Source organism: Caulobacter segnis, assembly GCF_031454995.1.
In the GTDB taxonomy this organism is placed as follows: domain Bacteria; phylum Pseudomonadota; class Alphaproteobacteria; order Caulobacterales; family Caulobacteraceae; genus Caulobacter; species Caulobacter segnis_E.
In genome coordinates, this window is record NZ_JAVDRV010000003.1 from 340,434 (window position 1) to 398,104 (window position 57,671).

The window sequence follows — 57,671 nt, forward strand, 5'->3', positions numbered from 1 at the left end:
CGCCGGACCGTCCGCCGGATCGGCGAAGCCGTAGTCCAGGCTGCACTGGTCGCACTTGGGCGCGAGCTTCAGGAAGCCCTGGAACAGCTTGCCCTCGCCACAGCGGGGGCAGCAGCATTTCAAGCCAGCCTCGATCGGGGTTGGGGAGTCGTAGATCGGGTCGTGGTCGGGCATCGAAGCCCCCTTCCTACAATCGCGAAAATGATCCATACATTCATGAGATAATGTATGGATATGATCTGATGGGCGCAACCCGGGCATCGCCGAATCCCGCCGCCAACTGGCTGCGGCGGACCGACGCACTCCAGGGGCCCGCCTATCGTCGGATCGCCCAGGCCTTGGAAAACGCGGTGGCTGAGGGCGAGCTGCAACCCGGTGACCAGATCCCCGCGCAAAGAGAAGTCGCGCGTCTTGTCGGCATCGACTTCACCACCGTCACCCGCGCCTACGCCCTGGCCCGGGAGCGCGGCCTGATCGAAGGAACGACCGGGCGCGGCACTTTCATCCGCTCACGGACGGAAGAGGGCGAGTCCGGCCTCGTCGACCTGTCGATGAACCTGCCGCCGCCGCCCGCGGGCCTGAACCTTGGCGCCCTGCTGCGCGAGACCACTGGGGCGATCCTGGCCCACACCGATCCGGCGACGCTGATGGCCTACCACCCCGGCGCGGGTTCACTGGCGCAGCGCGCCGCCGGCGCGGCCTGGCTGGCGGCGAGCTTGGGCGAGATCGATCCCGCCAGGATCATCGTCGCCAGCGGCGCCCAAACCGCGCTGTCGGCCCTGCTGGACCATCTGACCAGGCCGGGAGACCGGATCCTGACCGAGGCCTTCGCCTATCCCGGCCTGCTGGCGACAGCCGCGCGGCGGGGGGTAGGCGTCGTCGGCTGCCCGCTGGACGACCAGGGCTTGGAGCCCGAAGCGCTGGCTCGCCTGATCGCCGAGCACCGGCCTCGCCTCCTCTGCTGCACCCCGACCTTCCAGAACCCGACGGCCGCGACCATGGATCTGGCCCGTCGCCGCGCGATCGCGGAAGTCGCCCGCGCGGGCGGCGTCACCATCATCGAGGACGACGCCTATGGCCTGCTGCCCGCGACGCCGCCACCCGCCCTGGCCAGCCTGTGGCCCGAAGGGGTGTTCCACGTCGCCACCACCGCCAAGACGCTCTCGCCCGGCCTGCGGGTGGCCTATGTGGCGGCCCCGCCCGGACGGGCCGAGGGTTTCGCGGACGCTTTGCACGCCATCTCTCAGATGCCCCCGCCGCTGATGGCCGCCGTGGCGACCAGCTGGATCCGCGAGGGCGTGGCGGGGCGCGTGCTGGCCGGCGTGCGCGAAGAAGCCATGGCGCGCCGGGCGATGGCCGCCGAGCTGCTGCCCGGCGCCGTCGGCGGGCCCGAAAGCCTGCACGTCTGGCTGCCCGGCGCCCGGGCCGACTGGGCGGCCAAGGCGAACGGTTTGGCGCTGGTGGGCGCGGAGGCGTTCAGGACCCCGGGCGTCGCCGGCGAAGGCCTGCGCATCTCGCTCGGCGCGGCGGGCAAGCGCGCGACCCTGGCGCGGGGCCTGCGGGCGCTGGCCAATCTCTATGCTTGAGGCCGGCGAACTTTAGTACTCGTCGTCCTCGCCCTCGCCGCCTTCCTCGCCGCCCATGGCGTTTTCGAGGCTGTCGATGATGTCGTCCATCTGGTCGGGCGTGATCGAGACGTAGAGCGACTCCCCGCCGATGGCCGAGACCAGCAGGCGGTAGCCGTCCTCGGTCTCCTGCAGGCTGAACGATTGGAGCGGCAGGAGCTTGGCCATGGGGGATCCTTCCCGAAGAGCGAAGGCGCTGATCTAGAGGTCTGGCGACCCTATTTCAACGCGCCTCGGCGCAGCATGGCCACATGGGTGGCGATCAGGGCCTCGCGCTCAATCCACGGGAACTCCGGCCGGGCGATCAGCAGCGAGACCAGGCCGTGCAGCCCGGCCCACAGGGACTGGGCGGCTGCCATGACGTCCTCGCCAGCCATCGCCCCCTGGGCGTGCAGCTCGCCGATCATCTCGACGAACACGGCGAACACCTCCCTGCCCGCCAGCATCGGCCGGCCGCCGGTCTTCTCCAGGAAACTCCCGTCGACGCTCTTTTCCAGCATGAACGCCACGCGATAGGCGTCCGGATGGTCGAGGCCGAAGTCGATATAGACGCGCAGGCAGCGCTCGAAGTTCTCGGGCGTCAGGACGTAGGCGGCGCGCGCGGCCGCCATGCGCTGGCCCAGGATCGCGAAGGCCCGCACGCACAGCTCGGCGGCGATGTCGTCCTTGGTGGCGAAATAGGCGTAGAGGGCCGGCTGCGAGATGCCGGCCAGCTCGGCGATCTGGCGGGTCGAGACCGCGTGGACGCCCTTCTGGGCGAACAGGGTCTGGGCGGCGTCGAGGATCTCCTCGCGACGCTCGGCGCCTTGGCCCTTGGGTTTACGCGGGGTGCGGGCGCCCGGGAAAAGCAGACTGGGTGACGTCATCGCGGTCCTTGATCATCGCCGTCGAAGCTTGACAAGCGAGGATTGTCGATCACTGATAACTTATCACTGATCGATTTGGAACACCCCATGTGGCGGACCCTGCTGCTCGCGTCCACGGCCCTGCTCGCGGCGACGCTGGCCGGTTGCGGCGCCAGGTCCAAGGAGGACGCGGCGCCCGCCGCCACGCCGGTCGAGGCCGTGCAGGTCGCCGCGCCGGGCGGAGCGGCCACGGTCGGCGGAGCCGGCACGCTGGAGCGGCGGCGCGAGATGGCGCTGTCCTTCCGCATCCCGGGCGTCCTAACCGCCCTGCGGGTCGAGGCCGGCGACAGCGTCCGGGCCGGCCAGGTCATCGCCTCCATCGATCCCGCCGGCGTCAACGCCCGCCAGCAACAGACCGCCGCCGACCTTGAGCGCGCCCGCCGCGACGTCGAGCGGGACAAGGCCCTGTTCGACAAGGGCTACGTCAGCCGCCAGCGGATCGACGACCGCCAGAGCGCGCTGAAGGCGGCCCAAGCGGCCTATGACGCCGCGCGCTTCGACCGCCGCTGGGCCAGCCTGGTCTCGCCGGTGTCGGGGGTGGTGCTGGAGCGTCGCGCCCAGGCGGGCGAGGTGGTGGCCGCCGGTCAGGTCGTGGCGCGGGTCGCCGACCTCTCCAGCCCGCTCGTGCTGCGCCTGCCGCTGGCCGCGCGCGAGGCCGCCAGGGTCCGCGTCGGCGACGCCGCCCAGGTCCGGGTCGACGACCTGGGCGCCCAGCCGCTGGCGGGCCGCGTCACGCGCGTGGGCGAGGCCGCCGACACCCGCACCGGCGCGGTCTCGGTCGAGATCGAGCTCACCGCCCCGCCTCTGGCCCTGCGCAGCGGACAGGTGGCCCACGCCACGCTCTCGGTGCGCGCCGCGCCCGACGCGGGCCAGGCCTACGCTCGCATCCCCGCCGAGGCGGTGCTGGAAGCCAACGGCCGCCAGGCCTTCGTCCTGCGCTTCGAGAACGGCAAGGCCATACGGACCGCCGTCGCGTTCGGCGGCTTCGACGGCGACGACGCCCTGGTGGCGGGCCTGCCGCAAGGCGCCCAGGTGATCACCGCCGGGGCCGGCTTCGTCGCCGACGGCGAGGCCGTGCGGGTGATCGACCCCACCCGGCTCGACGCCCCGCGGGGCCGCTGACCGTGAGGTTCGATCTCGCGACCTTCGCCGTCCGCCGCTGGCAGTTCACCCTGGTCGCCTTCGGCCTGCTGGTGATGCTGGGGATCAACGCGTTCAACACCGTGCCGCGCTCGGAGGACCCGCACTTCCCCGTGCCGATCGTGGTGGTGCGCGCCGTGCTGCCAGGCGCCGAGCCCACCGAGATCGAGCAGCTGATCACCGACCCGATCGAGGACGCGGTCGACGGCCTCGACAACATCGACAAGATCGAGTCGTTCAGCGGCGACGGCGCGGCCGTGATCTCGGTGCACTTCACCTGGGACGTCGATCCCGAGCGCAAGTACGACCAGGTCGTCCGCGAGGTGAACGCCATCCGGGGCAATCTGCCGGCCGGCCTGACCCGCCTCGACATCCAACGGGTTCGGACCTCCGAGGTGGCCATCGTCCAGGTGGCCCTGACCTCGGACATCCTGCCCATGCGCCGGCTCGAAAAGACCGCCGACCGGCTGCGCGAGCGGCTGGACCGCGTGCCGGGCGTGCGGGAGTCCAAGTATTGGGGCGCGCCGCCGTCCGAGGTTCAGGTGACCCTGGATCTCGCCCGCCTGTCTGCCCTGAAGCTGCCCGCCACCGCTGTCGCCGACGCGCTGAAGCAAGCCGGCGCCGAGGCGCCCATCGGCGCCGTGCAAGCAGGCGAGCGACGCTTCAACGTCAAGTCGGGCGGGGCCTTCCGGTCGCTGGACACCGTCGCCGACACGCCCGTCCGCGCCGTCGGCGGCCAGGTGACCCGCGTGCGCGACGTGGCCACCGTCGCCTGGGCCCAGCAGGAGCCCTCGCACCTGGCGCGCTTCAACGGCAAGCGGGCGGTGTTCGTCACCGTGACCCAGAAGGACGGCCAGGACGTCGCCCGGATCACCCAGGCGGTGCAGGCGGTGCGGGACGACTACGAGAAGACCCTGCCCGCCGGGGTCAAGCTGGAGCGCGGCTTCGTGCAGGCCGAAAACGTCAAGCATCGCCTGAACAACCTGTTCCGGGACTTCGGCATCGCCCTGGCCCTCGTCTTGATCACCCTGCTCCCGCTGGGTCCGCGCGCGGGCGTGGTGGTGATGGTTTCGATCCCGCTCAGCCTGTTGATCGGCCTGACGATGCTGCAGGCGTTCGGCTTCACCCTGAACCAGCTGTCGATCGCCGGCTTCGTGCTGGCGCTGGGCCTTCTGGTCGACGACAGCATCGTCATCACCGAGAACATCGCGCGCCGCATCCGCGAGGGCGAGGAGCGGACCGAGGCGGCGATCAACGGCACGCGCCAGATCAGCCTGGCGGTGCTGGGCTGCACGGCGACCCTGATGTTGGCCTTCCTGCCGCTGATGGCCCTGCCGGCGGGGTCGGGCGCCTACATCAAGTCCCTGCCGGTGACGGTGCTGTGCACCATCGCCGCCTCGCTGCTGGTCTCGATGACCATCATCCCGTTCCTGGCCAGCCGCCTGCTGGACAAGCATTCCGCCCCCGAGGGCAACGCCCTGCTGCGCGCGGTCAACAATGGCATCCATCACTTCTACCGCCCGGTGCTGCACCGGGCCCTGGCGCGGCCGTGGCTGACCCTGGCCATCCTGCTGGCCATCTGCCTGACCACCCTGCCGCTGGTGAAGCTGATCGGTTCGTCGCTGTTCCCCTCGGCCGAGACGCCGCAGTTCCTGATCCGCGTCGAGACCCCGGACGGCTCGTCCCTGGCCCGCACCGACCGGGCGCTGCGCTATGTCGAGCAGCGGGTGCGCGCCGAGCCCGACGTCGCCTGGGTGGCCGCCAACCTCGGTCGCGGCAATCCGCAGATCTTCTACAACCGCAGCCAGCGCGAGAGCGCCACGACCCTGGCCGAGGTGTTCGTCAGCCTCAAGCGCTGGGAGCCTGGCAAGAGCGAGTTGGTGCTGGACCGCCTGCGTCGCGACTTCGCCGACTTCCCCGGCGCGCGGATCAGCGTGCTGACCTTCGAGAACGGCCCGCCGATCGAGGCGCCGGTGGCCATTCGCCTCACCGGCCAGAACCTGGACGTGCTGAAAGCCCTGTCCGCGCGCGCCGAGACGATCCTGAAGGCCACGCCCGGCGCGCGAGATGTCACCAATCCGATCCGCCTGGACCGCACCGACCTCGACCTGGGCGTCGACGAGGCCAAGGCCGCGGCCTTGGGCGTGCCGGCCGGCGCGACCCGCCGCATCGCCCGCCTGGCGCTGTCGGGCGAGGAGACCGGCCGCTTCCGCGATCCGGACGGCGACGACTACGCCGTCCGCGTGCGCCTGCCGACCGACCAGGTCGACGGCGCGCCGCGCAATCCGCTCTCGGCCCTGAAGGGCGTCTATGTCCCGACCGCTGACGGCCTGGCCGCGCCGCTGGACGCGATCGCGACGCCGAGGCTCAAATCCAGCCCCTCGCGCATCGACCGCTTCGACCGGGAGCGGACGGTGACGATCACGGCCTATGTCCAGACCGGGTTCCTGGCCTCGGGCGTGACCCAGGACGCCGTGGCGCGGCTGGAACGGGACCTGCCCCTGCCGCCCGGCTATCGGCTGTCGCTGGGCGGCGAGGCCGAGGCCGCCTCGGAAAGCTTCGCGGGGCTGGGCGCGGCGGTGCTGGTGGCGGTGTTCGGGATCCTGGCGGTGCTGGTCCTGGAGTTCCAGAAGTTCAAGACCGCCATCGTCGTGGCCGGCATCATTCCGTTCGGGGTGTTCGGCGCGGTCCTGGCCCTGGCCCTGACCGGTCATTCGCTGTCGTTCACCGCGACGATCGGCGTGATCGCCCTGATCGGCATCGAGATCAAGAACTCCATCCTGCTGGTCGACTTCACCGAGCAGCTGCGGCGCGAGGGCATGAACCTGCACGACGCCATCGAGAAGGCCGGCGAGGTCCGCTTCCTGCCGGTGCTGCTGACCTCGGTCACGGCGATCGGCGGCCTGCTGCCGCTGGCCTTGGAGCGCTCCGGCCTCTACTCGCCCCTCGCCATCGCCATCATCGGCGGCCTGATCACGAGCACGCTGCTGAGCCGGGTCGCGACGCCGGTGATGTACTGGCTGACAGCGCGCGGGAAGGCCGAGGCGGCGGCCTAGGGCGAAGGAACCTTGGGGGTCAGCCCCGCCACGCCATAGGCTTCGACCATCTGGTCGAACACCGCCAGGTCCCCGCGCCCGCGCGCCACCAGCTGCGCGCCCTCGATGGCGGCGAAAATGGCCAGCGCCCGCGTCCGCAGGCTGGCCTCGTCCAGCTCCGGATGGCGCGGCGCCAACAGACGGACCAGCCAGTCGACATTGGCGGCGCTGAAGGCGTCGACGGCCACGCGAACCTCGTCTGGCAGGTCGCCGTATTCGGCGGCCATCACCCCGTAGAGGCACATGCGGTTGTCGTTCTCCAGCGCGGCCCGGAAAACGGCCACGTAGCGCGCGAAGATCTCGTCGATCGAGCCTTCGCCGGCGATGAGTTTTTCGAAGTAAGCGACTGCGGTGTCGGCGTAGCGCCGCGCAAGCTCCGCGCCCAGGTCGCCCTTGGTCGGGAAATAGTAGTGGATGCTGGCGCTCTTGATGCCGACCGTCTTGGCCAGCTCGCGGAAGCTCAAGGCGTTGTAGCCCTTGGCCTGCACCGCCGCCTGAGCGGCCTTCAGGATGGTCTCGCGGGTGTCGTTCGTCGTCATAGCGGCTCCTACCTATCAGTAGATAGACGTTGACAGCCTTCGACGGAAGCCCTTATGCCTTCGTTCGCAATCTACCTATCGATAGGTAGAGGAATGGAGACGACCATGAAGATCTACGACGTTCCCGGTTTCCCGAACCCGCTGCGCGTTCGCATCGCCCTGGCCGAGAAGGGCCTGACCGACCAGGTCCAGTTCGTGAAGGTCGACCTGCCGGGCGGCGAGCACAAGGAAGACGCCTTCCTGGCCAAGAACCCGTCCGGAACCGTGCCGGTGCTGGAGTTGGAGGATGGCGTCTACATCTCGGAGTGCACGGCCATCACCGAATATGTCGACAACCTCGACGGCGAGCCGGTGCTCACCGGGGTCACGCCGCGCGACAAGGCGGTGATCCACATGATGCAGAAGCGGGCCGAGGCCGAGCTGATCGACGCCGTCGCCGACTACTTCCACTACGCCACCCCGGGCCTGGGCCCGAAGATCGAGGACGAAAAGAAGGCGGTCTGGACCGGCCGCGACGCCTTCGGCCGCAAGCAGGGCGAGCGGGCCGTGGCGGGCATGCGCTATTTCGACCAGGTGCTGCGCGACCGCCCCTACGTGGCCGGCGACCGGTTCTCGATGGCCGACATCACCGTGCTGGGCGGCCTGGTCTTCGCCGGCTTCGCCAAATTGGACGTGCCGGAGGACTGCACGGCCCTGACCGCCTGGCGGGCGCGCGTGCAGGCGCGGCCGAGCGTGAAGGCGGCGTAACCAGCACCCCCCTCCCCCGCATCGCGGGGGAGCATCCACGGCGCCGCCCCCTTGCCTATTATACGATCGTACAGCAACACTCTCCCACCTCTGGGGAGAGCGCGCCGATGTCCACGATCCAAACCCGAGACGCCGTCATCATCGGCGGAGGGCATAACGGCCTCGTCTGCGCCTTCTACCTGGCCAAGGCGGGGCTGAAGGTCACGGTCTGCGAGGCGCGGGGCGTGGTCGGCGGGGCGGCGGTGACCGAGGAGTTCCACCCGGGTTTCCGCAACTCGGTGGCCAGCTACACGGTCAGCCTGCTGAACCCGCGTGTGATCGCCGACATGGGCCTGCGCGACTACGGCCTGACCTTCCTGGAGCGGCCGATCTCGAACTTCCTTCCGGTCAGCGACGACAAGTACATCAAGCTGGGCGGCGGCCTGGAGCGCACCCAGGAGGAGTTCCGCAAGTACAGCCGTCGCGACGCCGAGGTGCTGCCGGCCTACTACGCCATGCTGGACGAGATCGGCGACGTGTTGCGCGCCTTCGCCCAGGAGACCCCGCCGAACCTGGGCGACGGCCTGCCGGGCTTCCTGCGCGCCCTGCGCCAGGGCGGGCGGTTGGCGATGCTGCCGCGCGCGCGCAAGCGCGACCTGCTGGACCTCTTCACCAAGAGCGCCCGCGACGTGCTGGACGGCTGGTTCGAGAGCGATGCGGTCAAGGCCGCCTTCGGCTTCGACGCCGTGGTCGGCAACTTCGCCAGCCCCGACACGCCCGGCTCGGCGTACGTGCTGCTGCACCACACCTTCGGCGAGGTGAACGGCAAGAAGGGCGCCTGGGGCCACGCGGTCGGCGGCATGGGGTCGATCACCCAGGCCATGGCCAAGGCGTGCGAGGCGGCCGGGGTCGAGATCCTGCTCGACGCGCCGGTCGAGGCCGTCCAGGTCGACGGAAAGAAGGCCGTGGGCGTGCAGCTGGTCGACGGCCGCCAGATCATGGCCCCGATCGTCAGCGCCAACGTCAACCCGGCCCTGCTCTACAAGACGCTGGTTCCGCCCTCGGCCCTGGCGCCCGACTTCCGCAAGACGATCGAGGGCTACAAGAACGGCTCGGGCACGTTCCGCATGAACGTGGCTTTGTCCGAGCTGCCCAGCTTCACCTGCCTGCCCGGCAAGGACGCGGCCGAGCACCACCAGTCGGGCATCGTGATCGCCCCCAGCCTCGACTACATGGACGCGGCCTATCGCGACGCGAAGGCGGGCGGAATGAGCAAGGCGCCGATCGTCGAGATCCTGATCCCCTCGACTATCGACCCCACCCTGGCGCCGCCCGGCCAGCACGTGGCCAGCCTGTTCTGCCAGCAGTTCGCCCCCACCCTGCCGGACGGACGGTCGTGGGACGACGCGCGCGAGGCGGCCGCCGACCTGATCATCGACACGGTCGAACGCTGGGCGCCGGGCTTCAAGGCTTCCGTCCTGGGACGGATGATTCTGTCGCCGCTGGATCTGGAGCGGAAGTTCGGCCTGATCGGCGGCGACATCATGCACGGCCACATGTCGCTTGATCAGCTGTGGGCCACCCGCCCGTTCCTGGGCCACGCCAGCCACCGCGCCCCGATCGCCGGCCTCTACATGTGCGGCGCGGGCACGCATCCCGGCGGCGGGGTCTCGGGCAATCCAGGACGCAACGCCGCGCGCGAGATCCTGCGCGACAAGGACTTCACGATGGCGGTGAAGCTGTCGGTGGAGGGGCGATGACTCAGATCCCCAACGACGACCCCCTCTCCGATTGGGGCCTGCCCGGCTGGACCTACCACTCCGAGCGGTTCTTCCGCGAAGAGCGGGAGAAGATCTTTCGGCCCTCGTGGCAGATCGTCTGCCATCTGAACGACATCCCCAAGGCCGGCGACTTCCACACCTTCGAGTTCATCGGCGAGAGCCTGGTCGTCGTCCGCGGCAAGGACGGCGGCGCGCGGGCCTTCGCCAATGTCTGCCGGCACCGGGGCGCGCGGCTGCTGGACGGGCCGGTCGGCCACTGCGGCCGGATCGTCTGCCCCTACCACGCCTGGACCTATGACCTGGAGGGGCGGCTGATCGGCGTGCCGATGCGCGAGGACTATCCGGCCCTCGACATGGCCAAGGAAGGCTTGGCCAAGGTCGAGGTCGAGGTCTGGCGCGGCTTCGTCTTCGTCAGGCTTGGCGGCGAGGGCCCCAGCGTCGCGACCATGATGGCGCCCTACGAGCACGAGGTCGCGCACTACCGCTTCGAGGACCTGCAGCCGTTCGGCCGCGTGACGCTGCGACCGCGCGCGGTGAACTGGAAGAACATCAGCGACAACTATTCCGACGGCCTGCACATCCCGGTCGCCCACCCCGGCCTGACGCGGCTGTTCGGCAAGGGCTATGGCGTCGAGGCCCACGCGTTCGTCGACAAGATGTGGGGCCAGCTGATCGACGAGCCGTCGCGCAATCCGTCCGAGCGGCTGTACCAGGACCTGTTGCCCGACGTCCCGCACCTGCCCGCCGACCGCAAGCGGCTTTGGACCTACTTCAAGCTCTGGCCGAACTTCGCCTTCGACATCTATCCGGACCAGGTGGACTTCATGCAGTTCATCCCGATCTCGGCCACCCAGACCATGATCCGCGAGATCGCCTACGCCCTGCCCGACGACCGCCGCGAGATGAAGGCCGCGCGCTATCTGAACTGGCGCATCAACCGCCAGGTCAACGCCGAGGACACCGAGCTGGTCGCCCGCGTGCAGCAGGGCATGGCCTCGCGGACCTTCACGGCGGGCCCGCTGGCGACCAGCGAGGTGTCCCTGAGAAGCTTTGGCCGAAAGCTGCGGGCGCTGGTGCCCGAGAGCCGGCTGTCGGCGCCGCCGGAGGGGTGGTGAGGTCTCGTTTCACGCAAAATTCCAGTGTCATCCCGGCCGTAGCGAAGCGTAGAGCCGGGACCCAGGGGCCACCACACTGCATCTGCCCCTGGGTCCCGGATAGCGCTTCGCGCTTCCGGGACGACACGATTTGTTTGGCTGGAAATCTCAAGTGAGGTCCCGCGTCGCCTTCACCCGCGAAGCCCCCGACGTCCGCCGCCAGGATCTGGTCGCCGCCGCCGAGACGGTGCTGGCGCGGGAGGGCGCGGGCGGGACGTCCGTGCGGGCGATCTGCGCGGAGGCCGGCGTGTCCCCGGGACTGCTGCGACACTATTTCGAGGGCGTCGACGAGCTGATCGCCCGCGCCTACGAGGCCGTCGATCAGCGGATCGACGGGGCGCTGGAAGCCGCCCTGGCCGCCGCGCCGCCAAACCCGCGGGCGCGCCTGCTAGCCTATCTGACCGCCAGTTTCGCGCCGCCGGTGCTGGACCCTAACCTGCTGGCCGCCTGGATCGGCTTCTGGAGCCTGGTGAAGACCAAGCCGCGCATGGCCGCGATCCACGCGGCCTCTTACGCCGACTTTCGCGCGCGGCTGGAGCGCCTGCTCGCAGAGGCGGGCGCGCGCGACACGCGTCGGGCGGCGATCGCCCTGACGGCGACCGTGGACGGACTATGGCTGGAGCTGTGCCTCGACCCGACGACCTTCGGTCCGGACGAAGCGGCGGCCGTCATCGCCCGGGCGCTTGGCGCGTGGCTCCCCGAGGGAGCCTGAAGTTTCCGATCTTCCCAGCGAAAGCCGGGAATGGAAGTCGCGGAGGCTCGCTGTCGTTGCAGCGCCAATCCCACCACCCCCGCGCTTCGGTTTCGGCTTTCGCCGGGAAGACCGGGCGCCCCCTGTCGTGGAACGTAACGTCTGTACTCCGCCTTTTTTTAGGCGACGCCACGCTCGATCTCTTCAGAGTATTTTCGCCAAACTGGTACGCGGGTCGGGGGCGATCACACTCGAGACGCTTGCTCGGAAGCCTTATTGAAAGCCTCGCGAGACCAAAGCCAAGACGGGAGCTTTTAGGCCGCCGCCTGATTGGCCACGCGATTGCGGGCCCAGGCGGGGGTACGCACTTCCGGCTCGAACACATGGACCTCGCCCTTGCGGCCCTGCTCGCGCATGTGGCGCGCCAGCAGTTGAGCCAGGGCCTGAGCCTCGTGTTGCGAGGAATAGCAGCCGATCAGCTCGGCCGAGTCATTCCAAGTCACATGCCACACGCCGGCGACGGGGCGGACGTAGTAGTGATTCTCGGTCATGGAAGACCTCCTTGGACGACTTAACGTGGCACTAACCACGGTCACATGACAGTTGTTTCGCGATCGCACAATCAAATTGTGCTGCGATGCACAATGCATGATCCGGGCCAGACGGAGATGTGCGCTTTTTCACCTTCGGTCAGTAATCGCCATTTCGCCCAATCCCTTGTGTAGCTAGGGCTTGAGCGCCTGGCGCGCCTTGGACGGCCGGCTGGATGGACGTCCCTATCCGGGCCAGGAACGATGCTTGGCCCGGACAGGGGTCTCAAATCAGGACGCGGACGAGACGGCCCGAAAGCCGCCTCGCCCTGAAACGCTCTAGAAGCCGGCGGACAGCGTGATTTGCGCCGTGCGGTGCGGGCCGGAGCGGTAGTTGGCCGCGCCGGTCACGACGGTCGAGATCGTGCCCAGATAGTCCTTGTCGAAGATGTTATCGACGTTGATGCGGGCCTTGATGTCCTTCAGGGGGCCGTAGTTGAAGCCCTCGCCGAGGTCGATGTAGGCGTTGAAGAGCGTGTAGCCCTTGGTCTTCTCGTTGTTCATGAAGTTGCTGTAGCGATCGCTGATGTGGCGCGCCGACAGATTGATCACCGCCCATTCGGTCGGCTCGAACGTCACGCCCCCCTGGATAGCGATCTCGGGGAAGTCCGGGACGCTCTTGCCCTTGAGCGGGTAGTCCGTCACCCCCGTGGCGCTACGGATCGAGAAGCCGTCCTCGAACACCGATTTGTTATACGAGGCGTTGGTGTTGAAGTAGATCTTGCCGCCCAGCGCCTCGGGCTTCCACTGGCCGCTGAACTCCAGACCATAGGCGTGAACGCCGCCGACGTTCTGGTAGTAGGTTTCCAGCGTGGTCGTGCCCGGCAGATATTCGCTGAACGACTGCAGGCGGTTCTTGAAGCTGGTGTAGTAGGTGACCACCGACGCGTTGAAGGTCGGATGGTTGGCGCGATAGCCCAGCTCGATGTTCTTCGAGGTCTCGGCCTTGGGCGCCGGCACGTTCACGGTCGCCGGGGTGTAGTAGACCGCATCGGCGCCGCGCGGCAGCGACATGTTCTCCGAGTAGGACGTGAAGACCTGACCGCGGCCGATCGTGTAGACCGCGCCGACCTGCGGCAGGAACAGATCCTCCCAGGTGGTCCGCAGATTGGCGGTCTGGCTGAAGCGGAAGTCCTCGCGGTTGCGCTTGCCCAGCATCTGGTAGTCGACGCTCAGCATGCGGAAGCCCGCGTCCACCTTCAGCTTGCCGTCCGCCAGGATGATCGTGTCCTTCAGGAAGCCTTCCCAGGTGTCGCGCTTGGAGGTGTAGTCGCGCGTCCGATAGACGGGCTGGCTGAAGTTCGGCGCGCCTTCCGGCGAACCATCGGCCACGTTGAAGGTGTTCGACAGCTGGTGATAGTCGTCGTCCTCGTACCAGACGCCGCCCTCGATCTTGTGATCGCCCAGGGTCCAGGCCACCTTGCCGGTCGCGCCCTTGCGGATGCCGTCGATCTGCGAGATGCCGAACTGCAGGCCTAGCGGCGCGTTCAGCCCCGGAACCACGGCCTTCTGCTGGTTGTAGTAGCCAAGCGCGGTCTCGTAGCCGACGCCGCTGGAGCCCCAGCCGTCCTTCTTCTCGTAATAGACCGTGCCGGTGAAGCGCAGGTTCTCGGCGAGGTCCTTGTGCAGGGTCACGCCGTAGAGGTGGTCGCTGCGGGCGTTCAGGCCGAACTTGTAGTACTGCGCGTAGTTGGCGTTCGAGTACTTCAGCCCGCTCGCGGTGGGCGCCAGGTTGGCGATATAGCCGACGTAACCGAAGTCACGTCCCTTGCGGCCATAGATGTCGTTGGCCGTCCCCTTGTACTGGGCGATCGTGAACGACGGGGAGTCGTAGTCGAAATAGTCGTTGTGCACCGTCTGGAAGCTCAGGTCGCCGGTCTCGAATTCCCAGCGGATCTTGCCCTCGTAGTGCTCGCGGTCGATCGTGCCGGGACCGCGCCACTGGTCGCTGTTGATGACCGAACCGCTGGCATAGGCCGAGAAGCCCTTATGCTCGCCGGTCTCCAGGCGCAGGAAGGTGCGGGTCAGATTGTCCTCGCCGAAGGTCTGGCTGACCTTGCCGCCGGCCGTCTCGCCGGGCTGCTGGGTGAAGTAGTCGACGATCGGCCCCAGCGAGGCGTAGCTGGGCAGCGAGACATCGCCCGCGCCCGAAGAGGCGGTCACCCGCAGCAGGTTCTCGTTGTCGACATAGCGATAGATCGGGCTGCCGCCGAACTGGTCGCTGCGGCCCATCGGAATGTCGTCGAGCAGGAAGCCGACCTGCTGGAAGTTGAAGGCCCGGACCGTGACCGAGTTGCCGAACTCGTACATGCCCAGCGCGTCGTTGGCCTGGACGTTAAAGCCCGGCAGGGACTCCAGCATCTTCAGGCCGGTGATGCCGGCCGGGGCCGACAGCAGAGCCTCGCGGGTGATCGACACCGTGGCGGTGGCCTGGTCGGTGCCCACGGCGATCGCGGCCTCGGACACCCGCTTGCCGGTGACGACGACGGAATCGACTTCGTTCTTGGTCTCCTGGGCCTGGGCGACTCCGCCCAAACCAAGCACAGATGCCAAAATAATGGGCGTGATCAGGTTGCGAACGCCGATATTTCCATCATTGAATAGATTGTAACTCACGCAATACCCCCAGCGAATGTTTTGACGCCTCGGGTATCATTGACCAATGACTCGAAATGACGAGAAGGCCTTATAGGTCTATTTAGACATTGCTCGATTTATGACCGTTTTTTAACCTACCGCCGTCCGCGCCTGTGCGCTCGCGAGCCAGGCCCATGCGCCCAACGCACGAGACCGCCACGCCCTTCGCGCCTAGCGTTCATCCTTCACGACGACCCCGCCCTTCATCACCTTCGGCACGGTCAGCAGCGACGAGATGTCGGAGAGCGGATCGCCCACCACGGCGATCAGGTCGGCATGGCAGCCGGGCGCGTCGCACCCCACCCGCCCCGTCTTGCCCATCAGTTCGGCCGCCACCGTCGTCGCCGACTGGATCGCCTGCATCGGCGTCATGCCGTACTTGACCATGTAGGGCATCTGGCGCGCGTTCCAGCCGTGCGGATAGACGCCGGCGTCGGTGCCGTAGGCGATCTTGACCCCCGCCTTCACCGCCTTACGAAAGCCGTCCCGCTGAGCATCGGTGGTCTCGCGGTTCTTGCGGATCATGCCGTCGGGCCAGTGGTGCTCGCGGCCATAGGTGTCGATGAAGTCGCCGTTGTAGATGTCGGCCACCAGGAACGCGCCCTTGGCCTTCATCAGGGCGATCCCCTCGTCGTCGATCAGCGAGCCGTGCTCGATCGAGCGTACGCCGGCGCGGACGGCGATCTTGATCCCCTCGGCGCCATGAGCGTGGGCGGTGACATAGGTCCCGCGCTTGGCGGCCTCCTCGACGGCGGCGCGGATCTCGTCCTCGGACAGCTCCAGCTGGCCGGGCTCGGTGCCCTCGGTCAGCACCGCGCCGGTGGCGATCAGCTTGATGAAGTCGGCGCCGCCCACCAGCAGCGCGCGGACCTTGCGATGCACGTCGGCGGCGTCCTCGACCACGCCGCGCCGCATCTCGGCCGGGATGGTCACCTCGGGCGCCAGACCGGTGATCTCCCCGCCCCCGCCCGGCGCGGTGACATAGGCGCCGGCGACGGATATCCGCGGGCCCGGCACGTCGCCCGCCTCGATCGCGTCGCGCAGCGCCACGTCGCTGAACGCCCGCCAGCTTCCGACGTCCCGCGCGCTGGTGAAGCCGGCCATCAGGGTCGCGCGGGCGTGGGCCGCGCCGACATAGGCCTGTCGCGCGGCGCTGCTCAGCAGGGGCTGGGCGATGTTCTCGCTCTGCTCGTCGTCGACCAGGTGGGTGTGCATGTCGATCAGGCCGGGCAGGACCGTGAGCTTGCTCCAGTCCGTGACCGGACCGTCCGTTGGCGGCGCGGTCCAGGCGGTGACGGCGGTGATCTTGCCGCCCTCGATGCGCATCAGGCGGTCGGTCGCGACCTTGCCCGACCGCGGATCGATCAGCCGCCCGGCGCGGACATACGAGACCTCTCCGGCGCCCGCGCTCGTGGCGAGGGACGCCGTCAGGGCGGCCAGGGCGAGACGCGCGATCATTTCCCGACCTCCGAAGCGCGACCCACATGCCGCATCCAGACATAGAGCGGCGCGCCCGCCGCCAATAGCACCAGGCCCCAGAAGGTCACCGACCAGCCGGCGCCATAGAAGGTCCCGGCCGAATAGACGGCCGCGACGCCCGCGACGATCGCCAGCCCCGGCGACAGCGGCATCTTGCCCTCCCGCCCCAGCTTCAGCACGGCCAGCGAACAGAAGAGATAGGCGAACAGGCTGGAGGTCGTGGACAGCAGCGCCATGAAGGTGAAGGCGTCGGCCAGCGACTTGGCGTAGTTCGCCAGCACCAGGATCGTCACGAGCCCGCTGGACAGCAGGTGGGCGCGCACCGGCGTCCCGTTCGCCGAGGTCTTGGCCATCCAGACGGGAAACACGCCGTCGCGCGCCATCGCCGCGGGCAGCTCACCCTGCAGCAGCACCCAGCCGTTCAACGCGCCCAGGGCGCTGATCGAGGCGAAGGCCGCCAGGAGCAGGCGCAGGTCGCCGCCGCCGTGGAAGGCCACGAAGTCCGCGAGCGGCGCGTTCGAGGTCTGAAGCACCGCGACCGGGGTCAGCAGCAGCACGCCGGACGAGACCAGCAGATAGACAAGGCCCGTGAACGCCGCGCCCAGCAGGGTGGCGCGCGGAATGGTCCGCTCCGGCCGATCGACCTGCTCGGCGGGGATCGTCGCCGACTCCACGCCCAGCAGAGCCCAAAGGGTCAGGGCGGCGGCGGCGGTGACGCCGCTGGCCGACAGGGCGGACGGCTCGAACGGGGCGATCGCCGCGGGTCCCTTTCGCAGCAGGATCAGGCCCGCCAAGCCCGCCACCGCCGCCAGCGGCAAGAGCTTCAGCACCGTGGTCAGGAGCTGGGTCCAGCCGGCCGCCCGCGCGCCGACGCAGTTGATCGCGGTGACCGCCCACACCACCGCGACGGTGGCCAGGGCCGCCAGGCCCGGCGTCTTGGCCAGGGCGGGAACGAAGACGGTGGCGTAGCTGACGCTGGCGATGGCGATGGCCGCGTTGGCGACCCACACCGAGATCCAGTACGACCAGGCGACCAGGAAGCCCGCCGGCCGCCCGAACGCTTCTTCCGTATAGGCGAACGGCCCGCCGGCGCGGGGAAAGGCGTGGGCCAGCCGCGCGAAGACCAGGGCCAGGCATAGGGCGCCGCCAATGGTGATCAGCCAGGCGATGACCGCGTTCCAGCCGTAGGGCGCCAGCGAGGCCGGCAGCATGAACACGCCAGACCCGATCATGTTGCCCACGACCAGGGCCACGCACATCCAAAGGCCTAAGGGCTTGGAGCTCGAGGTCTTCACATCAAATCCATTCTCCCCGGTCACGCGGGGAAAAGGCGAAACGAAAAGGGGCGGCCCATCGGACCGCCCCTCGTCTTCCCACCCTGAACTAGAACGTCTTACCCAGCTTGACCCCGATCGTGCGGGGCTGGTTCGGGACGATGTAGTACTGCGTCCCGCAGACGCTCTCGGCGCATTCGGCGTAGCGGTTGAGGCTGGCGCGCTTGTCGAAGGCGTTCTTCAGATAGACCGAGAGCGACAGGCCGTCCTTGTCCATGCCCATCGAGAAATCGGCGGTCGCGTAGCCCTTCTGCTTGCCGATGATCTCGCGCTCCTTCAGGCGCAGGTCGGTCCAGTTGCTGGTCTGCCCCACCAGCGAGCCCTGCACGAACGCGTCCCAATCCCGCAGGCTGAACACGTAGCGCGCGGTCAGGTTGGCCTTGTACTTCGGGGTTACCGGAAGGACCGTCCCGTCCGGCGCCTGCGGGGTCGCGCAGGTCGTGATGGGATTGCCGGCGCTGTCGGTGAAGCCGCAGTAGTTCGCGCTGAGCTTGGCGTCCGTGTAGGCGGCCGAGGCGTTGATCGTCAGCCCCTGGACCGGGACCCAGGTGATGTCGCTCTCCACGCCCTTGATGCGGGCCTGGTTGGCGTTCTTGATCTCGGTGAGGCCGTTGGCGCCCAGGATCGAGAACTGGAAGTTCTTCCAGTCCTCCATGAACACCGCGCCGTTCCAGCGGAAGCTGTTGTTGAACCAGGTGGTCTTCCACCCGGCCTCGTAGTTCTTCAGATAGTCGGCCTGGTAGGGCGGCAGGGTCGAGCGCCGGTTGATGCCGCCGGGCCGGAAGCCCTTGGAGTAGGTGGCGTAGACCAGCTTGTCGCCGTCGATCTTGTAGGTCAGCGTCACCTTGGGAACGTTGCCGCTTTCCTTGACGCTCTTGTCGAGGTTGGTGCAGGGCGAGCCCTCGACCACCGCCGGCTTGAAGCAGGCCCGCTCGCCGGTCGAGCCATAGCCCGCGCCGTAGCCGTAGAAGCCGACCAGCGTGTTGTGCGCCTTGAAGAAGCGGATGCCCGCGGTCAGCATCAGTTGGTCGGTGATGTCGTACTCGACCTGGCCGAACACGGCCTTGTCGCGATCGACGCGGTTCTGCTTGGTCAGCCAGATCGTCCCGACATAGCCCGGCACCGACAGGTCGCTGCCCAGGCCGTCGATCCGGTAGTTCTGGAAGATGTTGTGCTTCTGCTTCTGGTAGAAGCCGCCGGCCACGACCCGCAGCTTCTTGTCCTGCGGCGAGGCGATCCGGATCTCGTGGCTTTCCTTGCGGTAGCGGTCCTTGCCCTGGATGTACTGCGAGGGATTGACCAGGTTGCCGGCGTTGTCGGTCCAGTAGAAGCCGTAGCCGACCTGATCATAGAAGTACGAGTAGTCGGTGTAGTCGGAATTGACGACGTCGTTGCGCTTCAAGTACGAGCCCGAATAGGTGACGTCGAGATTGGCGACCTGGCCCTCGATGGTCATGGCCGCCTGGACCCACTTGTCCTTGCTGCTTTCCGGATAGAAGTGGGAGACCTTCAGGTCGCCGACCTTGGGGTCGTAGGCAAATAGGCCGCCCACCTTCTGAACCTGGCCCATGAGCTGGGGCGTGATCACCCAGTTGTCGTCCAGCTCGATGCGCAGGGCCGCGCGGCCGCCCTGAGTGTAGACGCTGTTGTAATTCTTCTCGACCCGGTTGCTGTTGTTGATGGTGAGATCGTTGGTCGGATCATCGTCGCCGCGGGTGTAGGTGCGCGTACCCGCCACGTTGTCGATATAGCCAGCGTCGCGGACCTCCCAGCCGACCAGGCGGACGGCGATCTTGTCCGACAACGGGATGTTGACGAAGCCTTCCAGCGTATGGCCGGTCCCGCCGCCGTCCACCTTGTTGGCCTCGACGTCGACGCCGGCCGAGAAGCCGACGGTCGTGGGCTTGTTGGTGATGATCCGGATCGTGCCAGCCTGGGAGCTGGCGCCGTACAGCGTGCCTTGCGGCCCCGCCAGGGCCTCGACCCGGGCGATGTCGTAGACGTGGACGTCCAGCGCGCCCTGGATGGTGGTGACCGGCTGTTCGTCCAGATAGACGCCGACGCTGGGCAGCGAGCCGGAGTGGTTGCCATCGCCGCCACTCGCCACGCCGCGCATATAGACCTGGCCGAAACCGGGACCGCTGGTCGTGAACGACACGCTGGGCAGGTACTTCACATAGTCGACGAAGGCGCCGACCTGCAGTTGCTCAAGCTTCTCGGCGCCCATCGCCTGGATGCTGACCGGCACGTCCTGCAGGTTTTCCGAGCGCTTCTGGGCGGTGACGACCACCTCTTCCAGAGCGGTGGCGCTTTGCCCGGCCTGGCTCTGGGCGTGGGCCAGCCCCGTCATCATGGTCGAGGCCAAGAGGGCCGCCGAATAGACGCCAACCTTCCTCGAACGAACCGTTCCCGACGACATCATTCGCTCCCCTAACCCCATTTGAGGGAACGATGTTCGACCCGCGCCGAAGAGTCCGGCAAGCTGGGAAATTACAGTCCCGTGTCAATTCCCTAGAGTGTTGCAGAAATGGCAAGAACCGCGACAGATGGTCAAATAACGGGCGCATCCGGATAGACGTCGAGGACAGGCCCCAAGGCCGCTTTGAGCGGGTCCAGATGCGACTCGAATTTCTGCCAGTGCTCGACCGCGTCCTTGAAGATCGGTCGCCGGACCTGCTCCGAACTGGCCGTGCGCACGGCCCGCTCGGTCTTGTGCGGCGTCAGGCAGGCCTCCTCGAACGGCAGGCCGCAATGGTCCAGAAGCGCCCGGATCTCGGCTTCCGGATCGGCGATCATCGCCTCGTAGATCACCCGGTGGACGCGGCCCGGCAGCACGGCGTCGAAGTGGGCCATCAGCTCGACATAGTCGGCGTAGTAGCGGCCGATGTCGGTCAGGTCGTAGCTGAACGCTTGCCCCCGCGCGAAGTGCTGCTTGAAGCCCGAGAAGCAGCAGCCCAACGGATGGCGACGGGCGTCGATGATCTTCGCGTTGGGCAGGATCAGATGGATGAAGCCCGCGTGCGCGAAATTGTTGGGCATCTTGTCGATGAAGAATGGCTTGTCGGTCTTGCGCTGGACGCGCGTGCGCTCGATGAACTCCTCGCCCAGGTCGCGAAGCTGATCGGGTGAGAGCTCGGCCAGGACCTCGGGATAGCGGGACTCGGCGCGGTGGGCCGTCTTTCCGCCCAGGCGGCGGGCCATCACGATCAGGTCGGGCAGCTCCATGGTGCCCTCGACCATCGAGTGGCTGGCCAGGATCTGCTCGACCAGGGTCGAGCCGGCGCGCGGCAGACCGACGATGAAGATCGGATCGGGGGCTGGGCTTCCTTGCCCCGCCCGCGCCGCCAGGAAGGCGGGCGTGAACACCGCCTTGGTCCGCGCGGTCTCGGCGGCGTTCTCCTCGGGATCGTAGTCCAGCTGCTCACGGCGGATGGCGGCGCCGGCGGCGTAGTGGGCGAACGAGTCGTCCCAGGCCTCCGCGTCCTCGTTCGCCTTGCCCAGGGCGTAGTGCAGGTGCAGCCGGTCGTCGTCTGAAAGTCCCGGCGCGTCGAGCGCGGCGGTCATGGCCGCCACGTCCTCGGCGGTGAACTTGACGGTCTTGAGGTTGGCCAGACTCCACCACGCCTCGCCCAGGGTCGGGGCCTGGTCCAGCGCCTTGCGATAGGCCGCGACGGAGTCCGCCTGGCGCCCCACGGTCTTCAGCGCGTGGCCATAGCTCATCCAGCCCTTCGGCTGGTTGGGATAGTCGGCCAGCATCCGCTCGCAGACGGCGATGGCCTGCTCGTACTCGCCCAGGCGCGCCAGGATCGCCGCGCGCAGGTTGGCGTAGCCGGGGTGGCGGGGCTCCTTGTCGGTCAGCCGCTGGATTTCGGCCAGGGCCTCGGCGTTCTTGTTCTGGCGATAGAGCATGGTCGCCAGGTTGTGGCGCGCGGCGGCGAAGTTCGGGGCCAGCTCCAGGCAACGGGTCAGCAGGCCCTCGGCGTCGACGTAGCGGCCCAGGCGCGCGCCGGTCTCGGCCAGCATGCGGATGGCGGCGACATCGGCCGGATCAGCCTTCAGCCGCTCGCGCAGCAGCCGTTCGGCTTCGCCCAGCCGATCCTCGCCCAGCGCGGTGGCGGCCTCGATCAATAGCGGGTCGCGGGTCGAGGCGCGCAGCTGCCGGGCCAGGGCGCGCTCGGCGCCGTCCTCGTCGCCCAGCAGGGCGAGGCTTTCCGACAGCCCGCGCCAGGCCTCGGACAGGCGCGGCTCCAGGGTGCTGGCGCGCTCGAACGCCCGCGCCGCCTCGGCCGTGCGGCCGAGGCGCTCAAGGCACAGGCCAAGCTCCAGCTGGGCCAGCGGCAGGTTCGGCAGCGCCTGGGCCAGCGGCGCGACGGTCGCCAGCGCGGCCTCGGTCTCGCCCGACAGCCGCAGCGCGGTCGCCAGCAGGCGCGTGGTGTCGGCGTGGCGCGGCACGACCTCCAGGATCGCCCGCGCCTGCTCGGCGGCCAGCGCCGGATCGCTCTCCAGCAGCCGCTCGGCGTTGGCGAACGCGTCGGCGAGACTGGCGGCGGGAGCGGTCGTGGTGGTCATGGCGCGAGGAGAGCGGGCGGAGGGCCGGGGTGTCAATGCGTGGTGCTACAATCCTCCCCCTAGCGGGGGAGGTGGTCGCGAAGCGACCGGTGGGGGAAGTCCTGTTGACCTTGCCTCTTCCCCCTCCGTCGTCTCTTCGAGCCGACACCTCCCCCGCGAGAGGGAGGATTTGGCGCTAAAGCCGATCCCGCAGCGCGTACCAGCTGAGCCCCGCCACGGTCAGCGGCCAGCGCAGCCAGCGCCCGCCGGGGAACGGCGGCGTGGGAACACGCGCGAGCAGGTCCAGCGCCTCCGCGCTCTCCTCCGCCAGCAGCCTGCCGACATAGGGGGCCAGCATCACCCCCTGCCCCGAATAGCCCGAAGCGACGCGCACGCCCGGCGCGACCTCGCCGACGAAGGGCATGCGGCTCATGGTGATGCCCAGGGTCCCGCCCCAGGCGTGGGTTAGCTCGACCTCGGCCAGGCGCGGATAGACCTTGGCGAGGTTCTTGCGGACCATCCCCGCGATGTCGCGCGGGAACCCCGGCCGATAGTTCTCGCCGCCGCCGAACAGCAGCCGGCCGTCCGGCGTCTTGCGGAAGTAGTTGACGACGAAGCGGCTGTCGGAGACTGCCGCGTTCGAGCGGATGATCTCGTCGGCGAGAGCGCCCAGCGGCGCGGTGACGGCGATGAAGTTGTTGATCGGCATGACCCGCGAACGCGCCGCGCCGGCCATGGCGTTGAGGCAGCCGTCGCCGGTCAGGATCAGCCGCTCGCAGGTCACCCGGCCGCGCGCGGTCTCGACGACGATCTTGCCCCCCTCCCGCCGCCAGGTCTCGGCGCGGGTGTGTTCGTGGATGACCGCGCCTGCGGCCATGGCCCGCCGCGCCATGCCTTGCGCCAGCTTCAGCGGGTGGACATGGCCGCCGCCGCGATCGATCAGGCCGCCGAAATAGACGTCGGTCCCCAGTTCGCGGGCCAGCGCGTCCTCGCCGATCAGCTCCAGTTGGTCATAGCCGTAACGGCCGCTCATCAGGTCGACATACGCCGCGTCCTCGGCCTCGCCGTTCGGCTTGTGGCGGGCGTGGATCATGCCCGGCCGCCAGTCGCAAGGAACCGTGTCGGTCAGGGTCTTGAAGTGGGCGCGGGCGTCCTCGGCCAGCCGCCACAGCGCCAGCGCGTCGTCGCGGCCGACGGCCTTCTCGAGCCACGCCTGGTCGCGCCGCTGGCCGGTATGGACCTGCCCCCCATTGCGGCCCGTCGCGGCCGCGCCGACATGGGCGGCCTCCAGGACGATGGCCCGGCTCCCCAGCGCGAGCGCCGCGCCGAGACCGGTGAAGCCGGCGCCGACGATACAAACCTCGGCGGCGGCGTCGCCAGCCACCGGCGGCAGATCGGGGCGATCGGAAGCGGTGGCCTCGTACCAGTTCCCTCTCCCATAGGGAGAGGGGTAGGGATGAGGGGGTTCGCCGGTCACCGCTGTAACCCCTCATCCCCCACGCCTTCGGCGCGGGTCCCCCTTCTCCCTAAGGGAGAAGGTTCATGCGCCGCCCTACACATTCAGCAGCAGGAACTCCCGCTCCCACGGGCTGATCGTGCGCATGAAGGTCTCGTACTCGGCTTGCTTCACCCGATCGTAGGCGGCGCAGAAGGTGGGGCCGAGAATGTCGACCAGGGGCTGGCAGGCCTCGAACAGCTTCAGGGAATCCGACAGGCTGCGCGGCAGTTGCACGCCCAGCACGCTGGCGTCGGTGGCCACCGGCTCGGAGGGCTTGAGGCCCTGGACCATGCCCAGATACCCGGCCGCCAGCGAGGCCGCGATGGCCAGGTACGGATTGGCGTCCGACGAGGGGATGCGGTTTTCGAGGCGCCGGTTGTCCGGCCCCGACGGCGGCACGCGCAGCCCGCAGGTGCGGTTGTCGTAGCCCCACTGGGTGTTGACCGGCGCGCCGGAGTCCTTGGCGATGCGGCGGTAGCTGTTCACGTACGGCGCAAGGATCGCCATGATCGCCGGCAGGAAGGTCTGCTGGCCGGCGATGAAGCCGTGGAAGAGCTCGGTTTCCTCGCCCTTCTCGTCCGAGAAAAGGTTGCGCCCCTTTTTGTCGACGATCGACTGGTGGATGTGCATGGCGCTGCCCGGCTCGCTAGCCATGGGTTTGGCCATGAAGGTCGCGTAGATCTCGTGCTCCAGCGCCACCTCGCGGATGGTGCGCTTCATCATGAAGACCTGGTCGGCCAACTCCAGCGGATGGCCGTGGCGCAGGTTGATCTCCATCTGCGCCACGCCGCTTTCGTGGATGAGGGTGTCGATCTCCAGGCCCTGGCGCTCGGAGTACTCGTACATATCCTCGAACAGGGCGTCGAACTCGTTGACCGCGCTGATCGAATAGCCCTGGCGGCCGGTCTCCGGACGGCCGGAGCGGCCGATAGGCGGCTTGAGCGGATAGTCCGGGTCGGTGTTGCGATCGACGAGATAGAACTCGATCTCCGGCGCCACGATCGGGCTCCAGCCCTTCTCGTCATAGAGCGCCAGCACCCGCCGCAGCACCTGACGGGGCGACTCCTCTACCGGGCGGCCGTCGGGGTGGAAGGCGTCGTGGATGACCTGGGCCGTCGGGTCCTGCGCCCACGGCACGGCGGCCAGGGTCGCGAAGTCGGGGGTCAGGAAGATGTCGGTGTCGGACTGCACCGCGTTCACCGCCCCCTCGAACTCGGGGAAGTCGCCGGTGATGGTCTGGTAGAACACCGCCAGCGGCAGGTTCATCGAGGGGGTCCCTAAGAACTTGCGCACCGGCATGATCTTGCCGCGCGCCACGCCCGCCAGGTCGGGCACCACGCACTCGATCTCCTCGATGTGCTGGCGCGCGAACCAGTCCTTGGCCTCCTCGATCGTCGAGACGCCGCGATCCAGGATCTGGTCGCGCTTGGCCTTGTTGTGCTTGGGCTTCATGACACCGCCCCCGGCTTCAACGCGCGGAGGATGGGTTCGGCTTCGGTCAGGGACTTTTCGATGATCCCGACCAGCTCGTCGATCTCGGCGTGGGTGATGATCAGCGGCGGGCAGCAGACGATGCTGTCGCGGATGGCGCGGACCATCAGGCCGTTCTTGATGCAGATGTCGCGGACGATCGGCCCAGCCTCGCCTTCCTTGTCGAGGAAGCGATGGTTGGTCCCCTTCTCGCGCACGATCTCGACCGCGCCGATCAGGCCCAGCGACCGGGTCTCGCCGACCAGCGGGTGGTCGTTCAACCGCGCCAGCGCCTTGGCGAGATAGGGACCCGCGTCGTCGCGAGCCCGCTCGACCAGGCCCTCGCGCTCGATGATCTCGATGTTCTTCAGCGCCACGGCCGCGCAGGTCGGGTGGCCCGAATAGGTGAAGCCGTGGATGAAGTCCCCGCCCTTCTCGCGCAGCTCGGCGACGATGTGGTCGGCCACGCCCACGGCCGAGATCGGCAGGTAGCCGGACGACAGGCCCTTGGCCATGGCGATCAGGTCCGGCTTGATGCCGTAGTGCTGGTGGCCGAACCACTGGCCCAGGCGCCCGAAGCCGCAGATCACCTCGTCGCAGACCAGCAGGATGCCATACTTGCGGCACAGGGCCTCGACCGCGGGCCAGTAGCCGTCCGGCGGGATGATCACCCCGCCCGCCCCCTGCACCGGCTCGCCGATGAAGGCCGCGACGTTCTCGGGGCCGACCTCGAGGATCTTGTCCTCGATCTCCTTGACGGCGCGATCGCGGAAGGCGGCCGGGTCCTCGCCGAAGCCGTCGCCGAACGGATAGGGCTGCATCACGTGGTGGACGCCGGGGATCGGCAGGTCGCCCTGCACATGCATGTGCTTCATGCCGCCCAGCGACACGCCCGCCACGGTCGAGCCGTGATAGGCGTTCCAGCGGCTGATGAAGGCGGTGCGGCTGGGCTGGCCCTTCAGCTTCCAGTAATGGCGGACCAGGCGGAAGACCGTGTCGTTCGCTTCCGAACCGGACGAGTTGAAGAACACGTGGGTCAGGTGGCCGCCCATCTTCTCGGCGATCTTGGCCGCCAGCTTCACGGTCGGCGGCGTCGTCGTCTTGAAGAAGGTGTTGTAGTACGGCAGCTCCAGCATCTGCTCGTAGGCCGCCTCGGCCAGCTCGGTGCGGCCGTAGCCGACATTGACGCACCACAGGCCGGCCATGCCGTCGAGGATGCGGTGGCCGTCGCCGTCGGTGATGTAGCAGCCGTCGGCCCGGGTCACGATCCGGCTGCCGCCAAGTTCGAAGATCACCTTGTGGTCGGCCTGGGCCGGCAGGTGGTGGGCGAGGTCGAGACGCTTGAGCTCGGCGACGTCGTGGTTGCGGATGGGGACGGTCATCTTGAAGCTCCTAGGGCCTACGCGACGAGCGTGTCAGGCGAAAGTGTAAGCGGTTTCGCCGCCAGACACGCTCTAAATATCTGATTTTGATCCTGTTTCCCCACTACGAAGCCTTCACTTCAGAGCGGGGAAACAGGATCTGGCGGCGCGCCTCTGAGGGCGCGTCCGAAGATTTCGAAGAAGATTTGCGATTGCCGGTTCTGGGCCGGCTTCCATTCGGGATGCCACTGGACCGCCAGCACCGGGGCGCCGTTGACGGTGGCGGAGAAGCCCTCGACCACGCCGTCCGGCGCGCGGGCCTCGACGGCGAGGCCTTCGCCCAGCCGGTCGACGCCCTGGTAGTGGACCGAATTGACCACCGCCGCCTCGGCGCCGAAGGCACGCGCCAGCACGCCGCCCGGGGTCAGGGCCACCTCGTGCGTGTGGCCGAACATGCCGTTGAAGTCGACGTCGTCGGGCGCGTGGTGGGCGATCAGGTCGGGGTTGGCCGCCATGTCTCGCCGCAGCGTGCCGCCGAACGCGACATTGATCTCCTGGAAGCCCCGGCAGACGCCGAACACCGGCTTGCCCAGGTCCAGCATGGCCTTGATCAGGTCGGCGGTCATGCCGTCGCGGGCCGCGTCGAAGGGGCCCGGCGCGTCGCCGATCTCCTCGCCATAGAGCGCCGGATCGAGGTTCGAGGGGCTGCCGGTCAGCATCAGCCCGTCCAGCCGCCCGGCGACCTCGGTCGCGCGCATCAGACCGGGCAGCGACGGGACCAGCAAAGCCGCCACGTCCGCGTGCTCCATGGTCGCCTCGACATAGCGGCTCATCACCGCCTGGGCCGGCTCGACGCCGACCGTGCGCGTGCAGCAGATAATCCCGGCGACGGGGCGGGTGGTCATGACGTCAACTCAACAACACCGCCGGCGAGCAGGCGTGCCAGCACAGCCACACCGTCTCGCCCAGCTTGAAGTCTTCCTGGTCCCAGCGGGTCAGGTTCGAGCGCTGGACCTTCACGCGGCGGCCTCCTCCACTGGGCGTAAGAACCTCGACCTCGTAGGTCGAGGAGCCGCCCAGATAGGCCTCGTGCTTGATGACGCCCGCCACCGCGTTGAAGCCTTTCGGGCAGTCGCCCAGGTTCGGCGGCTCGTCGCCCTCCTTCTTGTGCAGCTCGATCTTCTCGGGCCGTAGCGCCGCCCACGCCGTGCCGCCGCGCGGGCCGGTGACGCCGTGGTCCAGGAAGATGTCGACCGGCAGGTCCGGCGACTTGATCACCGCGTGGCTGGGCTCGTCGACGGCCAGCACGCCCTCGAACAGGTTCACCTGGCCGATGAAGTCGGCCACGAAGCGGCTGTTGGGGAACTCGTAGAGGTCGCTGGGCGTGGCCACCTGCTGCAGCACGCCCTTGCTCATCACCGCGCAGCGGGTGGCCAGGGCCAGGGCCTCGTCCTGGTCGTGGGTGACCATGATGAAGGTGATCCCGACCTTCTCCTGCAGGGTGCAGAGCTCGGTGCGCATCTGCTCGCGCAGCTTGGCGTCCAGGGCCGACAGAGGCTCGTCCAGCAGCAGCACGCGCGGACGCTTGACCAGGGCCCGGGCCAGGGCGACGCGCTGGCGTTGGCCGCCGGACAGCTGGTCGGGCTTGCGCTCGCCAAGACCGCCCAGCTGCACCAGCTCCAGCGCCTCGGCCACGCGGGTGTCGCGCTCGGCCTTGGGCACGCGGTCGACCTTCAGGCCGTAGGCGACGTTGTCGGCCACGGTCATGTGCGGGAACACGGCGTAGGACTGGAACACCATGTTCACCGGCCGCTTGTTGGGCGGGATGTTCGAGATGTCCTGGCCGTCGATCAGTATCCGCCCCTCGGTCGGCGTCTCGAAGCCGGCCAGCATCCGCAGCAGGGTGGTCTTGCCGCAGCCGGACGGTCCCAGCAGCGCGAAGAACTCCCCCTCGTTGACGGTCAGCGAGACGTTGTCGACCGCCGCCAGCTTGCCGAAGCGCTTGGTGACGTTCTCGAAGGTGATGATCGGTTTGGTCATTTCCCGTCCCCCGCCCCATGACCCGCCGTGGCGGCCGGGTTGCCTTGCAGTTTCAGCGCCGCCGCCGTCAGCAGCACGGTCAGCACGATCAGCACCGTCGAGGCCGCGTTGACCTCGGGCGTCACCGAGAAGCGGACCATCGAATAGACCTTCACCGGGAAGGTCACCGTGTCGGGCCCGGCGGTGAAGAAGGTGATGACGAAGTCGTCCAGGCTGAGCGTGAAGGCCAACAGCGCGCCGGCCACCAGCGACGGCGCCATGTGCGGCAGGATCACGTCCCTGATGGTGCGGAACTCGCCGGCGCCCAGGTCGCGGGCGGCCTCCTCCATCTCGCGGTTGAAGCTGGCCATGCGGGCCCGCACAACCACCGCCACGAACGGGAACGAGAACGAGACGTGGGCGATGATGATCGCGCCCAGGTTCAGCGGCCACGGCAGGCCCTGCGGCCAGGGCATGACCTTGGCGAAGAACACCAGCATGGCCACGCCCATGCAGATCTCTGGCACCACGATCGGCAGGGCCAGGGCGCCGTCCAGCGCCGTCTTGCCCGGGAAACGGAAGCGCCACAGAACCAGCGCCGCCAGGGCCCCGATCACCAGGCTGACCACGGTCGAGACCGCCGCGATCGTCAGGCTGTTGGCGAAGGCCTCCAGCAGGGCCGAGTTGTCGAACAGCTTCTCGTAGTATTTGAGCGTGAAGCCCTTCCAGACGATGTTGCGCCGACTGTCGTTGAAGCTGAACACCATCAGGGCGACCAGCGGCGCGTAGAGGAAGATCCCGACGGCGGCCAGCCACAGGCGCATGGGCCAGCGGCGCAGGTACTCCAGCGGACCGGGCGGAGAGCGTTTGGTCATGGGAACACCTCCCCCTTCCCCCTTGGATGGGGGAAGGGTTGGGGATGGGGGTGACAGCGCGTCAGGACAGGGCGCGAGCGGAACCGCCGCCTCACCCCCACCCTACCCTCCCCCATCGAGGGGGAGGGAATGGACTTGAACCGTCTTCTCATCCCTTGGCCTCCGGCGTCTTCTTGGACAGCACCGCCTGGATCGCGATGGCGATGAAGGTCAGGTACATCAGCAGGAAGGACATGGCCGCGCCGAACGGCCAGTCGTTGGCGCGCTTGAACTGGCGCTCGATGACGTTGGCGATCATCTGGCTGTCGGGACCGCCCAGCAGGTCGGGCGTCAGATAGGCGCCCAGCGCCGGGATGAAGGTGATCAGCACGCCCGAGGCGATGCCCGGGATGGCCAGCGGCACCACGACCTTGAAGATCGTCCGCAGGTGCCCGGCGCCGAGGTCGAGACTGGCCTCCAGCAACGACTTGTCCAGCCGATCCAGCGCCGAATAGAGCGGCAGCACCATGAACGGCAGGTGGACGTAGACCAGGCCCAGGATCACCGCGAAATTGTTGTGCAGCAGGCCCAGCGGCTGGAAGTCGCCGAAGGGCTGCAGGCCGACCAGCGCCGCCAGGCCGCTGCCGCCGTTCCACAGCCATTCCAGGCCCTGGTTCACATACCCCTCGGTGCGCAGCACGGCGATCAGGGCGTAGGTGCGGATCAGGAGGTTCGTCCAGAACGGCAGCATGATCAGCAGCAGCAGCCAGGCCTTGGCCTTGTCGGAGGCGAAGGTGATGGCCAGCGCCACCGGGAAGCCCGCCACCAGGCACAGGGCCGTGGTCAGGGCCGCCACCCACACCGATTTCAGGAAGATCTTCAGGTACAGCGGCTCGATCGCGCGCGCGTAGTTGTGGAACGTGCCGGTGATCTCGATCTCGGTCAGGCCCGCGTTGTGGCCGAAGCTGTAGGCCCAGACGATCGCCATGGGCGCGAGAAAGAACAGCACCAGCCACACCAACGGCGGTCCCAGCGCCGCGGCGAAGACGGCTTTGGCCTGTTTCCAGGATTGTTCCATGGAGCTCGTCCTTGAAGATGCTCCCCCGCGATGCGGGGGAGCTGTCGCGGAGCGACTGAGGGGGCTAGCTGGAAATCGGCCGAACTGGCCCCCTCCGGCCCTCTGGGCCACCTCCCCCGCGTCGCGGGGGAGGAACTAGCTCCTCGTCGCTCCCCTAAGCCGCCCGCACCCGGGTGATGATTTCCTCGTACTGGCTGGCCTTTTCCGCGCCTTCGAAGGCGCCGTACTCGCACTTGGCCATGATGTCGGCGGGCGGGAAGATGACCTTGTTGTTCTTGTAGTCGTCCGGCATCAGCGCCTTGGCCGCCGCGTTGGGGGTCGGGTACAGGATCGTCTTGCTGATCTCGGCCCCGGCCTGTGCGTCCAGCAGGTAGTTGATGAAGGCGTGGGCGTTGTTCGGACGCGGCGCGCCTTTCGGGATGCACAGGGTGTCGGAGTTGATCAGGCTGCCTTCCTTCGGCACCACGAAATCGAGGTCCGGATCGTCCTTCATCACCTGGGCGATGTCGCCATTGTACTCCAGCACCAGATCGACCTCGCCCGAGGCCAGCAGGTCCTGGCCGTTGTCGTCGTGGAAGGCCTTCACGAACGGCTTCTGCTTGATCAGCATCTGCTCGATCTTCGGCAGCATGTCCTCGGGGATGTTGTTGACCGAGTGGCCCAGATACTTGGCGCACAGACGCACCAGGTCCGCGCTCTCCGACAGCAGGGCGATGTGGCCCTTGTACTTGTCGCTGTCGAACAGCCACTTCCAGCTGTCGGGCACGCCCTGGACCTTGCTCTTGCGATAGCCGATGCCCAGCAGCAGCCAGGTATAGGGCATCGAGAACTTGCGGCCCGGGTCGTATTCCGGGTTCAGGAACGACGGGTCGATGTTCTTCATGTTCGGGATCTTGGCGTGATCCAGCGGCTCCAACAGGCCGGCCTGGCTCATGCGGGTCACGAACTCGTTCGACGGCACGATCACGTCGAAGCCGGGATTGCCGGCCTTCAGCTTGGCGAACAGCTCGTCGTTGGTCGCGAACAGGCTCATGTTCACGTCGACGCCGGTGGCCTTCTTGAAGTCCCCCAGCGTGGTTTCGCCGATATAGGTGTCCCAGTTGTAGAAGTTCAGCTTGGGCTCTTCGCCGCCGGGCGTGGCCTTGGGCTTCTCGCCGCAGGCCGTGAAGGTCAGGCCGATGGCGGCGGCGCCGGTGGCCGTCAGCAGCGAACGGCGGTTCAGGCCTCTCCGCGTGATGGTGCTCATGGTCCCCTATCTCCCTCTATGTCGTCCGACGACGGACATTGACGTTCGCAGCACAAGCTCAGTTCCTCCCCTTGGATGGGGAGGGAAAACCCTCCTCACGCAACCTCACGCGTTGCGCAGGTACCAGTCGAAATCCAGTTCGGTGACCACCTCGAAGAAGCGCGCCTGTTCCGTGCGCTTGACCGAGACGAACATGTCCACGAAGCGGTCGCCGAGGTAGTCGCGCAGCACGTCCGATTTCTCGAAGAGGTCGACCGCCGCGAACCAGTTGTTGGGCAGGCGGATGTTCTCCTTGGCCGCCGCCGCGTAACCGTCGCCGACCACGGCCGGGCCGGGATCGATCTTGTTGGTGATGCCGTGGTGGGCGCTGGCCAGCAGCACGGCGAGAACCAGATACGGGTTGCCGTCGGCGCCGGCGACGCGGTGCTCGACGTGGCGGGTCTTGGGCGGACCGGCCGGCACGCGCAGCGAGACGGTGCGGTTGTTGACGCCCCAGGTCGGCGCGACCGGCGCGTAGCTGTTGGCCTTGAAGCGACGATAGCTGTTGGCGTTGGGCGCCAGGATCGCCATGCCATCGCCCAGCAGCGCCTTCATGCCGCCGATCGCGTGCTTGAGCAGGTCCGAGCCCTCGAGGTCCTCGCTGGCGCAGAGGTTGTTCCCCGCCGCGTCGTTGACGCTGAGATGGACATGGAAGCCGTTGCCGGCGCGGTCGCTCCACGGCTTGGCCATGAAGGTCGCCTCGCAGCCGTGGCGCAAGGCCACGCCCTTGGCGGCGCGCTTGTAGAGCACCGCGTCGTCGGCCGCGCGCAGGGCGTCGGGCTTGTGCATCAAAGTGAGCTCGACCTGGCCCGGGGCGAATTCCGAGATCGCGCCTTCCAGCGGCACGCCGATCGTATCGGCCGTATCCCACAGCTCGCGCAGGAACGGGGCGTGGGCCTCCAGCTCCGGCAGGCCGTAAACCTGGATCCCCGTCGGCGCCATGCCGGTCAGGGCCGACTTGGCGGGCAGTAGCTCGCCGCGCGGGCCACGCTGCAGGTCCACGAGGTAGTATTCCAGCTCGCAGGCCGCGACGGGCGTCAGGCCGTCGGCGGCGTAACGGTCCAGCACCCGTTGCAGCACGTGGCGCGGGTCGAGATCGTTGGGCGTCCCGTCCAGCTCGTACAGCGACAGCATCACCTGGGCGACGTCGGGACCGAGCCACGGGGCCAGGGTCAGCGTCCCCGGCACGGGCCGCGCCCGGCGGTCGGCGTCGCCGTCTTCCCAAACCAGGCCCGTGTCCTCGCAGTCGGCGCCGGTCGTATCGACCACCAGGATCGAGCCCGGCAGAAAGCGGCCGTAATTGTAGATCGCCTCCAGCTCATGCACCCGCAGCCGCTTGCCGCGCGGCACGCCGGTCATGCTGGTGAAGAACACTTCGACGAACCGCACTTGCGGATTGGCGGCCAGGAAGTCCCGGCATTCCTGGATATCGGCGACAGCGCTCATGCGGACGCCCCCTCCACCGCTTCGCGGTCCCCCTCCCCCGTTGCACGGGGGAGGATGATGCCCCTCCTCACCCGCCAAGCGGGGGAGGTGGATCGATGCGAATACGCATCGAGACGGAGGGGGCGCTCAAATCGCGAAAAACTCATTCCATATTCCCCATCTCCGCCGCGAAGCCATCCACGGCCGCGACCAGCCGGTCGATCGCCGCGTCGTCGGTGACGGGCGAGACCAGCATCATGTTGTGGAAGGGCGCGATCAGCACCCCTCGGTTGATCAGCCACAAATGCAGCGCTTCCACCGCCTCGTGGTCCAGCACTTTTCGCATCTGGCCGGCGTTGCGGGGCGGCGGATCGGCGAAGACCAGCTCCACCCGCGCGCCGACATGGACGACCGACCAGGGCCGCTTGCGCGACGCGATCACGCCCTTCAGCCCCGCCACCAGCCGCTCGGCGCCGGCCAGCATCTTGGCGTAGGCGGCGTCGGTCATCACCTGCGTCAGCATCGCCCGCATAGCGGCCATGGCGAGCGCGTTGCCGGACAAGGTCGTGCCGATGCCGGACTGACCCGGCCCGATCCGTGCCTGGGCTTCGTCCATCCGCGCCGAGAGCTCGGCGGTGGCGCCCCAGACGGCCGCCGGCACGCCGCCGGCGATGGCCTTGCCCAGCACGAAGATGTCGGGCTCCAGCCCATGGGCGCGGGTGTAGCCGCCGGGACCGGTCGAGATCGTGTGGGTCTCGTCGATGATCAGCAGGGTCCCGGCGTCGCGGGTCAGGCGGCGGAGAGCCTCGTGAAAGCCGGGCTCCGGCAGGATCATCCCGCAGTTGGTCATCACCGGCTCGGCCAGGACGGCGGCGACCTGGTCGGAGGCCAGGGCCATCTCCAGCGCGGCGAGGTCATTGAACGGGACGACCCAGGTGGTGGCGGTCAGGTCGTGGACCTGGCCCAGCAGGCCCGGTTTCATCACGGGCTGGCCGTCCTTCAGCACCACGAAGGCGTCGTCGACCATGCCGTGGTAGCAGCCGTCGAACACCAGGATCACGGGCCGGCCGGTGACCGCCCGGGCCCAGCGGATCGCCCCGCGGTTGGCGTCGCTGGCCGTGGTCGCCGTCTGCCACAGCGGCGGGCCGAACCGCTCGGCCAGCAGCTTGCCGACGATAGCGGCGGAAGGCGTCGGCAGCATGAAGCCCGCCCCGCGCTTGATCTGGTCGGACACCGCCGCCGCCACCGAAGGATCGCCGTGACCGAACATCGACGGCGTGTCGCCCAGGCAGAAGTCGTCGTAGAGCTTGCCATCCACGTCGGTGATCTGCGCCCCGACGCCCTGGGCGGCGAAGATGGGCGAGGGGCTCGCCCAATCGTTCATCCAGTGCATCGGCGCGCCGCCCCGCCAGTGCGCGGCGGCCGCCTTGGCCATGGCGGCGGAGCGAGGATGCTCAGCCGTGAACCGCGCGCGTTCCTGGTTCAGCAGATCGGCGAGAGGTCTGGAGAGTTCGGTGATCATCTCGCCACCTCTCCCGCCGGCATCCCGCGCTTCATGCGCGGGACCCATGGTTCAGCCCGCACGTAAAGCGCCGCCGACATCTCCGCGCCCGCCTCCATTCGCACGTGCGACGGACGGATGGGTCCCGCGCATGAAGCGCGGGATGACGGAGCTTTTGAAATGGCGGCGCTGGACACCGTCATCCGGCCACCCCGCCAAAGCACAGGTACTTGGTCTCCAGGTACTCCTCGAGCCCCTCGGACGAGCCCTCGCGGCCCAGGCCCGACTCCTTGACCCCGCCGAACGGCGCGACCTCGGTGGAGATCAGGCCTTCGTTGATGCCGACCATGCCGGCCTCGATCTTCTCGGCCACGCGCCAGCAGCGGGCGACGTCGCGGCTGTAGAAGTAGGACGCCAGGCCAAACGGCGTGGCGTTGGCCAGATCGATGGCTTCCTGCTCGGTCTCGAACTTCACCACCGGCGCGACCGGGCCGAAGATCTCCTCGTTGAACAGGCGCATCTGGGGCGTCGCGCCCGACAGCACGGTCGGCTGGTAGAAGAGGCCGCCCAGGCTATGGCGGTCGCCGCCGACCACCGCCTTGGCGCCGCCGGCCACGGCCTCGCGCACCAGGGCCTCGACCTTCTGAATGGCCTTCTCGTTGATCAGCGGACCGATCACCACGCCCTCGCCCGTCCCGGGCCCGACCTTCATCGCGGAGACCTTTTCAGCCAGCCGCGCGACGAAGGCGTCGTGGATGCCCGACTGCACGATCAGCCGGTTGGCGCAGACGCAGGTCTGGCCGGTGTTGCGATACTTGGAGGCGATGGCGCCATCGACGGCGGCCTCCAGATCGGCGTCGTCGAAAACGATGAAGGGCGCGTTGCCGCCGAGCTCCAGGGAGAGCTTCTTCATCGTGCCGGCGCACTGCTGGTACAGCACCTTGCCGATCGGGGTGGAGCCGGTGAACGACAGCTTGCGCACCCGGCCGTCGTCGCACAGCGTCTTGCCGACGGCGCTGGAGTTGGTGGTCGTCACGACGTTCAGCACGCCCGCCGGCACGCCCGCCTCGATCGCCAGGCGCGCGATGGCGAGAGCGCACAGCGGCGTCTCGGCGGCCGGCTTGACCACCACGGTGCAGCCCGAGGCCAGGGCCGGGCCGACCTTGCGGGTGATCATGGCGATCGGGAAGTTCCACGGCGCGATGGCGGCGCACACGCCGACCGGCTGCTTGATCGAGGCCAGGCGCTTGCCGGGCATTGGCGTCGGGATGGTGTGGCCGTAGGCGCGCTTGGCCTCGTCGGCGAACCAGTCGATGAACGCCGCCCCGTAGGACACCTCGCCCTTGGCTTCGACCAGCGGCTTGCCCTGCTCGGCGGTCATCAGCCGGGCCAGGTCGTCGGCGTGGGCGAGCATCAGGTCGCTCCACTTGCGCAGGATCGCCCCGCGCTCCTTGGCGGTCCGCGCGGCCCAAGCGGGGAAGGCGCGATGGGCGGCGTCGATCGCCAGTTTGGTCTCGCTCTCGCCCAGGTCGGCGACCTTGGCGATCACCGTCCCGTCGGCGGGATTGAGCACGTCGAAGGTCTTGTCGCCCTGGACCCAGAGGCCGTCGATGAAGGCTTCGGTTTCAACGAGATTAAGCGTGGTCATGGGTCACCTCAGCGTCACGGACACCGACTTCAGGTCGGCGTACTTGTGCAACGCGTGAAGGCTGCGGTCACGGCCAAAGCCCGACTGCTTGAAGCCCCCGAACGGCATGGTGATGTCGCAGGCGTCCCAGCCGTTGACCCAGACCAGGCCCGCCTTCAGCCGCCGCGCGCCGCGCAGAGCCCGGTTGATGTCCGAGGTCCAGAGACCGGCGGCCAGGCCATAGACGGTGTCGTTGGCCAGGGCGATCGCCTCGTCCTCGGTGGTGAAGCTCATCACCCCCAGCACCGGGCCGAAGACCTCCTCGCGGGCCAGGGCGTGGCTGGGCTGCAGGCGGTCGAAGATGGTCGGCTCGACATAGAAGCCGCCAGTCTCCTTCAGCACCTGGCCGCCGCCCAGCACCCGCCGCGCGCCCTGCGTGCCGGCGATGGCGATGTAGCCCAGCGCGGTGTTCATCTGGCGCTCGCTGACCATGGCGCCGAACTGGGTCGAGGGATCCAGCGGGTCGCCGACCTTCATGCCCTTGGCGACCTCGGCGACGCGATCGACGAAGGCTTCCTTGATCGAGGCCTCGACCAAGAGGCGCGAGGCGGCGGTGCAGACCTCGCCCTGGTTATAGAACACGCCCCAGGCGGCGGCCTGGGCGGCGGCTTCCAGGTCGGGGCAGTCGGCGAAGACGATCTGGGGCGACTTGCCGCCCAACTCCAGGCTGATCCGCTTCAGGTTCGAGCGCGCGGAATATTCCATCAGCTTGCGGCCGACCGGGCCCGAGCCGGTGAAGGCGATCATGTCGACGTCCATCGACAGGGCCAGGGCCTCGCCGGTGACCGCGCCGGGCCCCGGCACGACATTGAGCACCCCGGCCGGCAGCCCGGCCTCAAGGGCCAAGGCGCCCAGCTTCAGGGCCGTCAGCGGCGACTCCTCGGCGGGCTTCAGCACGACCGAGTTGCCCATGGCCAGGGCCGGGGCGACCTTCCACATCGCCATGTGCAGCGGGAAGTTCCACGGCACGATCGCCCCGATCACGCCTAGCGGCTCGTGGACGGCGTAGCTCAGGCGATCCACGGGAGAAGCCCCGACCTCGCCATAGATCTTGTCCAGCGCCTCGGCGTACCAGCGGCAGGTGTTGATCGCGAGCGGGATGTCGACGTTGCGGGCGTCGCTGATAGGCTTGCCGACGTCGAGGCTCTCCAGCAGCGCCAGCTCGTCGGCGTCGCGCTCCATCAGCTCGGCCAGACGGAACAGCACCGCCTTCTTGGCGCGCGGGCCTTGGTCGCGCCAGCGGCCGTCCTCGAAGGCCGTGCGGGCGGCGAACACCGCCAGGGCCACGTCCTCCTTCTGGCAGGCGGCGACGGTGTTCAGCACCTTCCCGTCGCGCGGCGACACGTTGTCGAAGGTCTCGCCCGAGATCGCGTCGACAAAGACGCCGTCGATCACCGCCTGGCTCGGAAGAGCAAGACGCGCCAGGCGCTCGGCGATGTCGGCGGGCAGGGTCATTGATCCCTCTTATTGTGATCACAGTTCGCGCGGGCTTGCCCGCTGTCAAGCCGGGCGCTCACGCGATGGCCTCCACGGCCGCCCGCATCTTGTCCATGCCTTCGGAAAGGTCAGCGGCGATGGCGCGTCGGGCGCCGTCGGAATCCTTGGCCTTGAGCGCGGCGATGGCCTCGGCATGGCGGTCGGCGACCAGGCCGTCGGCCCCGACCCGGCCAAACACCACCCGCATGAAGGGCCCGATCTGCAGCCACAGACCGCCGGCCATCGCCTCCAGCACCTCGGCCCCGGCGCGCTCGTAGATCGCGAAGTGGAAGGCGTGGTTGGCGGTCATGTAGCGATCGACGTCGCCCAGCCGCAGGGCCTCGTCGACATCGGCGTCGATGGCCTGCAGCTGGCGGACCAGGCTGGCGTCGGCGCGCGCGGCGGCCCGCGCCGCCAGCTCCGGCTCGACCCACAGGCGGGCCAGGGATAGCTGCTCCAGCCGGTCGGCGCTCAGGGAAGGCACGGACAGGCGCTTGTTGGCGGGGTTGATCGCCAAGGCCCGCTCGGCCGCCAGCCGCCGCACCGCGTCGCGCACCGGCATGGGCGAGACGCCCAGCTCGGCGGCCAGGCTGCGCAAGCTCACGCCCTTGCCCGGCGCGATGCGGCCGGTGATCAGGGCTTGCCGGATCGCCTCGTACACCTGGTCGTGCACGGCTGTCTGATCGGCGAGCGGCTTGCGGGTCTTCATCCCGGACTTTCCGTGAAGGGCTTGCAAGTTGACGCGTAATTGCGATCACAATGCAAGAGATCTCCAAGGAAGTTCGCCATGCCCGACTTCGGCGCCAACGACCTCGACGCCTTCTGGATGCCGTTCACGCCGAACCGGCGGTTCAAGGCCCATCCCCGTATGCTCTCCTCGGCCAGTGGCATGTGGTACCGCACGCCCGAGGGCCGCGAGGTGCTGGACGCGACCTCGGGCCTCTGGTGCGTCAACGCCGGCCACGATCGACCGAAGATCCGCGAGGCCATCCAACGCCAAGCGGCGGAGATGGACTACGCGCCCTGCTTCAACATGGGCCACCCGCTGGCCTTCCAGTTCGCCTCGCGCCTGGCGCAGATCACGCCGAAGGGCCTGGACCGCATCTTCTTCACCAACTCCGGTTCGGAGTCGGTCGACACGGCGCTGAAGATCGCCCTGGCCTACCACCGCGCCCGGGGCAAGGGGACCAAGACCCGGCTGATCGGGCGCGAGCGCGGCTATCACGGCGTGGGCTTCGGCGGCATCTCGGTGGGCGGCATCCCGAAGAACCGGATGTACTTCGGCTCGCTGCTGACCGGCGTGGACCACCTGCCCCACACCCACGGCCTGCCCGGCAACCAGTTCGCCAAGGGCCAGCCGGACAACGGCGCGCACCTGGCCGACGAGCTGGAGAAGATCGTCGCCCTGCACGACGCCTCCAATATCGCCGCGGTGATCGTCGAGCCGGTGGCCGGCTCCACCGGGGTGCTGATCCCGCCCAAGGGCTATCTGGAGCGCCTGCGGGCCATCTGCGACAAGCACGATATCCTGCTGATCTTCGACGAGGTGATCACCGGTTTTGGCCGCGTCTCGGCCCCCTTCGCCGCCGACCGCTTCGGGGTCACGCCGGATATGATCTGCATGGCCAAGGGCCTGACCAACGCCGCCGTGCCTTGCGGCGCGGTCGCCGCCTCGAGCCAGATCTACGACGCCATGATGGAGGGCGCGGACGCCCCCATCGAGCTCTTCCACGGCTACACCTACTCGGCCCACCCGCTGGCCTGCGCGGCGGGCCTGGCGACGCTGGAGACCTACCAGGAGGACAACCTCTTCGCCCGCGCCGCCGGCATCGAGGGCTACTGGCAAGACGCCGTCCATAGCCTCGCCGACGCGCGCCACGTGATCGACGTGCGCGACCTCGGCCTCGTCGCCGGGATCGAGCTCTCCCCCCGCCCCGGCGCCCCGACCGCCCGGGCGATGGAGGTCTTCGAGACCTGCTTCGACGAGGGCCTGCTGATCCGCGTCACCGGCGACATCATCGCCCTCTCGCCGCCGTTGATCCTGGAGAAGAACCACATCGACCGGATGGTCGAGACGATCCGGTCGGTGCTCGCGAAAATCGACTAGGGCGCGAGCGCACATTACCGATTGTTGTGTTGCCCCTGTGGCCTCGGAGCGCTGAACTGCTTGCGACACAAGGGGTTCAGCGCATGACTATGATCCGACGGGCCGTGATCGCGACGCTCATCTGCGCCACGGCGGCGCCGGCGTTCGCGGCGCCGAGTCGGGCCGCGCGGACGGTCGAGCAACACATCCAGGGCGTCACCGGCGGCCTGCGGACCGCCGTCGAGATCAAGGGCGCGCCGCCGGCCAAGCACGACCTTCGAAGCCAGATGGACGCGCTCCACGTGCCCGGCGTCGCCATCGCGGTGATCAGGGGCGGCAAGGTCGAGTGGGCGCGCGGCTTCGGCGTCACGCGCCAGGGCGGGGAGCCGGTGACGGCCGATACGCTGTTCCAGGCTGGCTCGGTCAGCAAACCGGTCGCGGCCATGGCGATCCTGGCCGTGGTCCAGGACGGACGCCTGTCGCTGGACACCGACGTCAACAAGACCTTGAAGAGCTGGCGCCTGCCCGACAGCCCCTTCACCGCGACCACGCCGGTCACCTTGCGGGCGCTACTGTCGCACACGGCCGGGACCACCGTGCACGGCTTCGCGGGCTACGCGGCGGGCGCGCCGGTCCCCACCCTGCCCCAGGTGCTGAGCGGAACGGCGCCGGCCAATTCGGCGCCGGTCGTCGTGGACCGAGCCGTGGGCTCCGCCTACCGCTATTCAGGTGGCGGCTATTCGATCGCCCAGCAGATGGTGGTCGACGCCACCGGCCAGACCTTCCCCGCGGTCGTCCGCGACAAGGTGCTGGCGCGGCTTAACATGACCCGCAGCACCGAGGATCAGCCGCTGGACGTAGCGCGCTCGGCTCACGTCGCCTGGCCGCACGACGCCAAGGGCGCGCCCGTCGCGGGCGGCCCCCACACCTATCCCGAGATGGCCGCCGCCGGCCTCTGGACCACCGCCAACGATCTGGCCCGGTTCGTCATCGACCTGGCGAAGTCCGCCAACGGCGAGAGCGGTCACGTCCTGTCGCCGAAGACCGCCCGCGACATGCTGACGCCGGTGAAGTCGGACTACGGCCTCGGCCTGTCCGTCCGGGGGGACACGGCCCGGAAGTACTTCTACCATAACGGTTCCAACGCCGGTTATAAGGCCGTCCTGCTCGGCTATCCCGACACCGGCGATGGCGTCGTCGTCCTGACCAATGGCGACCAAGGCTATCAGCTCAGCGAAGCGATCATTCGCGCGGTCGCGGTCGAATATGGCTGGCCCGACTATCACCCCATCGAGCGCCCGGTCGTCTCCCTCGGCGCGGCCGAACAGGCGAAGTTCGCGGGCACCTTCACCCTGGGGGACGCCGGCGACTTCACGATCCGGCGCGACGGCGACCGACTGGTGGCCGACATCTGGACGGGAGTCGTCGATCCGCTATTCCCGGACACGCAAAGCAGCTTCTTCATCACCGCCCAGGATCTGAAGATCGTCTTCAGCGATCCGGACCACGGCATGCTCAGCCTGCGCGGCGACGAGATGGCGTTCACGCGCAAGCCGGTGAAGTGATCGCCCTCGGCCGATACGCCATCGCCACGTCGCAACGCTCGTAGCGCGCCCCGAAGGTCCGCATGATCTCGGCGTCATGAACGAAGCCCAGCTTCTCGTAGAGGTGGATGGCCGGACCGCACTTGCGGTTGGTCAGCAGATAGATCTTGTCCATGCCAAGGCTCGCGGCGCGCTCCAGGGTCTTGGCCAGCAGGAACTCGCCGACCTTCAGGCCCCGGGCGCTCTTCAGCACGCCCATCTTGGTCAGCTCGACCCAGCCGTCCTTGGACACCATCAGGGCGCAGGTCCCGACCACGCCCAGCCCCGGCGTTTCGGCGAACAGCACCACCCCGCCCTTGTCCAGGATCAGCTCGCGCGGCCGGGACAGCAGGGCGACGTCGTTCTCCTCGAGAGTGAACATCTCCTCGATCCATTCGGCGTTGATCCGATGGAAGGCCTCGGCCAGGTCGTCGGAGAAGTCGCGCGCCCACATCGCCGGCGGACCCGCCGCCTCGATCCGGGTCAGCAGCGAGGCTTCGGCCAGGCGCCGCTCGACCTTGGCCAAGCCCAGCATGAAGTCGCCCTCGAGGCCCTCGACCAGTTCGGCCGCCGCGGGCTCGATGCGCGGCAGGAGCTGGGTCTGGATGCGGACCAGCAAGGCCTGTCCCTTGTCGGTCAGCGCCAGGCGTCGCGTGCGGCCATCGCCCAGCGCGCGGCGCGCCTCGACGAAGCCGTCGTCTTCCAGGCTCTTCAGCGCGCGGGTCACGGTCGGCTGGGCCAGTTGCAGGCGCTCGGCCAGCTCGCCCACGGCGATCGGACCGTGCAGGCGTATAGTCAGCAGCAGCGACATCTGGGCCGGCTGCACCGGCAGGTCCAGAGACCGCGCTACCTCGGCCGCGTCGGCCTGCATCCGCTCGGCCAGGCGCTTGAGCCGACTGCCCAGAAAACCCACGCCGTAGCTCGCCAGAAGATCCATGCCGCTCTCCATTCATAGCGCGCTATATAGCTAGCTATAAATGGAGGCGTTTCGCAAGGGGCGCTGCCGCTTACATCTCGAAGTTCGGCGTCAGCACGCACCGGACCTGGCCATTGACCACCCGGACGGCGGCCGCCCGCCCCAGGGTCAGGTCATAGAACCGCTCCTGGCCCGCCACCGACACGGCCAGATAGTCGGGCGCGTTGAACTTGCAGATCGGATAGCGCAGCGCCACGCCGCCGATCCTGTCGTTGCGGTGCGTGCAGGTCATCGCCCCGCCATGACGCTCGAACAGCACGCCGTCATAGTTTGTGCGCGACGGGGCGCGTTGCACGTCGCGGAATCGCTCTGCCGCCAGAGGCGCGCACGGCGTTCCCTCGACCTCCCAGAAGGCGTTGCCCGCCGTACGCCGAGCTTCCTGGTCATGGACCAGCAGCGCGAAGCCCGGAAAGCAGACGACCGTCGTCAGTCCCACCGTCAACAGCAGCCGCCGCCATCGCCAGCGCGCCGACTCCTCCAGCGGCAACTTGGCGATATGAAGCTCGTCGGACGTCATGCTGGCCCCTCTTCACCCCACGATCTACATTCGTAATTTCAAATCGACGCCCTGTCACCCCGAAAACGACCGACGGTTTTCCACCTCCGAGACCGCGGACAAAAAGGGCGGCGTCCCGCGCCCTCACGGCCGAAGCGACGCGGAGCCGTCGCCGCCATCGGAGAGACGGCGCGGGGGAAAGTTCCGCGCGGCTCGCGCCTTCCCCCACCGGCGTTTCGCGCCACTTCCCCGCTGGGGGGAGGATCTTTGCGGCTTTTGCTCCCTCGCCCGGTTTCGGCTAGAAGCCGCGCCATGTCGCACAACACCTTTGGTCACCTGTTCCGCGTCACCACCTGGGGCGAAAGCCATGGGCCCGCGCTGGGCTGCGTGGTCGACGGGTGCCCTCCGGGGATCGCGCTGACGGCCGAGATGATCCAGGCGTTCCTGGACAAGCGCCGGCCCGGCAGCGGCAAGTTCGTGACCCAGCGCCAGGAGCCGGACGCGGTGCGCATCCTGTCGGGCGTGTTCGAGGACGAGCGCACGAACGGCCAGCGCACCACCGGCACGCCGATCAGCCTGATGATCGAGAACACCGACCAGCGCTCCAAGGACTATTCCGAGATCGCCCAGGCCTTCCGCCCGGGCCATGCCGACTACGCCTATTTCGCCAAGTACGGCGTGCGCGACTATCGCGGCGGCGGCCGCAGCTCGGCCCGCGAGACCGCGGCGCGGGTGGCGGCCGGCGCCGTGGCGCGCCTCGTGATCCCCGGCGTCACGGTGCGCGCGGCCCTGACCCAGATCGGCCCGCACGCGATCAACCGCGACAACTGGGACTGGGATCAGGTCGGAGAGAACCCCTACTGGTCCCCCGACGCGGCCATCGTGCCGGTCTGGGAAGAGCACCTGGAGACGATCCGCAAGGCCGGCTCGTCGACCGGCGCCGTGGTCGAGGTCGAGGCGATCGGCGTCCCGGCCGGCTGGGGCGCGCCCCTCTACGGCAAGCTGGACGCGGAACTCGCCGCCGCCCTGATGTCGATCAACGCCGCCAAGGGCGTCGAGATCGGCGAGGGCTTCGCCAGCGCCGCCCTGACCGGCGAGGACAACGCCGACGCCATGCGCCGGGGTCCGGACGGCCAGCCGATGTTCCTGTCCAACCACGCCGGCGGCATCCTGGGCGGCATCTCGACCGGCCAGCCGGTCGTCGCCCGCGTGGCCTTCAAGCCGACCTCGTCGATCCTGATCCCACGTCAGACCCTCAACGAGGCGGGCGAGGAGATCGATTTGCGCACCAAGGGCCGCCACGATCCATGCGTTGGAATCCGGGGGGTGCCGGTGGTCGAGGCCATGACCGCGTGCGTGCTGGCCGACGCCTTCCTACGCCATCGGGCTCAAACCGGAGGTTGAAATTCACGCAAAACGTGTGAGTGCATTTCAACCCAACATGGACATTCGACCGAAAATTGTCATTTTCATTGTAATACAAAAGCTTTTTGGTTGACCAGCGTTATTACAAACCGATAACACTCGCCCAATAGGGGAGTGGATGTCGTGCGGTTCGAACTGCTGAAAGTCTTGCTGGTCGACGACAACCAGCACATGCGCATTCTGCTGATGGAGATCCTGAGGGCCGTCGGCGTCCGCCACGTCTTCGAGGCGACCGATGGGGTCGAGGCCCTGGCCGTGATGCGCCAGACCGCCATCGACTTGGTGATCACGGACCTCTCCATGGGCCCGCTGGACGGCCTGCACTTCGTCCAACTGCTGCGCCGCGCGCCCGAAAGCCCCAACCCCTACACCCCGGTGATCATGATCACCGGCCACTCGACCGAGCGACGGGTCAACGAGGCCCGCGATGTCGGCGTCAACGAGTTCCTGGCCAAGCCGGTCACCGCCCGGGCGGTGATCGACCGCTTGACTCGGCTGATCGAGAACCCACGACCGTTCGTGCGCGGCGGCAACTATTTCGGCCCCGATCGCCGCCGCCGCGACAGCCCACGCCACCCAGGCCCCTGGCGGCGCGGCGACGAAAACCGCTCGACCTATGTGGACGCGCCGTCGGAACCGAAGTTCACGCCCAGGGCCTAAAGCCATTCGATGGGCGCAATCTTAGGGAATGAGGACTGACAAAGGCGACACCCTCGTCCTCGTGAGCCGATCCATGCCCTCTTCCCGTCAGACGCTTGTCGCCGCGGCGTTCCTCGCCGCCGCCCTCACCCAGACCGGATGCGTCGCCGCGGCGGTGGCCGGCACGGCGATCGGCGTCACGGGCGCGGTCGTCGGCGGCGCGGCCAAGGTCGGCGGCAAGGCGGTCGGCGCGGCCGGACGGGCGGTCATCCCCGGCGACAGCCGCGAGGACAAGGACAAGCGGTAGGTCCTCTAAATCCTCCCCCTAACGGGGGAGGTGTCGGCTCGAAGAGACGACGGAGGGGGAAGAGGCAGGATCAGCAGGACTTCCCCCACCGGCGCTTCGCGCCACCTCCCCCGCTGGGGGGAGGATTGAGCAGCCTAGCCTACAGCGCCAGCACGCAGCGCTCGCCGATGGTCGGGCGCGACAGCTCCACGCGCGACAGGCCCGGGAACTGGACCTTCAGGCGCTCGGCGAAATAGAGGCACAGCCGCTCCAGGGTCGGCGTCTCCAGGCCCGGCTTGTCGTTCAGCAGGCCGTGGTCCAGCTCGGCGGCGACCGCCTTCAGGGCGGCGTCCAGGGTGTCGAGGTCGGCGACCCAGCCGGCCGGCGCCATCTCGCCCTTCACGCTGGCCTCGACCTTGAACGAGTGGCCGTGCAGCTTGCGATAGCGATGGTCCTGCGGACCCTGCTCGATGTAATGGGCCGCGTCGAAATACGCGGCCTTCGTGATCTCGAAGACGGGCTTCATCTGTAGCTTCTTTGACTAGGCCTGGGAGGCTCTAGCGCGACGACCCTGTCACCAAGTCGAGCGCCTTATCCGTCAGGGCAGGCCGAGATATTTGTGTGTCTGGACGCTTAAACGCCATTGTGGGTGCGAAAGGCAATAGGCGACGGCCAATTGCGTGTTCCTGTCGCGGTCCGGACCGTCCATCGGCTGCAGGTAAAAGCGCTCGAAATCGAGGTCCGCGAAGCGCTCCGGCATGGCCTTTTCCTGCGGGAAAACCAGCTTCAGTTCCTGGCCCGAGGTCTGGACCACGGGCGCGTCGGCCTTGGGGCTGATGCAGATCCAGTCGATCCCGGGCGGCGCCGCGAGCGTGCCGTTGCTCTCGACCGCGATCTGGAAGCCTCGGGCGTGCAGGGCCTCGATCGCCGCTTCGTCCAGCTGCAGGAAGGGCTCGCCGCCGGTGCAGACCACCAGACGATCATCCGGCCCGCCGGTCCACTGGGCCTCGACGGCCGCCGCGAGATCCTCGGCCGTGGCGAACCTGCCGCCGTTCTCGCCGTCGGTCCCGACGAAGTCGGTGTCACAGAACGTGCAGACGGCCTTGGCGCGGTCCTGCTCGCGGCCGCTCCACAGGTTGCATCCGGCGAAGCGACAGAACACCGCCGCCTTGCCCGCCTGACCGCCCTCGCCCTGCAAGGTCAGGAAGATCTCCTTGACGGAGTAGGTCATGCCCCCTTCCCCCTTGGATGGGGGAAGGGTTGGGGATGGGGGTGGCAGCACGTCAGGACCGGCGCGAACCGAACCGCCGCACTCACCCCCACCCCACCCTCCCCCATCGAGGGGGAGGGGAACCGCTGATCGCCGCTCATTGTACGAGCGCCTCGCGCCCCGCCGCGTCCCACTCGACGTAGCCCTTCTCGCGCAGCTCGCAGGCCGGGCAGACGCCGCAGCCATGGCCCCAGGCGTGCAGTTGGCCGCGCTCGCCCTGGTAGCAGGTGTGGCTTTCCTCGACGATCAGCTGGACGAGGTCCTCGCCGCCCAGGGACTTCGACAGCGCCCAGGTCTGCGCCTTGGTCAGCCACATCAGCGGGGTCTCGACCCGGAAGCCGCGATCCATGCCCAGGTTCAGCGCGCTCTGCATGGCGTCCAGCGTGTCGCGACGACAGTCGGGATAGCCCGAGAAGTCGGTCTCGCACATGCCGCCGACCAGGGCGTCGATCCCGCGCCGGTCGGCCAGGGCCGCGGCGTAGATCAGGAAGACGAGATTGCGCCCCGGAACGAAGGTCGAGGGCAGGCCGCGCTCGGTCATCTCGATCGCCCGGTCGGCGGTCAGGGCCGACTGGGCGACCGCGCCGAAGCTGCGGATATCCAGGACGTGGTCCTCGCCCAGGCGCTCGGTCCACTGGGGAAAGCGCGCGGCGATCTCGCGGCGCACGGCCTGGCGCGCCTCCATCTCGACGACGTGACGCTGGCCGTAGTCGAAGCCGACCGTCTCGACGCGGGCGTAGCGCTCCAGGGCCCAGGCCAGGCAAACGCTGCTGTCCTGGCCGCCGGAGAACAGGACCAGGGCGGCCTGGTCGGCTGAAGGGCGCTCTTGCGGGCTCATGCGCGGCGCTCGCTTTTCGGGAAGGGGAACATGCGCCCTCCTCTACACGAGCCGGGCCTCGGCCGGAACCGCCGCCAGCCCCGCGCCTTCGAAGGCGCGCCTCCTAGGTAATACCTAATTCACGAAGCGCATCGAATTCTTGGGAGCGCTACCTCGACCACGATCACAAATAGCGAGGCAAGACAGCGTTACGTCCCGGAAATTTCCGTTACGGAAGCCACAAACCCATTCTTCTAATCCAACCTTCACTTGCATGCCCTCGGGCAACGAGCGCGAATTTCAAGTGAAAAGCTGTAACATATCGACGATCACTTACCGATAGACCAGTTGACAGTCAGAGAACGCAAGTATGCAATCTTCCAATGCTGCGATGGGTTCGCCGTACGCCCGCGTGGTGAAAAACAGTACGGCGCCGAGGAAACATCGACGCACCCAGGCCCACCCATAAGGCGCCGCTTGCGTCAGGGAGGGAATTCAATGTCGCGAACTCTGCGTATGCGGAGCCTGCTGACCATGGGCGCTTCGGCGGCCGTGCTCTCGGCTCTCGCCGTCCCCGCCTTAGCTCAACAAACCGCCCAGCAGGGCGGGACGGTCATCGAGGAACTGGTCGTCACCGCCCAGAAGCGGGAGGAGGCGCTTCAGGACGTGCCGATCGCGGTGTCGGCCTTCAGCCAGGACTCGCTGGAAGCGCAGAAGATCGACGGCGGGCCCAACCTGCAACAGGCGATCCCGAACGTCAGCTTCGCCAAGGGCAACTTCACCAACAGCTTCAACTTCCAGATCCGCGGCGTCGGCTACAAGGCCGTCGGCGCCTCGGCCGACCAGGGCGTCGGCGTCCACATGAACAACGCGCCCATGCAGTCGGGCAATCTGTTCGAGGCCGAGTTCTACGACGTCGAGCGGGTGGAAGTGCTGCGCGGTCCGCAAGGCACCCTCTATGGCCGCAACGCCACCGGCGGCGTGGTCAATGTGATCACCGCCAAGCCGACCGAGGTTTTCGAGGCCAACGCCCGCGCCGAATATGGCAACTTCAACGCCATTCGCCTGCGCGGCATGCTGAACGTGCCGATCTTCGGCGAGAAGCTGGCCGTGCGCCTGTCGGGCGCGACGCTGAAGCGCGACGGCTTCGTCACCAACACCTTCAATGGCCACAAGGTGGATGACCGGGACCTCTATTCCACCCGCGTCCAGGTGATGTTCAACCCCACCGAAAAGCTGCGCACCAACTTCCTGTGGGAGCGGTTCCACGAGGACGACAGCCGGGCCCGCACCGGCAAGCAGCTCTGCACCAAGGACGACGGTCCCGCCACGGTTGGCGGCGTGCCCACCGGCGCGGCGCGGCGCTACCTGACCCAAGGCTGCGTCTCGGCCTCGATCTACGCGCCGGCCGCCTATGGCACGGTCAACACCTCGGGCACCCTGACGGGGCTGCTGGGCAACATCTTCGGCTTCACCGGCGGCGACGCCAATCTGGGCGACAACACCTCGACCAACCTGCGCGAGATCGAGACGGCGCTGGATCCGCTGTATCGCTCGTCCTCGAACGTCTACCAGTTCACGCTGAACTACGACCTGTCCGACACCCTGTCGTTCACCTCGATGACCGCCTACAGCAAGGGCAAGGTCTATACGAAGCAGGACTACAACCGGAACGTCTCGCCGGTGCCGTTCAACAACACCCCGTTCACGCCCGGCGGCTTCTTCAACGACCCGCAGGTGGGCAACACCAACAAGTTCACCACCATCGACGTCTCGTCCGCCACCGCCGAGCAGTTCAGCCAGGAACTGCGGCTGCAGTCGGCCTTCGACGGGCCGCTGAACTTCAACATCGGCGGCATCCACTTCACCTATCGGACGCTGACCGACTACTATGTGATCGGCAACTCGCTGACCCTGTCGTCGCTGGCCCTGAACTTCTCCAACACCGGCAATCCGAACTGCAATCCAGCGACCACCGCGCGCTGTATCGGCATCGACACGGCCGCCGATCCGACCGGCGCCGGCCACAACTACTATCTGAATCGCACGCCCTATAACCTGGTGTCGGACGCCCTGTTCGGCGAGCTCTACTGGCAGGCCAACGAGGACCTGAAGTTCACCCTGGGCCTGCGCCAGACCCGCGACAAGAAGGCGGTCAAGAACTACTCGACCGTGCTGCTGGCGCCCGGCTATGGCCTGACCTTGAACCCGACCAATCCCGACCAGCGCGCGCGGTTCAGCGAGCTGACCGGCCGTCTCGGCTTCGACTACAAGGCGCACCTGGGCTTCACCGACGACACCCTGCTCTACGCCTTCTATTCCAAGGGCTATAAGGGCGGCGGCATCAATCCGGGCGTCCCCGCCAACTCCGTCGGCATCCGCCAGACCTTCGACCCCGAGTTCGTCAACGCCTTCGAGGTCGGGACCAAGAACACCCTGATGGGCGGCAGCCTGCTCTTCAACGCCACCGGCTTCGCCTACGACTACCAGGGCTACCAGATCTCGAAGATCGTCAACCGGACCTCGGTCAACGAGAACGTCAACGCCAAGATCTACGGCCTGGAGCTGGAGACGATCTGGTCGCCCGTCCGCAACCTGAAGCTCAACGCCAATCTGGGCTATCTGCACACCAAGATCGGCAAGGGCGTCAGCTCGGTCGACACGATGAACCGGACCCAGTCCAACCCGGCCTATACGGTCGTGAAGGTGGGCCCGAACTCGGCGGCGGTCGGCGCCAACTGCGTGCTGGCCACGGCCGGCGTCGCGACGATCCTGGGCGCGGGCGCGGGCGCCACCCTGCCCTGGGCCTGCTCGGGCGCGGCGGCCTATCAGGCGTTCCTCTCCACCCCCGCCGCCCTGGGCGGAGCGGGCCTGCCGGCTCCGACGGCGGCCTTCCTGGCCAACGCCACGGGCCTCTACACCTACGGCGCGGGCTATTCGATCGAGGGCGTGGCGGCGGACCTGTCGGGCAACGAGCTGCCCAACTCGCCCCACTGGACCACCTCGATCGGCGCCCAGTACACGTTCGAGTTGTCCAACGGCTGGTCGGCGACCCTGCGCGGCGACTACTACCGCCAGAGCAAGCAGTTCGCCCGGGCCTACAACACCGAATACGATCGCCTGAAGGCGTGGGACAACGGCAACGTCACGCTGAAGGTCGAGAAGCCCGAATGGGGGCTGTCGATCGACGCCTACGTGAAGAACATCGGCAACAAGCTGCCGATCGTCGACGCCTACACCACCGACGACAGCTCGGGCCTGTTCACCAACGTGCTCACCGGCGAGCCGCGGCTCTACGGCATCGCCATCACCAAGTCCTGGTAGCCAAAGCGTAACCCCGGAACTGACGGGGCGGCGCTCCAGGCCTGTGAAGACAGGCTCGAGAGCGTCGCCTTCTTTTTCGATCCGGACACCCTTAAGGAGCCCGCGACATCCCGGGCGGGCCTGACTTAACGACTCCGCAAGGCCGGAAAGGGCAAGTTGCCCGCCTATGGTCCTGGCGAAGTCTCGAATGGAAACGCTTTCACGTCTGATCGAGAAGCGCGCGCCCCTCGCGCCCGACACGCCGTGCGCCGAGGTCGCGGCGATGTTCGACGCCGATCCGACGGCTTCCGCCCTCGCCGTGGTCCAGGACGAACGCCCGGTCGGCGCGGTCTATCGCGACGTCCTGCAAGGCATGATGCGCGTGGCCGGCGAGAGCCTCGCGAAAACGCCCATCGCCGAGGTGATGGACGTCGCCCCGCGCATCGTCCAGGCCGATAGCGACGCGAACGCCTTCGTCATTTCACTCCGCGACAGCGCCCAGCCTGTCTACCGCACCGGCTATGTCGCGACCGACGCCGCCGGCCACTATGTCGGCGTCGGCGGCCTGACCTCGCTGCTCATCGTCCACCAGCGCCGCCTGAACGAGGCCCGCGACGCCCGCGCGCTGATCGAGCGCATGGCCATGGACATCGGCGACCACCTGGACGGGGTTCTGGCCATCACCGCGCGGCTCGAGCAGCAGCGCCTGACGCCCGACGCCGCGGCCTTCGTCCGCGCGATCGGCGACACCAGCCGCGACATGAGCGAAACGGTCGGGCGCGCGATCGACCTGCACCGCTCGGCCCAGGGTCACCTCGTCTTCAAGACCGCGCCGATCCGGCTGCGCGACCTGGCCGACGTGGTCGAAGCGCGCTGGGCGTCCCGCGCCCAGGACAGCGGCTCGACCCTGCTGGTCTCCTACGACGGCGACCCCGAATGCGGCGTCGAGATCGACGGCGAGCGCCTCATGCAGGTGTTCGACATTCTGGTCGAGAACGCCCTGGCGGGCGGACGCGGCATGATCGAGGTTCGCCTGACCGCGCGGAACGAAGGCGACCTGGTGCGCCTGGACGGGCAGGTGCGCGACAACACCGCCGGCCATGACGCCGAGGAGAGACTGGCGCGGCTGGCGGGTCCGATGGGCCAGACCACCCTGCAGGACCGCGGCGAGATCGCCCTCAGCCTGGGCCTGGCCCTCGCTCGCAGGATCATGCGGGCCATGGGCGCGCCGTTGCACGCCGAGGCCAATCGCGGCGCCGGCGTCACCGTCGGCTTCTCGCTGATCGCCCGGCCCGCCGCGACGGTCGAGGCGCGGGACAGCGAGCCCGCGGTCTCGGGACGCGCCGCCCACATCCTGATCGTCGACGACAACGCCACCAACCGCATGGTCGCCGAGGCGCTGTGCGACATGTTCGACTGCACCTCCGAGCAGGCCGTCGACGGCGTGGAAGCCGTCGAGATGGCCCGCGGCGGCCGCTTCGACCTGATCCTGATGGACATCAAGATGCCGCGCATGGACGGCGTGGCCGCCACCCGCGCGATCCGCGAGATGGGTGGCCGAGTCGGCCAGACCCCGATCGTCGCCCTGACCGCCAACGCCGACCCGCTGGACGTCCAGACCTACATCGCCGCGGGCATGCAGGACGTGGTCGAAAAGCCGATCAAGCCCGAGCGCCTGGCCGTGGTGCTCGGCGCCCTGCTGGGCGGCGAGGACACCGCGGAAACCGAGGCGGCCTAGAGCCCGTCAGGCCGCGAGCTCCCTTCGGATGATCTCCGCGCCCGCGCCCAAGGCGTGGAGCTTGCCTCTCGCCACGTCACGCGCCAAAGGCGCCATGCCGCAGTTGGTGGAGGGATAGAGCTTGTCGGCGTCGACGAACCGAAGCGCGCTTCGCAGGGTGTCGGCGACCTCTTCCGGGGTTTCGATGACGTCGGTCGCCACGTCGATGGCCCCGATCATCACCTTCTTGCCGCGAATGAGTTCGATCAGGTCCATCGGCACGTGGGAATGGTGGCATTCCAGCGAGATGATATCGATCTTGGACTTCCGCAGATTGGGGAAGGTCCGCTCGTACTGCCGCCACTCCGAGCCCAGGGTCTTCTTCCACTCGGTATTGGCCTTGATGCCGTAGCCGTAGCAGATGTGAACGGCCGTCTCGCACTTCAGCCCTTCGGCCGCCTTCTCCAGGGTGGCGATGCCCCAATCGTTCGCCTCGTCGAAGAAGACATTGAACGCCGGCTCGTCGAACTGGATGATATCGACGCCAGCGGCTTCCAGCTCCTTGGCTTCCGCGTTGAGGATCTTGGCGAACTCCCAGGCCAGCTTCTCGCGGCTCTTGTAGTGCGCGTCATAAAGGGTATCGATCATCGTCATGGGACCGGGCAGCGTCCACTTGATCGGTTGATCGGTCTGCCGACGCAGGAACTTGGCGTCCTCGACGAAAACCGGCCTGGGCCGAGAGACGGCGCCCACGACGGTGGGCACGCTCGCATCGTAGCGATTACGGATCCGGACAGTCTGGCGCTTCTCGAAATCGACGCCGTCGAGATGCTCGATGAACGTCGTGACGAAGTGCTGGCGCGTCTGTTCGCCGTCGCCGACGATATCGATGCCGGCCCGCGACTGATCGTCCACGGCCAGGCGCAGGGCGTCCTGCTTGCCGGCGACCAGGTCCTCGTCCCGCAGCTTCCAGGGCGACCACAGGGTCTCGGGCTGGGCGAGCCAGGACGGTTTGGGCAAGCTGCCGGCGGTCGAGGTGGGCAACAGGGTTTTCATGATGGTGACCTTCGGGATTTCGGACTGATCAGGCGGAGGCGTTGGCGGACCACCGCTCGAGCACGGCCCGGTACGGCTTGATGAAGCGCTCTTCGGCGAACCGCCCCTGCTCGACGGCCAGCCGGCCACGCTCTTCCCGATCGTAGACAACGCGGGTCAGCGAATAGTCCTGATGCTCGAGGCTGGGCCTGTATTGTTCGGCGGCCACGGAGTTGGCGTTGTAGATCTCGGGGCGATAGATCTTCTGGAACGTCTCCATCGTGCTGATGGTGCTGATCAGCTCGATGTTGGTGTAGTCGCCCAACAGATCCCCGATGTAATAGAAAGCGAAGGGCGCGACGCTGTCGCGCGGCATGAAGTAGCGAACCTTCATGCCCATCTTGGCGAAATAGGCGTCGGTCGAAGAGACCGCGTTGTTCTCGTACTCGAGGCCCAGGATGGGGTGCTCGTTTCCGGTCCGGCGATAGACCTTGTTGCTCGACACGCTCAGGCAGATGACCGGCGGCTTCTTGAAGCTGTCCTTGTAGGCGCTCGAACTCAGGAACGCCTTGAACAGATTTCCATGCAGGTCGCCGAAACCCTCCGGGGCGCCGGCGGTCGGATGGTTCCTGAGGTGCTCCAGCAGCACGACGCTGAAATCGTAGTCGCGGACGTAGGAGGAGAAGTTGTTGCCGACGATCCCCTCGATGCGCTCGCCGGTCCTTTTGTCGACGACGGTCGTCGAAAGCATCTCGATCAGGGGAAACGCGTCGCTTTCACCCTTGGCGTGGATATTCAGCTCGACCGAGACAATGGCGAGCTCGACCGAATAGCGATCCCCGTCGGGGTTGTCCCAGTGGGCCAGGGCGTTGAAGCGGTTGTCGATCATCCGCAGGGTGTTGCGGAGATTCTCCCGGCGGCTCTCCCCCCGCGCCAGATTGGCGAAGTTGGTCGTGATCCGCGTGGTGTCCGCGGGACGATAATCCTCGTCGAAGGCGATGCTTCTCAGGGTGAATGTAAATCCGCTGTCCGTCATGGCCGATCACCTGCTTTGGGCGGGCGGAAGAGCCGAAGGAAGAGCGCGCGGGACCGGCCGGCCGCGCGGCGCTAACCGCGAGCCTGGATTCAAGCGCGATCCACCGGAGGAACCCCCGTCCGAGGAACGTATGGCGTCGGAGGCAGGTCTCCTGGCTCACGGGTCTTCACGGCGGCCCCGGCCTTCCCAAGCCTCTTGCGAAGGCTCAGTGGCGCGAAATGGGACCGCCGCTCGCCGCTTACAGTTGCGGGGGCAGCGCCGGACTCTGTCCCGGAGGACATCACCGGCTTCCCGTCTTAGCCCCGCCGTCATGCCCGAGGCGGGGAACCTCGACAGCCTGTTTCAACACCATCGCGAGCGAGCCGTCAACCATCATATAAAGATATCTTTATGTGATGTGGCGGGACCGGTCGGCGCGGGCGCCGCGCTCGGACCTCAAAACGCTATGACCGGAGCGCCCTTTTCCGTGTTTCGCGTCCATTTCGCGGGCCTTTCGCAACAAGCTTCGCCATCGCGACCTAACGCCGCGCCCAAGTCACGCTCGCTTCCACCGACGTCACGGTCGTGTCATTTTGCCCGAACAACCGTTGGAGGCGGATTTACAGATGAGCGAAGATACCGAAGGCCGACGCCCCAACCCCGTCGACCTGCATGTGGGCGGCCGGGTGCGGATGCGCCGTAAGCTGATGGGCGTTAGCCAGGAGCAGCTCGCGGACTCCTTGGGGCTGACCTTCCAGCAGGTCCAGAAATACGAACGCGGCGCCAATCGCGTCAGCGCCAGCAAGCTTTACGACATCGCCAAGACCTTGCAGGTGCCGGTGTCGTTCTTCTTCGAGGGTCTGGCCGACCCGATGAGCGGCGCCGAAATCGACGCCACCGCGCAACACGCCGAAAAGATCGTGCAGGAGTTCCTGACCACGCCGGAAGGCTTGGAACTGGCCGAGGTGTTCCCGCGCATCGGCCGCGGTCGCGTGCGTCGCCAGGTGCTCGACCTGGTTCGCGCCATGGCCGACGAAGCCCAGCGGAACGAAGTCGCTTAAGGGAGCGACACCGACTTCGCGTGATTTGACGAGACCTCGGCCCGCTCAACCGAGGTCTTTGTCATGTCTTGGGGGTGAGATCGAAGGCTCAGCCCGTCGGCGCGTCGGCGCGAAAGGCCTGCCAGATGCGCTTGGCGGTTCCGGCCGCGGCCGGGGACAGGCCGCGAAGATCGTAGGTCCGCGTGATCCGCATCCCCACCTCGCGCTCCTTCTGCCAGGCGACCATGACGTCGTGAGCCTGGCCGGCGACCAGGTCCACCAACTGCGCCTTCGTCGGCGGCGCGGCGCTGGCCAGCATCTGCACCTTGGCGCCCTGGAGCGACAGATCGCGGATCACGCAGTCCCAGGCGAAGGCGCCGCAGAGAATCTTGCCCGAACGGTTCGTCGGCAGCCGCGCGCTAATTCGCCGGTCGGGGTCCATGCTCGGTTTGGCCATGCTTGAATAAGCGCATGACGCGGTTAATCGGCTGTTCAAAATGAAGGTTTCCGAGATGCGATCGCGAGTCCCGGCGAGACGACTTGGTCAAGCGGACCCGCGTGTTTCCGGTAACGGGATGACGCGAACCGCGTTATCGGTAAGCCTCACGGGAAAGTCAGTCTAAGAGAGCCCTGACACCGATACGATGACCGGAATGATCGACGACGCTCCGCCTCTGTCCGCGTCTCCCAGCGTGACCACCGCGCTGAAGCACGCGCCTCTGGGCATCGCCATCTTCGACAGCCAGATGCGCTATCTGGCCGCCTCGCGGCAGTACCTGACCGATCAGCGCCTGCCGGCCGACATGCCGTTGATCGGCCGCCGCCACTACGACGCCTTTCCGGAAGTCCCCCAGAAGTGGCGCGATCTGCACGCGCGGGTCTTGGCCGAGGGGGTCGAGCTGCGCCACGAGGGCGACCCCTATGTCGACCGCGACGGCCGCACCGAGTGGATCCGCTGGTCGATGGCCCCCTGGCGCACCGAAACCGGCGAGATCGGCGGCCTTGTCCTCTACACCGAGGTCGTCACCGCCAACATCCAGGCGCGACTCAAGCTGGAGGCGGCCGAGGCCCGCTATCGCGCGGTGTTCGACCAGGCGGCCATGGGCGTCGCGCGGCTCACGCCCACGGGCGCCGTGCTGGAAGCCAACGACGCCTTCTGCGCCTTGCTGCGCCGCGACCGCGTCGCGCTGGTCGGCGCGACGTTGCAGAACCTGATGCATCCCGACTCGGCCGAGGCCACCCTGGAAAGCGCCGCCAAGCTGCTTTCGGGCGAGGCCGAGACCTGTTCGGCCGAGCGGCGCGTGCTGGTCCCCGGCGGGGATCTCTGGATCCACCTGACGGCGTCGATGGTCCTGGTCGACAACCAGCCGGCCTATATCCTGGCGATCATCTCCGACATCAGCGCCCGCAAGCAGGCCGACGACGCCCAGGGCCGCTACCAGGCCCAGCTGCGCCTGCTGATCAACGAGCTGAACCACCGGGTGAAGAACACCCTGGCCACGGTCCAGTCGATGGCCGCCCAGACCCTGCGCAACGAACCCAACCCCGTCATCGCCTTCGAGAAGTTCGAGGCGCGCCTCCTGGGCCTCTCGCGGGTCCACGACATCCTGACCCGCGAGAGCTGGCACGGCGCCGAGCTGCGCGAGGTGGCCGAGCGGGCCCTGCAGCCGTTCGACGAAGCCGGGGCGCGCGTCAGCATCGAGGGGCCCTCCGTCTGGATGCAGCCCGGCGGCGCCCTGACCATGGCCCTGACCTTCCACGAACTGGCGACCAACGCGCTCAAGTACGGAGCCCTGTCCAACGCCACCGGACGCGTGCGCCTGGGCTGGAGCTACGACCCAGAAACCCGCGCGTTGGAGGTGACCTGGGACGAGACCGGCGGCCCCAAGGTCTCGCCACCGACCCGCAAGGGCTTCGGCTCGCGCCTGATCGAGCGCAGCCTGCGCGGCGAACTGAAGGGCGAGGCGATCATGGACTATCGCCCCGAAGGCCTCGTCTGCCGGCTCGGCGCCCGTCTGCCCGAAGGTCAGGACAGCGGCGGGCGCCCGCCGCTCGCGCCTTCTGAACAAAGCTTCATTGGACAAT

47 protein-coding genes and 1 riboswitch (2 of these 48 cut by a window edge) are annotated in these 57,671 nt (G+C 67.9%); of the genes, 16 read left to right on the forward strand and 31 right to left on the reverse strand.

Annotated elements, in window-relative coordinates:
- Positions 1-174: the 5' end (the start) of a DUF983 domain-containing protein gene (locus J2728_RS13855; RefSeq protein WP_309999974.1), read on the reverse strand. 240 nt of this gene lie to the left of the window's left edge; 174 of the gene's 414 nt are visible here — the first part of the coding sequence; it begins with the start codon at positions 172-174; its stop codon lies off the left edge, out of view.
- 68 nt (positions 175-242) lie between these two features.
- Here J2728_RS13855 and J2728_RS13860 point away from each other — a divergent pair, with 68 nt between their 5' ends.
- Positions 243-1,586, forward strand: a complete 1,344-nt coding sequence (locus J2728_RS13860) for an aminotransferase-like domain-containing protein (RefSeq protein WP_309999975.1) — start codon at positions 243-245, stop codon at positions 1,584-1,586.
- A gap of 12 nt (positions 1,587-1,598) precedes the next feature.
- Here the strand turns inward: J2728_RS13860 and J2728_RS13865 are convergent, their stop codons facing one another.
- Together J2728_RS13865 and J2728_RS13870 are read right to left on the reverse strand one after the other, a co-directional pair.
- On the reverse strand, positions 1,599-1,793 hold the full coding sequence (locus J2728_RS13865; RefSeq protein WP_309999977.1) for a hypothetical protein: 195 nt from the start codon (positions 1,791-1,793) through the stop codon (positions 1,599-1,601).
- Between the two features lie 50 nt (positions 1,794-1,843).
- Positions 1,844-2,491, reverse strand: a complete 648-nt coding sequence (locus J2728_RS13870) for a TetR/AcrR family transcriptional regulator (RefSeq protein WP_309999979.1) — start codon at positions 2,489-2,491, stop codon at positions 1,844-1,846.
- A gap of 75 nt (positions 2,492-2,566) precedes the next feature.
- On the opposite strand from J2728_RS13870, the gene J2728_RS13875 reads away from it, so the two are divergent.
- On the forward strand, positions 2,567-3,652 hold the full coding sequence (locus J2728_RS13875; RefSeq protein ID WP_309999980.1) for an efflux RND transporter periplasmic adaptor subunit: 1,086 nt from the start codon (positions 2,567-2,569) through the stop codon (positions 3,650-3,652).
- A gap of 2 nt (positions 3,653-3,654) precedes the next feature.
- Positions 3,655-6,726: an efflux RND transporter permease subunit gene (locus J2728_RS13880; RefSeq protein ID WP_309999982.1), complete on the forward strand. Its 3,072-nt coding sequence runs from the start codon at positions 3,655-3,657 to the stop codon at positions 6,724-6,726.
- On the opposite strand, the gene J2728_RS13885 is transcribed toward J2728_RS13880, so the two are convergent.
- The gene (locus tag J2728_RS13885) at positions 6,723-7,304 is read right to left on the reverse strand and encodes a TetR/AcrR family transcriptional regulator (protein WP_309999983.1); all 582 of its coding nucleotides are present in this window, start codon (positions 7,302-7,304) and stop codon (positions 6,723-6,725) included. The genes J2728_RS13880 and J2728_RS13885 overlap by 4 nt on opposite strands.
- A 105-nt stretch (positions 7,305-7,409) precedes the next feature.
- Between J2728_RS13885 and J2728_RS13890 the strand changes: the two genes are divergently transcribed.
- From J2728_RS13890 to J2728_RS13905, 4 genes are all read left to right on the forward strand, one after another.
- The gene (locus J2728_RS13890) at positions 7,410-8,051 is read left to right on the forward strand and encodes a glutathione S-transferase family protein (RefSeq protein WP_309999985.1); all 642 of its coding nucleotides are present in this window, start codon (positions 7,410-7,412) and stop codon (positions 8,049-8,051) included.
- Positions 8,052-8,158: 107 nt separating this feature from the next.
- Positions 8,159-9,790 carry a phytoene desaturase family protein gene (locus J2728_RS13895; protein WP_309999987.1) on the forward strand — a complete coding sequence of 544 codons (1,632 nt, stop codon included), beginning with the start codon at positions 8,159-8,161 and terminating at the stop codon, positions 9,788-9,790.
- Positions 9,787-10,926 (forward strand): aromatic ring-hydroxylating oxygenase subunit alpha, encoded by a 1,140-nt coding sequence (locus tag J2728_RS13900; protein ID WP_309999989.1) that lies wholly within the window; start codon positions 9,787-9,789, stop codon positions 10,924-10,926. Before J2728_RS13895 ends, J2728_RS13900 begins: the two co-directional genes overlap by 4 nt.
- 130 nt (positions 10,927-11,056) lie before the next feature.
- Positions 11,057-11,677, forward strand: a complete 621-nt coding sequence (locus J2728_RS13905) for a TetR/AcrR family transcriptional regulator (RefSeq protein ID WP_309999990.1) — start codon at positions 11,057-11,059, stop codon at positions 11,675-11,677.
- 293 nt (positions 11,678-11,970) lie between these two features.
- Here the strand turns inward: J2728_RS13905 and J2728_RS13910 are convergent, their stop codons facing one another.
- The 19 genes from J2728_RS13910 to J2728_RS14000 all read right to left on the reverse strand — a co-directional run bounded on the left by J2728_RS13910 (position 11,971) and on the right by J2728_RS14000 (position 38,607).
- Positions 11,971-12,207, reverse strand: coding sequence for a hypothetical protein (locus J2728_RS13910; RefSeq protein ID WP_309999992.1), 237 nt, complete (start codon positions 12,205-12,207; stop codon positions 11,971-11,973).
- Positions 12,208-12,525: 318 nt separating this feature from the next.
- Positions 12,526-14,790, reverse strand: coding sequence for a TonB-dependent receptor (locus J2728_RS13915; RefSeq protein WP_404979764.1), 2,265 nt, complete (start codon positions 14,788-14,790; stop codon positions 12,526-12,528).
- A gap of 264 nt (positions 14,791-15,054) precedes the next feature.
- Positions 15,055-16,341, reverse strand: coding sequence for a Xaa-Pro dipeptidase (locus tag J2728_RS13920; protein ID WP_309999996.1), 1,287 nt, complete (start codon positions 16,339-16,341; stop codon positions 15,055-15,057).
- On the reverse strand, positions 16,338-17,621 hold the full coding sequence (locus J2728_RS13925; RefSeq protein WP_310000117.1) for an APC family permease: 1,284 nt from the start codon (positions 17,619-17,621) through the stop codon (positions 16,338-16,340). The genes J2728_RS13920 and J2728_RS13925 overlap by 4 nt, the downstream gene beginning before the upstream one ends.
- Positions 17,622-17,745: 124 nt before the next feature.
- Positions 17,746-20,115, reverse strand: coding sequence for a TonB-dependent receptor (locus J2728_RS13930; protein WP_310000118.1), 2,370 nt, complete (start codon positions 20,113-20,115; stop codon positions 17,746-17,748).
- A gap of 131 nt (positions 20,116-20,246) precedes the next feature.
- The gene (locus J2728_RS13935; protein WP_309999997.1) at positions 20,247-22,265 is read right to left on the reverse strand and encodes a tetratricopeptide repeat-containing sulfotransferase family protein; all 2,019 of its coding nucleotides are present in this window, start codon (positions 22,263-22,265) and stop codon (positions 20,247-20,249) included.
- Between the two features lie 175 nt (positions 22,266-22,440).
- Complete coding sequence (locus tag J2728_RS13940; RefSeq protein ID WP_309999999.1) at positions 22,441-23,721, reverse strand: NAD(P)/FAD-dependent oxidoreductase; 1,281 nt, start codon at positions 23,719-23,721, stop codon at positions 22,441-22,443.
- Positions 23,722-23,796: 75 nt separating this feature from the next.
- Positions 23,797-25,194, reverse strand: coding sequence for a glutamine synthetase family protein (locus tag J2728_RS13945; protein WP_310000001.1), 1,398 nt, complete (start codon positions 25,192-25,194; stop codon positions 23,797-23,799).
- Positions 25,191-26,594 carry an aspartate aminotransferase family protein gene (locus J2728_RS13950; protein WP_310000003.1) on the reverse strand — a complete coding sequence of 468 codons (1,404 nt, stop codon included), beginning with the start codon at positions 26,592-26,594 and terminating at the stop codon, positions 25,191-25,193. The genes J2728_RS13945 and J2728_RS13950 overlap by 4 nt, the downstream gene beginning before the upstream one ends.
- Before the next feature lie 119 nt (positions 26,595-26,713).
- Entirely contained in the window at positions 26,714-27,478 is a 765-nt protein-coding gene (locus J2728_RS13955) for a gamma-glutamyl-gamma-aminobutyrate hydrolase family protein (protein ID WP_310000005.1), read from the reverse strand.
- A gap of 4 nt (positions 27,479-27,482) precedes the next feature.
- Entirely contained in the window at positions 27,483-28,613 is a 1,131-nt protein-coding gene (locus tag J2728_RS13960; RefSeq protein ID WP_310000007.1) for an ABC transporter ATP-binding protein, read from the reverse strand.
- Positions 28,610-29,467, reverse strand: coding sequence for an ABC transporter permease (locus J2728_RS13965; protein WP_310000009.1), 858 nt, complete (start codon positions 29,465-29,467; stop codon positions 28,610-28,612). Before J2728_RS13965 ends, J2728_RS13960 begins: the two co-directional genes overlap by 4 nt.
- Positions 29,468-29,615: 148 nt before the next feature.
- Positions 29,616-30,524 carry an ABC transporter permease gene (locus J2728_RS13970; RefSeq protein ID WP_310000010.1) on the reverse strand — a complete coding sequence of 303 codons (909 nt, stop codon included), beginning with the start codon at positions 30,522-30,524 and terminating at the stop codon, positions 29,616-29,618.
- 154 nt (positions 30,525-30,678) lie between these two features.
- Complete coding sequence (locus J2728_RS13975; protein ID WP_310000012.1) at positions 30,679-31,770, reverse strand: ABC transporter substrate-binding protein; 1,092 nt, start codon at positions 31,768-31,770, stop codon at positions 30,679-30,681.
- A gap of 105 nt (positions 31,771-31,875) precedes the next feature.
- Positions 31,876-33,255 carry a glutamine synthetase family protein gene (locus tag J2728_RS13980; protein WP_310000013.1) on the reverse strand — a complete coding sequence of 460 codons (1,380 nt, stop codon included), beginning with the start codon at positions 33,253-33,255 and terminating at the stop codon, positions 31,876-31,878.
- Positions 33,256-33,397: 142 nt separating this feature from the next.
- Complete coding sequence (locus J2728_RS13985) at positions 33,398-34,804, reverse strand: aspartate aminotransferase family protein (RefSeq protein WP_310000014.1); 1,407 nt, start codon at positions 34,802-34,804, stop codon at positions 33,398-33,400.
- A gap of 130 nt (positions 34,805-34,934) precedes the next feature.
- The gene (locus tag J2728_RS13990; protein WP_310000016.1) at positions 34,935-36,383 is read right to left on the reverse strand and encodes an NAD-dependent succinate-semialdehyde dehydrogenase; all 1,449 of its coding nucleotides are present in this window, start codon (positions 36,381-36,383) and stop codon (positions 34,935-34,937) included.
- Positions 36,384-36,386: 3 nt separating this feature from the next.
- Positions 36,387-37,877, reverse strand: coding sequence for an aldehyde dehydrogenase (locus tag J2728_RS13995; RefSeq protein ID WP_310000018.1), 1,491 nt, complete (start codon positions 37,875-37,877; stop codon positions 36,387-36,389).
- A gap of 58 nt (positions 37,878-37,935) precedes the next feature.
- Positions 37,936-38,607 carry a GntR family transcriptional regulator gene (locus J2728_RS14000; RefSeq protein ID WP_310000020.1) on the reverse strand — a complete coding sequence of 224 codons (672 nt, stop codon included), beginning with the start codon at positions 38,605-38,607 and terminating at the stop codon, positions 37,936-37,938.
- A 78-nt stretch (positions 38,608-38,685) separates the two neighbouring features.
- On the opposite strand from J2728_RS14000, the gene aptA reads away from it, so the two are divergent.
- Positions 38,686-40,005, forward strand: coding sequence for an omega-aminotransferase AptA (aptA, locus tag J2728_RS14005; RefSeq protein WP_310000022.1), 1,320 nt, complete (start codon positions 38,686-38,688; stop codon positions 40,003-40,005).
- A gap of 83 nt (positions 40,006-40,088) precedes the next feature.
- On the forward strand, positions 40,089-41,549 hold the full coding sequence (locus J2728_RS14010) for a serine hydrolase domain-containing protein (RefSeq protein WP_310000024.1): 1,461 nt from the start codon (positions 40,089-40,091) through the stop codon (positions 41,547-41,549).
- Here J2728_RS14010 and J2728_RS14015 read toward each other — a convergent pair.
- Together J2728_RS14015 and J2728_RS14020 are read right to left on the reverse strand one after the other, a co-directional pair.
- Positions 41,527-42,504 (reverse strand): bifunctional helix-turn-helix transcriptional regulator/GNAT family N-acetyltransferase, encoded by a 978-nt coding sequence (locus tag J2728_RS14015; RefSeq protein ID WP_310000026.1) that lies wholly within the window; start codon positions 42,502-42,504, stop codon positions 41,527-41,529. The two genes, J2728_RS14010 and J2728_RS14015, sit on opposite strands and share 23 nt — an antisense overlap.
- A 70-nt stretch (positions 42,505-42,574) precedes the next feature.
- Positions 42,575-43,060: a hypothetical protein gene (locus J2728_RS14020; RefSeq protein ID WP_310000028.1), complete on the reverse strand. Its 486-nt coding sequence runs from the start codon at positions 43,058-43,060 to the stop codon at positions 42,575-42,577.
- 291 nt (positions 43,061-43,351) lie between these two features.
- On the opposite strand from J2728_RS14020, the gene aroC reads away from it, so the two are divergent.
- The 3 genes from aroC (at position 43,352) to J2728_RS14035 (ending at position 45,410) form a co-directional block, all read left to right on the forward strand.
- Positions 43,352-44,443 carry a chorismate synthase gene (gene aroC / locus J2728_RS14025; protein WP_310000029.1) on the forward strand — a complete coding sequence of 364 codons (1,092 nt, stop codon included), beginning with the start codon at positions 43,352-43,354 and terminating at the stop codon, positions 44,441-44,443.
- A 144-nt stretch (positions 44,444-44,587) separates the two neighbouring features.
- Positions 44,588-45,124: a response regulator gene (locus J2728_RS14030; protein ID WP_310000031.1), complete on the forward strand. Its 537-nt coding sequence runs from the start codon at positions 44,588-44,590 to the stop codon at positions 45,122-45,124.
- A gap of 73 nt (positions 45,125-45,197) precedes the next feature.
- Positions 45,198-45,410 carry a hypothetical protein gene (locus J2728_RS14035; RefSeq protein WP_310000033.1) on the forward strand — a complete coding sequence of 71 codons (213 nt, stop codon included), beginning with the start codon at positions 45,198-45,200 and terminating at the stop codon, positions 45,408-45,410.
- A 139-nt stretch (positions 45,411-45,549) separates the two neighbouring features.
- Here J2728_RS14035 and J2728_RS14040 read toward each other — a convergent pair whose 3' ends face one another.
- The 3 genes from J2728_RS14040 to queC form a co-directional block, all read right to left on the reverse strand.
- The gene (locus J2728_RS14040; RefSeq protein ID WP_310000035.1) at positions 45,550-45,915 is read right to left on the reverse strand and encodes a 6-pyruvoyl trahydropterin synthase family protein; all 366 of its coding nucleotides are present in this window, start codon (positions 45,913-45,915) and stop codon (positions 45,550-45,552) included.
- 72 nt (positions 45,916-45,987) lie between these two features.
- Positions 45,988-46,620, reverse strand: coding sequence for a 7-carboxy-7-deazaguanine synthase (gene queE, locus J2728_RS14045; protein ID WP_310000037.1), 633 nt, complete (start codon positions 46,618-46,620; stop codon positions 45,988-45,990).
- 136 nt (positions 46,621-46,756) lie between these two features.
- A complete protein-coding gene (gene queC / locus J2728_RS14050) occupies positions 46,757-47,497 on the reverse strand; it encodes a 7-cyano-7-deazaguanine synthase QueC (protein WP_310000039.1) in 741 nt (246 codons plus the stop codon).
- 477 nt (positions 47,498-47,974) lie between these two features.
- Between queC and J2728_RS14055 the strand changes: the two genes are divergently transcribed.
- Positions 47,975-50,800 (forward strand): TonB-dependent receptor, encoded by a 2,826-nt coding sequence (locus J2728_RS14055; RefSeq protein WP_310000041.1) that lies wholly within the window; start codon positions 47,975-47,977, stop codon positions 50,798-50,800.
- A 187-nt stretch (positions 50,801-50,987) separates the two neighbouring features.
- Entirely contained in the window at positions 50,988-52,517 is a 1,530-nt protein-coding gene (locus J2728_RS14060) for an ATP-binding response regulator (protein ID WP_310000042.1), read from the forward strand.
- A 6-nt stretch (positions 52,518-52,523) separates the two neighbouring features.
- Here J2728_RS14060 and J2728_RS14065 read toward each other — a convergent pair whose 3' ends face one another.
- Positions 52,524-53,552 (reverse strand): methionine synthase, encoded by a 1,029-nt coding sequence (locus tag J2728_RS14065; RefSeq protein WP_310000043.1) that lies wholly within the window; start codon positions 53,550-53,552, stop codon positions 52,524-52,526.
- A 28-nt stretch (positions 53,553-53,580) separates the two neighbouring features.
- Positions 53,581-54,567 carry a DUF1852 domain-containing protein gene (locus tag J2728_RS14070; protein ID WP_310000044.1) on the reverse strand — a complete coding sequence of 329 codons (987 nt, stop codon included), beginning with the start codon at positions 54,565-54,567 and terminating at the stop codon, positions 53,581-53,583.
- A 124-nt stretch (positions 54,568-54,691) separates the two neighbouring features.
- Positions 54,692-54,914: riboswitch (cobalamin riboswitch) on the reverse strand.
- 258 nt (positions 54,915-55,172) lie between these two features.
- On the opposite strand from J2728_RS14070, the gene J2728_RS14075 reads away from it, so the two are divergent.
- Positions 55,173-55,607 carry a helix-turn-helix domain-containing protein gene (locus J2728_RS14075; RefSeq protein WP_310000045.1) on the forward strand — a complete coding sequence of 145 codons (435 nt, stop codon included), beginning with the start codon at positions 55,173-55,175 and terminating at the stop codon, positions 55,605-55,607.
- Between the two features lie 88 nt (positions 55,608-55,695).
- Here the strand turns inward: J2728_RS14075 and J2728_RS14080 are convergent, their stop codons facing one another.
- A complete protein-coding gene (locus tag J2728_RS14080; protein ID WP_310000121.1) occupies positions 55,696-56,028 on the reverse strand; it encodes a PilZ domain-containing protein in 333 nt (110 codons plus the stop codon).
- 202 nt (positions 56,029-56,230) lie between these two features.
- Between J2728_RS14080 and J2728_RS14085 the strand changes: the two genes are divergently transcribed.
- On the forward strand, positions 56,231-57,671 hold the 5' portion of the coding sequence (locus J2728_RS14085; RefSeq protein ID WP_404979760.1) for a sensor histidine kinase. The gene runs 2 nt beyond the window's last position; the window shows 1,441 of its 1,443 coding nt (coding positions 1-1,441); its start codon is at positions 56,231-56,233; only part of the stop codon is in view: it crosses the right edge, with 1 base visible at position 57,671.

Bases quoted from the DNA above. Each gene is read 5' to 3' on its own strand.
- queC (WP_310000039.1), bottom strand. From the start codon at position 47,497: ATGAGCCCGCAAGAGCGCCCTTCAGCCGACCAGGCCGCCCTGGTCCTG.
- J2728_RS14010 (WP_310000024.1), top strand. From the start codon at position 40,089: ATGACTATGATCCGACGGGCCGTGATCGCGACGCTCATCTGCGCCACG.
- J2728_RS14015 (WP_310000026.1), bottom strand. From the start codon at position 42,504: ATGGATCTTCTGGCGAGCTACGGCGTGGGTTTTCTGGGCAGTCGGCTC.
- J2728_RS13950 (WP_310000003.1), bottom strand. From the start codon at position 26,594: ATGACCGTCCCCATCCGCAACCACGACGTCGCCGAGCTCAAGCGTCTC.
- J2728_RS13970 (WP_310000010.1), bottom strand. From the start codon at position 30,524: ATGGAACAATCCTGGAAACAGGCCAAAGCCGTCTTCGCCGCGGCGCTG.
- aptA (WP_310000022.1), top strand. From the start codon at position 38,686: ATGCCCGACTTCGGCGCCAACGACCTCGACGCCTTCTGGATGCCGTTC.
- J2728_RS13990 (WP_310000016.1), bottom strand. From the start codon at position 36,383: ATGACCACGCTTAATCTCGTTGAAACCGAAGCCTTCATCGACGGCCTC.
- J2728_RS14020 (WP_310000028.1), bottom strand. From the start codon at position 43,060: ATGACGTCCGACGAGCTTCATATCGCCAAGTTGCCGCTGGAGGAGTCG.
- J2728_RS13895 (WP_309999987.1), top strand. From the start codon at position 8,159: ATGTCCACGATCCAAACCCGAGACGCCGTCATCATCGGCGGAGGGCAT.
- J2728_RS13935 (WP_309999997.1), bottom strand. From the start codon at position 22,265: ATGACCACCACGACCGCTCCCGCCGCCAGTCTCGCCGACGCGTTCGCC.
- J2728_RS13870 (WP_309999979.1), bottom strand. From the start codon at position 2,491: ATGACGTCACCCAGTCTGCTTTTCCCGGGCGCCCGCACCCCGCGTAAA.
- J2728_RS14040 (WP_310000035.1), bottom strand. From the start codon at position 45,915: ATGAAGCCCGTCTTCGAGATCACGAAGGCCGCGTATTTCGACGCGGCC.
- J2728_RS14060 (WP_310000042.1), top strand. From the start codon at position 50,988: ATGGAAACGCTTTCACGTCTGATCGAGAAGCGCGCGCCCCTCGCGCCC.
- J2728_RS13920 (WP_309999996.1), bottom strand. From the start codon at position 16,341: ATGATCGCGCGTCTCGCCCTGGCCGCCCTGACGGCGTCCCTCGCCACG.
- J2728_RS13890 (WP_309999985.1), top strand. From the start codon at position 7,410: ATGAAGATCTACGACGTTCCCGGTTTCCCGAACCCGCTGCGCGTTCGC.
- J2728_RS13995 (WP_310000018.1), bottom strand. From the start codon at position 37,877: ATGACCCTGCCCGCCGACATCGCCGAGCGCCTGGCGCGTCTTGCTCTT.
- J2728_RS13900 (WP_309999989.1), top strand. From the start codon at position 9,787: ATGACTCAGATCCCCAACGACGACCCCCTCTCCGATTGGGGCCTGCCC.
- J2728_RS13980 (WP_310000013.1), bottom strand. From the start codon at position 33,255: ATGAGCGCTGTCGCCGATATCCAGGAATGCCGGGACTTCCTGGCCGCC.
- J2728_RS14075 (WP_310000045.1), top strand. From the start codon at position 55,173: ATGAGCGAAGATACCGAAGGCCGACGCCCCAACCCCGTCGACCTGCAT.
- J2728_RS13885 (WP_309999983.1), bottom strand. From the start codon at position 7,304: ATGACGACGAACGACACCCGCGAGACCATCCTGAAGGCCGCTCAGGCG.
- J2728_RS13960 (WP_310000007.1), bottom strand. From the start codon at position 28,613: ATGACCAAACCGATCATCACCTTCGAGAACGTCACCAAGCGCTTCGGC.
- J2728_RS13865 (WP_309999977.1), bottom strand. From the start codon at position 1,793: ATGGCCAAGCTCCTGCCGCTCCAATCGTTCAGCCTGCAGGAGACCGAG.
- J2728_RS13945 (WP_310000001.1), bottom strand. From the start codon at position 25,194: ATGAAGCCCAAGCACAACAAGGCCAAGCGCGACCAGATCCTGGATCGC.
- J2728_RS13930 (WP_310000118.1), bottom strand. From the start codon at position 20,115: ATGTCGTCGGGAACGGTTCGTTCGAGGAAGGTTGGCGTCTATTCGGCG.
- J2728_RS13925 (WP_310000117.1), bottom strand. From the start codon at position 17,621: ATGTGCGTGGCCCTGGTCGTGGGCAACATGATCGGGTCTGGCGTGTTC.
- J2728_RS13965 (WP_310000009.1), bottom strand. From the start codon at position 29,467: ATGACCAAACGCTCTCCGCCCGGTCCGCTGGAGTACCTGCGCCGCTGG.
- J2728_RS14065 (WP_310000043.1), bottom strand. From the start codon at position 53,552: ATGAAAACCCTGTTGCCCACCTCGACCGCCGGCAGCTTGCCCAAACCG.
- J2728_RS14000 (WP_310000020.1), bottom strand. From the start codon at position 38,607: ATGAAGACCCGCAAGCCGCTCGCCGATCAGACAGCCGTGCACGACCAG.
- J2728_RS13955 (WP_310000005.1), bottom strand. From the start codon at position 27,478: ATGACCACCCGCCCCGTCGCCGGGATTATCTGCTGCACGCGCACGGTC.
- J2728_RS14070 (WP_310000044.1), bottom strand. From the start codon at position 54,567: ATGACGGACAGCGGATTTACATTCACCCTGAGAAGCATCGCCTTCGAC.
- J2728_RS13860 (WP_309999975.1), top strand. From the start codon at position 243: ATGGGCGCAACCCGGGCATCGCCGAATCCCGCCGCCAACTGGCTGCGG.
- J2728_RS13975 (WP_310000012.1), bottom strand. From the start codon at position 31,770: ATGAGCACCATCACGCGGAGAGGCCTGAACCGCCGTTCGCTGCTGACG.
- J2728_RS13910 (WP_309999992.1), bottom strand. From the start codon at position 12,207: ATGACCGAGAATCACTACTACGTCCGCCCCGTCGCCGGCGTGTGGCAT.
- J2728_RS14035 (WP_310000033.1), top strand. From the start codon at position 45,198: ATGCCCTCTTCCCGTCAGACGCTTGTCGCCGCGGCGTTCCTCGCCGCC.
- queE (WP_310000037.1), bottom strand. From the start codon at position 46,620: ATGACCTACTCCGTCAAGGAGATCTTCCTGACCTTGCAGGGCGAGGGC.
- J2728_RS14055 (WP_310000041.1), top strand. From the start codon at position 47,975: ATGTCGCGAACTCTGCGTATGCGGAGCCTGCTGACCATGGGCGCTTCG.
- J2728_RS14080 (WP_310000121.1), bottom strand. From the start codon at position 56,028: ATGGACCCCGACCGGCGAATTAGCGCGCGGCTGCCGACGAACCGTTCG.
- aroC (WP_310000029.1), top strand. From the start codon at position 43,352: ATGTCGCACAACACCTTTGGTCACCTGTTCCGCGTCACCACCTGGGGC.
- J2728_RS13985 (WP_310000014.1), bottom strand. From the start codon at position 34,804: ATGGGTCCCGCGCATGAAGCGCGGGATGCCGGCGGGAGAGGTGGCGAG.